Source organism: Massilia sp. YIM B02443, assembly GCF_030411955.1.
In the GTDB taxonomy this organism is placed as follows: domain Bacteria; phylum Pseudomonadota; class Gammaproteobacteria; order Burkholderiales; family Burkholderiaceae_D; genus Telluria.
In genome coordinates this window covers 1-43517 of record NZ_JASNRA010000034.1, presented here as the reverse complement: position 1 = coordinate 43517, position 43517 = coordinate 1, and the positions used below count along the sequence as shown (strand labels likewise).

Annotated in this window: 40 protein-coding genes; 27 read left to right on the top strand and 13 right to left on the bottom strand. The window is 66.3% G+C overall.

Annotated elements, in window-relative coordinates; translation table 11 throughout:
* Positions 1–87: 87 nt before the first annotated feature.
* Positions 88–1302, bottom strand: a complete 1215-nt coding sequence (locus QPK27_RS23425) for a metal-dependent hydrolase (RefSeq protein ID WP_290420583.1) — start codon at positions 1300–1302, stop codon at positions 88–90.
* A gap of 251 nt (positions 1303–1553) precedes the next feature.
* Between QPK27_RS23425 and hemN the strand changes: the two genes are divergently transcribed.
* Both hemN and QPK27_RS23415 read left to right on the top strand, forming a co-directional pair.
* A complete protein-coding gene (gene hemN / locus QPK27_RS23420) occupies positions 1554–3032 on the top strand; it encodes an oxygen-independent coproporphyrinogen III oxidase (RefSeq protein ID WP_290420582.1) in 1479 nt (492 codons plus the stop codon).
* Between the two features lie 81 nt (positions 3033–3113).
* Complete coding sequence (locus QPK27_RS23415) at positions 3114–5657, top strand: cation-translocating P-type ATPase (protein ID WP_290420581.1); 2544 nt, start codon at positions 3114–3116, stop codon at positions 5655–5657.
* A 48-nt stretch (positions 5658–5705) separates the two neighbouring features.
* Here the strand turns inward: QPK27_RS23415 and QPK27_RS23410 are convergent, their stop codons facing one another.
* Positions 5706–6101 (bottom strand): TraR/DksA family transcriptional regulator, encoded by a 396-nt coding sequence (locus tag QPK27_RS23410; RefSeq protein WP_290420580.1) that lies wholly within the window; start codon positions 6099–6101, stop codon positions 5706–5708.
* 114 nt (positions 6102–6215) lie between these two features.
* Complete coding sequence (locus tag QPK27_RS23405) at positions 6216–7190, bottom strand: arsenic resistance protein (protein WP_290420585.1); 975 nt, start codon at positions 7188–7190, stop codon at positions 6216–6218.
* Positions 7191–7315: 125 nt separating this feature from the next.
* Here QPK27_RS23405 and QPK27_RS23400 point away from each other — a divergent pair, with 125 nt between their 5' ends.
* The 5 genes from QPK27_RS23400 to QPK27_RS23380 all read left to right on the top strand — a co-directional run bounded on the left by QPK27_RS23400 (position 7316) and on the right by QPK27_RS23380 (position 13818).
* Positions 7316–7723 (top strand): hypothetical protein, encoded by a 408-nt coding sequence (locus QPK27_RS23400; RefSeq protein WP_290420579.1) that lies wholly within the window; start codon positions 7316–7318, stop codon positions 7721–7723.
* A 150-nt stretch (positions 7724–7873) separates the two neighbouring features.
* Positions 7874–9712 (top strand): DUF885 family protein, encoded by a 1839-nt coding sequence (locus QPK27_RS23395; protein WP_290420578.1) that lies wholly within the window; start codon positions 7874–7876, stop codon positions 9710–9712.
* 475 nt (positions 9713–10187) lie between these two features.
* Complete coding sequence (locus tag QPK27_RS23390; RefSeq protein WP_290420577.1) at positions 10188–12512, top strand: catecholate siderophore receptor Fiu; 2325 nt, start codon at positions 10188–10190, stop codon at positions 12510–12512.
* A gap of 100 nt (positions 12513–12612) precedes the next feature.
* Positions 12613–12927, top strand: coding sequence for a hypothetical protein (locus tag QPK27_RS23385; RefSeq protein ID WP_290420576.1), 315 nt, complete (start codon positions 12613–12615; stop codon positions 12925–12927).
* Between the two features lie 57 nt (positions 12928–12984).
* On the top strand, positions 12985–13818 hold the full coding sequence (locus QPK27_RS23380; protein WP_290420575.1) for a metallophosphoesterase: 834 nt from the start codon (positions 12985–12987) through the stop codon (positions 13816–13818).
* A 12-nt stretch (positions 13819–13830) separates the two neighbouring features.
* On the opposite strand, the gene QPK27_RS23375 is transcribed toward QPK27_RS23380, so the two are convergent.
* A complete protein-coding gene (locus tag QPK27_RS23375; protein ID WP_290420574.1) occupies positions 13831–14817 on the bottom strand; it encodes an OmpA family protein in 987 nt (328 codons plus the stop codon).
* Between the two features lie 66 nt (positions 14818–14883).
* Positions 14884–15804 (bottom strand): AraC family transcriptional regulator, encoded by a 921-nt coding sequence (locus QPK27_RS23370; RefSeq protein ID WP_290420573.1) that lies wholly within the window; start codon positions 15802–15804, stop codon positions 14884–14886.
* Between the two features lie 100 nt (positions 15805–15904).
* On the opposite strand from QPK27_RS23370, the gene QPK27_RS23365 reads away from it, so the two are divergent.
* Positions 15905–16648 carry an SDR family oxidoreductase gene (locus QPK27_RS23365; RefSeq protein WP_290420572.1) on the top strand — a complete coding sequence of 248 codons (744 nt, stop codon included), beginning with the start codon at positions 15905–15907 and terminating at the stop codon, positions 16646–16648.
* A gap of 23 nt (positions 16649–16671) precedes the next feature.
* Here QPK27_RS23365 and QPK27_RS23360 read toward each other — a convergent pair whose 3' ends face one another.
* Positions 16672–17565: a LysR family transcriptional regulator gene (locus QPK27_RS23360; RefSeq protein WP_290420571.1), complete on the bottom strand. Its 894-nt coding sequence runs from the start codon at positions 17563–17565 to the stop codon at positions 16672–16674.
* A 168-nt stretch (positions 17566–17733) separates the two neighbouring features.
* Between QPK27_RS23360 and QPK27_RS23355 the strand changes: the two genes are divergently transcribed.
* Positions 17734–18168 carry a PACE efflux transporter gene (locus QPK27_RS23355; protein ID WP_290420570.1) on the top strand — a complete coding sequence of 145 codons (435 nt, stop codon included), beginning with the start codon at positions 17734–17736 and terminating at the stop codon, positions 18166–18168.
* Position 18169: 1 nt separating this feature from the next.
* Here the strand turns inward: QPK27_RS23355 and QPK27_RS23350 are convergent, their stop codons facing one another.
* The 5 genes from QPK27_RS23350 to fnr all read right to left on the bottom strand — a co-directional run bounded on the left by QPK27_RS23350 (position 18170) and on the right by fnr (position 24099).
* Entirely contained in the window at positions 18170–19105 is a 936-nt protein-coding gene (locus QPK27_RS23350) for a DMT family transporter (RefSeq protein ID WP_290420569.1), read from the bottom strand.
* A gap of 300 nt (positions 19106–19405) precedes the next feature.
* Complete coding sequence (locus QPK27_RS23345; RefSeq protein ID WP_290420568.1) at positions 19406–20713, bottom strand: hypothetical protein; 1308 nt, start codon at positions 20711–20713, stop codon at positions 19406–19408.
* Between the two features lie 130 nt (positions 20714–20843).
* Entirely contained in the window at positions 20844–22418 is a 1575-nt protein-coding gene (locus tag QPK27_RS23340) for a hypothetical protein (protein WP_290420567.1), read from the bottom strand.
* Positions 22419–22508: 90 nt separating this feature from the next.
* Positions 22509–23309, bottom strand: coding sequence for an AraC family transcriptional regulator (locus tag QPK27_RS23335; RefSeq protein ID WP_290420566.1), 801 nt, complete (start codon positions 23307–23309; stop codon positions 22509–22511).
* 16 nt (positions 23310–23325) lie between these two features.
* A complete protein-coding gene (fnr, locus tag QPK27_RS23330; RefSeq protein ID WP_290420565.1) occupies positions 23326–24099 on the bottom strand; it encodes a fumarate/nitrate reduction transcriptional regulator Fnr in 774 nt (257 codons plus the stop codon).
* A 222-nt stretch (positions 24100–24321) separates the two neighbouring features.
* Between fnr and QPK27_RS23325 the strand changes: the two genes are divergently transcribed.
* The 18 genes from QPK27_RS23325 to QPK27_RS23240 all read left to right on the top strand — a co-directional run bounded on the left by QPK27_RS23325 (position 24322) and on the right by QPK27_RS23240 (position 41489).
* Positions 24322–25869, top strand: a complete 1548-nt coding sequence (locus QPK27_RS23325; protein WP_290420564.1) for a cytochrome ubiquinol oxidase subunit I — start codon at positions 24322–24324, stop codon at positions 25867–25869.
* Between the two features lie 3 nt (positions 25870–25872).
* Positions 25873–26880 carry a cytochrome d ubiquinol oxidase subunit II gene (cydB, locus tag QPK27_RS23320; RefSeq protein ID WP_290420563.1) on the top strand — a complete coding sequence of 336 codons (1008 nt, stop codon included), beginning with the start codon at positions 25873–25875 and terminating at the stop codon, positions 26878–26880.
* Complete coding sequence (locus tag QPK27_RS23315; RefSeq protein WP_308633607.1) at positions 26880–27020, top strand: DUF2474 domain-containing protein; 141 nt, start codon at positions 26880–26882, stop codon at positions 27018–27020. The genes cydB and QPK27_RS23315 overlap by 1 nt, the downstream gene beginning before the upstream one ends.
* A gap of 72 nt (positions 27021–27092) precedes the next feature.
* A complete protein-coding gene (locus QPK27_RS23310; protein ID WP_290420562.1) occupies positions 27093–27779 on the top strand; it encodes a molecular chaperone TorD family protein in 687 nt (228 codons plus the stop codon).
* Entirely contained in the window at positions 27766–27990 is a 225-nt protein-coding gene (locus QPK27_RS23305) for a formate dehydrogenase (protein ID WP_290420561.1), read from the top strand. Before QPK27_RS23310 ends, QPK27_RS23305 begins: the two co-directional genes overlap by 14 nt.
* Positions 27991–28017: 27 nt before the next feature.
* Positions 28018–30837 (top strand): formate dehydrogenase subunit alpha, encoded by a 2820-nt coding sequence (locus QPK27_RS23300; protein WP_290420560.1) that lies wholly within the window; start codon positions 28018–28020, stop codon positions 30835–30837.
* 12 nt (positions 30838–30849) lie between these two features.
* Complete coding sequence (gene fdh3B / locus QPK27_RS23295; RefSeq protein WP_290420559.1) at positions 30850–31533, top strand: formate dehydrogenase FDH3 subunit beta; 684 nt, start codon at positions 30850–30852, stop codon at positions 31531–31533.
* Complete coding sequence (locus tag QPK27_RS23290; protein ID WP_290420558.1) at positions 31530–31748, top strand: hypothetical protein; 219 nt, start codon at positions 31530–31532, stop codon at positions 31746–31748. Before fdh3B ends, QPK27_RS23290 begins: the two co-directional genes overlap by 4 nt.
* Positions 31749–31790: 42 nt before the next feature.
* Positions 31791–32876 (top strand): formate dehydrogenase subunit gamma, encoded by a 1086-nt coding sequence (locus tag QPK27_RS23285; protein ID WP_290420557.1) that lies wholly within the window; start codon positions 31791–31793, stop codon positions 32874–32876.
* Between the two features lie 8 nt (positions 32877–32884).
* Complete coding sequence (locus QPK27_RS23280; RefSeq protein ID WP_290420556.1) at positions 32885–33325, top strand: hypothetical protein; 441 nt, start codon at positions 32885–32887, stop codon at positions 33323–33325.
* Positions 33322–33921 carry a hypothetical protein gene (locus QPK27_RS23275; RefSeq protein ID WP_290420555.1) on the top strand — a complete coding sequence of 200 codons (600 nt, stop codon included), beginning with the start codon at positions 33322–33324 and terminating at the stop codon, positions 33919–33921. Before QPK27_RS23280 ends, QPK27_RS23275 begins: the two co-directional genes overlap by 4 nt.
* A gap of 16 nt (positions 33922–33937) precedes the next feature.
* Positions 33938–34381: a DUF3305 domain-containing protein gene (locus QPK27_RS23270; RefSeq protein WP_290420554.1), complete on the top strand. Its 444-nt coding sequence runs from the start codon at positions 33938–33940 to the stop codon at positions 34379–34381.
* A gap of 11 nt (positions 34382–34392) precedes the next feature.
* The gene (locus QPK27_RS23265) at positions 34393–34947 is read left to right on the top strand and encodes a DUF3306 domain-containing protein (protein ID WP_290420553.1); all 555 of its coding nucleotides are present in this window, start codon (positions 34393–34395) and stop codon (positions 34945–34947) included.
* Positions 34944–36632 carry a 4Fe-4S dicluster domain-containing protein gene (locus QPK27_RS23260; protein ID WP_290420552.1) on the top strand — a complete coding sequence of 563 codons (1689 nt, stop codon included), beginning with the start codon at positions 34944–34946 and terminating at the stop codon, positions 36630–36632. Before QPK27_RS23265 ends, QPK27_RS23260 begins: the two co-directional genes overlap by 4 nt.
* Before the next feature lie 176 nt (positions 36633–36808).
* Positions 36809–38503 (top strand): AMP-binding protein, encoded by a 1695-nt coding sequence (locus QPK27_RS23255; protein ID WP_290420551.1) that lies wholly within the window; start codon positions 36809–36811, stop codon positions 38501–38503.
* A 103-nt stretch (positions 38504–38606) separates the two neighbouring features.
* Positions 38607–39113: an SET domain-containing protein gene (locus QPK27_RS23250; RefSeq protein ID WP_290420550.1), complete on the top strand. Its 507-nt coding sequence runs from the start codon at positions 38607–38609 to the stop codon at positions 39111–39113.
* Positions 39114–39211: 98 nt separating this feature from the next.
* Positions 39212–40399, top strand: a complete 1188-nt coding sequence (gene pncB, locus QPK27_RS23245; protein WP_290420549.1) for a nicotinate phosphoribosyltransferase — start codon at positions 39212–39214, stop codon at positions 40397–40399.
* Between the two features lie 94 nt (positions 40400–40493).
* Entirely contained in the window at positions 40494–41489 is a 996-nt protein-coding gene (locus tag QPK27_RS23240) for a hypothetical protein (protein WP_290420548.1), read from the top strand.
* A gap of 312 nt (positions 41490–41801) precedes the next feature.
* Here the strand turns inward: QPK27_RS23240 and QPK27_RS23235 are convergent, their stop codons facing one another.
* Positions 41802–42329, bottom strand: coding sequence for a hypothetical protein (locus tag QPK27_RS23235; protein WP_290420547.1), 528 nt, complete (start codon positions 42327–42329; stop codon positions 41802–41804).
* A gap of 316 nt (positions 42330–42645) precedes the next feature.
* The coding region (locus QPK27_RS23230; protein WP_290420546.1) for an IS3 family transposase at positions 42646–43517 on the bottom strand (872 nt) is incomplete at its 5' end.

Here is a 43517-nt window from a genome sequence, read left to right as displayed (position 1 = left end):
TTGTCCCCTATTTGGATGTCCATGAAACCCGGACCATCTCACACTGACCCTGTTGGTACTGTTGGTAGGCTGACCCTGTTGGTATTTTTATTCGTCGAGCAGATCGGCTCGCGGCCGTCCCCACTGCGGCACCGGCGCCGGACACGCCTGAGCCGCCATGTCCGCATATGGCAGCGTCGAAAAATTCGGCGCATCCGCCGGCCCGAAGCGGATGTCGGTGGCCTTGCCGTCGACCAGCGACGGCACCCGCGCGAAGCGCAGCCAGGCGTCGAAGTGGCAGTTCTCGCTGCGCAGCGCGCGCAGTGCGGCCAGGCTATTTCCTTCGCGGTACTTCCACGACAGCGCCTTCGGATCGGTCTCCGGCTCGCCGCCGAAGCGCGCTGGGCAGGCTGCTACGCTGGTCACGCCGGGCGCCAGGCTCAGCACGCCGATGCGCACCGCGTAGCTGCCCGCCGCATCGTCGCGCGTGATCGCGGCGAACGACCAGCACAGCGGATTCGAGGGGAAGGCCGATAGCGGCAGGTCCAGCACCCGGCTGCCTGGCTCGGCCTTGACCAGCGCGGCGCGGATCTGCCCGCGCGCCTGGTGCGCGGCGCCGGCCTGGATCGCGACGAAGCCGACGCATGCCAGTAGTGCGGTGGTCAATCCTGCCGTCGCGCTGCGGCGCATCGCCAGCGCCACCGCACCCGCCAACACCAGCAGGGCGGCGAGCGAACCCCATTGCAGGAAGCCGAGCCAGGCGAACAGCAGCGACGCCGTCACGATCAGGCCGGAGAATAGCCAGCGCAGCGACCGCCGCGGCGCCAGCAGCGCCAGCGCTACGCCGAGCGCGGTCCAGAACACCGGCTCGATAATAAAGATCAGGTCGCCATACAGCCAGCGCGAATCGAAGGGGTGGAACGGGTGCACGCCATACACATTCAGGGAGTCGAACGTCAGGTGCAGCACCATGCCGAGCAGGCCGGCGCCCAGCGTGGCCCAGCGCGCCACCCGGTCTTCGCGCAGCAGGCGCCGCGCGCCCGGCCACAGCAGCCACATCAGGCCGAGCAGCAGCGCCAGCTGGGGCAGCGCGTACAGCAGCGTGTGGGTATGGCCGCGATGATGCAGCAGGTAGCCCAGCGGCGGCGCCAGCAAGGGCGTGAGCACCAGGTCGAGGTCGGGGAAGTTGCTGGCCAGCGCGCCGGTGGTCAACAGCAGCCGGTGCCGGGTGCGTGCATTCTGAGAATTGGAGGCCGGCGGCAGGGCGCGGTCGACGATTTCGCCAAGCGCCAGGCCGACCAGGGAGTGGGTGAGATTGTCCATCCTGCAAGCTTACACCCCCCCCGCAAGCTTTTGATTCAAATCATGGTTTCTTCGGCTATTTCTTGCCAATGAAGCGGGCAAACCGGGACATCGACAGTGCTGTCCAGTTCCGCTCGACAATACCCATGTTGACCAGACTCAGCCATATTTGATGCAAGTCAAAGATTCGCCGGAGGCAGGTCAATAGACTGGCGTCAGTCCGTGTCACTTTGCAGTTTCGCAAAGCGGCCACCTGTCGGAGTCACATCGTCATGCTCGTTGAAGAATTCTCAGCCACCAGCCCCATCCCGTCACCCGCGCCGCACGCCGGCGCAACATCCTCGCCGCTCGCCGGCGCCCCGTTCCACGCCGTCGAATTCGACGCCGGCCTGCTCGGCCGCCTGGGAAAGTCCGGCCCGCGCTACACCTCGTATCCCACCGCCGACCGCTTCACGCCCGAGTTCGGCTACCGCGACTACCTGCACGCAGTGGCCGGCGTGCGCACCCGCGGCAGCAAGCGGCCGCTGTCGCTGTACCTGCACATCCCGTTCTGCGACACGGTGTGCTACTACTGCGCCTGCAACAAGATCGTCACCAGGCGCCGCGACAAGGCCGCCACGTATCTGTCTTACCTGAAGCGCGAGATCGAGATGCAGGGCATGCTGTTCGCCGGCATGAACGAGGTCGAGCAGCTGCACTTCGGCGGCGGCACGCCGACTTATCTGGCGGACGAGCAGATGGGCGACCTGATGGACCACATCCGGCGCAGCTTCCGCTTCGCGCCGGACAGCGTGGGCGAATACTCGATCGAGGTCGACCCGCGCACCGTGTCGGTCGAACGCGTGCACAGCCTGCGCCGCCAGGGCTTCAACCGCATCAGCCTGGGCGTGCAGGATTTCGACGCCGACGTACAGAAGGCGGTCAACCGCGTGCAGCCCGAACACGAGACGCGCGCCGTGATCGACGCCGCGCGCGCCGCGGGCTTCCGCTCGATCAGCATCGATCTGATCTACGGCCTGCCGAAGCAGACCATGGATACCATGGCCGCGACCCTGGACAAGGTGGTCGCCGCCGACCCGGACCGCATCTCGGTGTATCACTACGCCCATATGCCGCACCTGTTCAAGCCGCAGCGCCGCATCCTGGCCGCCGACATGCCCGACAGCGACACCAAGCTGCAGATGCTGCAGCTGTGCATCGAGCGCCTCGGCGCGGCCGGCTACGTCTACATCGGCATGGACCATTTCGCCAAGCCGGACGACGACCTGGCGGTGGCCCAGCGCCAGGGCCGACTGCACCGCAACTTCCAGGGCTACTCGACCCACGCCGACGCCGACCTGGTGGCCTGCGGCGTGTCGAGCATCGGTTCGGTCGGCGCCACCTACAGCCAGAACGTCAAGACGCTCGAGGAGTACTACGACATGATCGACCAGAACGAACTGCCGGTCCAGCGCGGCCTGCGCCTGTCGATGGACGATGCGCTGCGGCGCACCATCATCCAGAAGCTGATGTGCCAGTTCGAGCTGTCGATCCCGGCGATCGAGCAGGCCTTCCCGATCGTCTTCGACAAATACTTCGCCGACGAGCTGACGCAGCTGAAGGCGATGGAAGCCGATGGCCTGATCCGCGTCGATCACGACTGGGTGAGCGTGTCGATGAAAGGCCGGCTCCTGATCCGCAACGTGTGCATGGTGTTCGACCGCTACCTGGCCACCCGCAACGACGCCCCGCGCCACTCGCAGACCATCTGATGGTCGGCTGAACGCGTCTGTCCGGTGCGGGCGGCGGCCCGCGCGCAAGCCTTGCCGTGCCCGAACCGAAAGGAGTAACGCATGAGTGCAGTGCTGGCGGACGCGATCGCCGAGGCGGCGGCAAGACAGGCGCAGGGGCAGGGGCAGGCGGGCTGCTTCCATTGCGGCCGGCCGCTGGCGCCCGACACCTGCTGGCAAGCCACGATCGAAGGCAGCGCGCGCGCGATGTGCTGCGCCGGCTGCGCCGCCGCCGGCCAGGCCATCGCCGATGCCGGCTGCGCCGCCTACTACGCCACCCGCGCCGCCTTCGCCCCGCCCGCCACCTGCGCCGCCGAGCCGGAAGCCGGATCCGCATCCGCATCCGGTCCCGCCACCGGCCCGCGCGGCGAAGCCGAATTTACCGTCGATGGCGTGCGCTGCGCGGCCGGCGTCTGGCTGGTCGAACGCTGCATCGGCCAATTGACCGGCGTGCGCGCGGCGCAGATGGACCTGGCCGGCGGGCGCGTGACGGTGCGCTGGGACCCGGCCGCCTGCAGCGCCGACGCGATCCTGCAGCGCCTGCGCACGATCGGCCTGACCGCCTGGGCGGGCGGTGCGCCGCGCCACGGCGCCGGCCTGGAACGGGCGCGCCGCACCCTGCTGCGCCAGATGAGCGTGGCCGGCCTGTCGACGCTGCAGGTGACGATGGTCGCGCTGCCGGCGTGGCTGGTGGGCGTGGTCGAGGACGACGCACGTGGCGGCGGCGCCGACAGCGGCCCGGCCGAGACGATGGACTGGGCCGGCCTGCTGTTCGCGCTGCCGGCGCTGCTGTATTCCGCGCGGCCGTTCTTCGGCGGCGCCTGGCGTGGCCTGCGGCGCGGCGTGCCGGACGTCGACCTGCCGCTCGCGCTCGGAATCGGCGCTGCCTTCGTCGGCAGCTGCGCGGCGCTGCTGTCGGGCGCCGGCGAAGTGTATTTCGGTTCGGTGGCGTTGTTCATCTTCCTGCTGCTGGGCAGCCGCTACCTGGAGCTGGCGGCGCGGCGCCAGGCCGCCGGCGCGCTCGAACGACTCCAGCGCGGCCTGCCGCAATCGGCGCTGCGTCTGCGCGGCGACCCGCCGGCGCGCGACACCGAACCCGTTCCGGCCGCGGCGCTGCAGGCGGGCGACCTGGTGCTGGTGCAGGCCGGCCAGGCCGCGCCGGCCGACGGCGTCATCCACGAAGGCGACACCGTGGTCGACCTGGCGCTGCTCAGCGGCGAAAGCCGCACCCGCCGGCGCGGCCCCGGCGACACGCTGCCCGGCGGCGCGCTCAACGTCGGCCAGGCAATCGTGCTGCGGGTGATCTCGGGCGCCGGCGACAGCACGCTGGCGCTCCTGGTGCGCCTGGCCGAGCGCGCGGTGCAGGGCAAGCCGGCGCTGGCGCGCCGCGCCGAGCGCGCCGCCGACTGGTTCATGGGCGGCCTGCTGGCGCTGGCGCTGCTGGTGTTCTGCGCCTGGCTGCCGAGCGACGCCGCGCGCGCCTGGCAGGCCGCGCTGGCGGTGCTGGTGGCGGGCTGCCCGTGCGCGCTGTCGCTGGCCACCCCGAGCGCGCTGGCCGCCGCCACCGACCGCCTGCTGCGGCGCGGCGTGCTGGCCGTGCGCCCGCACACGCTGGAGACGTTCGACCGCGCCACCCACGTGGTGTTCGACAAGACCGGCACGCTGACCCATGGCCGCCCGGTGCTGCGCCAGGCGGTGCCGGTGGGCGCGCTCGGGGTCGACGCCTGCGTGCGCATCGCCGCCGCGCTGGAAGCGGACAATCCGCACCCGCTGGCAGCACCGATCCGGGCCGCCGCCGAAGCCGCCGAAGCGGCGGCGGGCGCGCACGAGGCCGGCGAGAAGGGTGACGCAGAGTGTGACAATGATGGAGAAGATGCGGCACCGCTGCTGGCCGAACGGGTGCGCTTCGTGGTCGGGCAGGGCGTCGAGGGTTGGGTCGGCGGACGTTGCTACCGGCTCGGCAGCGCATCCTGGGTCGAGGGCGTGGCCGGCGGCGTGGCGCGTGCGGCGGTGCCGGCCGGGACCACCGCGGTCTGGCTCGGCAACGCCGACGGCTGGCTGGCGCGCTTCGACCTGTGCGACGAGCTGCGTCCAGACTCCGGCGACGTGGTGCGGCGCCTGCGCGCGGCCGGCAAGACGGTGCTGCTGCTCAGCGGCGACGACCACGACACCACGCAGCAGATCGCGGCCCAGCTGGGCATCGCCGGCGCGCTGGGCGGCAAGCTGCCCGAAGAAAAGCTGAACTACGTGCGCCGCCTGCAGCGCCAGGGCGCGGTGGTGGCGATGGTGGGCGACGGCGTCAACGATGCGGCGGTGCTACGCGCGGCCGACGTGTCGTTCGCGCTGGGGCGCGGCGCCGAACTGGCGCAGTTGCATGCTGATGTGGTGTTGCTGAGCGAAGGCCTGCAGCCGCTGGCCGACGCCGCCGACACCGCGCGCCGCACGCTGGCGGTGATCCGCCAGAACCTGGCCTGGGTCACGCTGTACAACGTAATGGCGATTCCGGCGGCGGCGCTGGGCTTGCTGCAGCCGTGGATGGCGGGGATCGGCATGGCGGCCGGGTCGGCGCTGGTGGTGCTCAACGCGCTGCGCCTGCGCGCGGACTGACGCCGGCCGCATCGAGCGCACGTGCCGGCGTCAGGATGGAGCATATGGCTACATCGTCGGGCCGCGGCCGATGCCGCTTTCTTTCTCGATGCGGTCCTGGCATGCGATACAGAAACGCACGGTCGGGGTGGCGAGCAGGCGCTCGTCCGGGATCTCGCAGCCGCACGACTCGCAGATGCCGGCGCCGCCGTTGGCGAGCTTGCCGAGCGCGGCGTCGATTTCGTGCAGGGTGTTGGTATCGTGCTCGGCCAGGTGGGCTTCGTCGTGGCTGATCATCTCGGCGGTGGGGCGGTCGTCGCCCGGCACCGTGTGCGCGCCGGGGGCGATCGACGGCGCGTCGCCTTCATCGGCATCGGTGCGCGCGCGCACCGCGCCCAGCAGGTCTTCACGCGCCTGCTGCAGGCGCTGGCTCATTTGTTCGTGGACGGATTGCGAAAGCGGCATGGCAGGTTCCTTTGTGCTGTGTTCATACTCGATCATGCCGGGCGCGGACGAGCGCCGCCCGCGCTTCCGGCAGCGGAAGCTTCTTGCCAATCAGTCTAGCCGATCGGCGCCGGATCAAGCGCCAGCTTGGCGCGCCGCGCTGCCGAAGCGCGCGATCACGCGCACGTAGACCAGTTCGGCCAGCAGTTCGACCAGGGTCTGGGTGACGATCACCGCCGGCAGCAGCGGCAGCGCGCCGGGCACGGCCAAGGCCAGCGGCAGCACCACCAGCGAATTGCGGGTGGCGCCGCTGAAGGCCACCGCGCGCCCGGCCGGCGCGGCCAGGCGGAACAGGCGCGCCACCAGCCAGCCGGCGAGCGGGGCCAGCAGCGCGAAGGCGGCGTACAGCGGCAGCACGCCGAGCGCCGCGGCACGCGCCTGGCCCAGCTGCGGAACCACGGACGCCACCACTACGAGCAGCACCAGCGCGGTGGCCGGCACCGGCAGCAGGCCGAGCAGGGCGCCGGCGCGCGCCGCGCTCGGGTTGCGCGCGGCCGCGAACTGCACCAGCGCCGCCAGCGCCAGCGGCGCCGCGATCAGCCAGATGAACGCGTCGATGAAGGGGCCGGGCTGGACCAGCGCCGCCGCCGCGTCGCCCAGCAGCAGGCGCAGGTACAGCGGCAGCAGCGCCATCTGCGCCAGCAGCAGCACCGGCGTCGCCGCCAGCAGCAGGCGCGCGTCGGCGCGGCCCAGGTGGGCGAACGTCACCACGTAGTCGATGCAGGGCGCCAGCAGCACCAGCAGCACGCCCAGCTGCACCAGCGGTTGATCCGGCGCCAGCGGCAGCAGGATTGCCACCAGCAGCGGGATGACGACGAAGTTGGTGACCAGCAGGGCGCCGATGAAGTGCCCCTGCGTGAATGCCCGCCCAAGCTCCGCCAGCGGCACCTGCAGGAAGGTCACGAACAGCATCAGGGCCAGCGCCGGGTTGACCAGTGCTTCGAGCGCAACGGTGCCCGGCACGACAAGGGCGGCCAGTGCGGCGACCGCCACGGCCGTGAAATAGATGGCGACCTGGCGCTGTTCGAGCGTGTCCCTGAGCTGCTGCATGCGGTGTCCCGTGGTGGTGGTGGTCGGCATTATACGAATCTGCTCGCCGCCGGGCGGCAAACGGCGCCGGCGCGGTCCGATGTTGTAAGATCGGCGCCGACATCCACCGTCGTCACAGGAGCGCCATGCGTAACACGTTCTACCGCAGTCTTTTCCTTTATTGGCTCGGCATCGCCGTCGGCGGCGTGCTGGCCTTCATGGTGCCGGTGGTCGGCTTCCCGTTCGGGATCGGCATGCTGCTGTATTTCGTGTATGCGATTCCGTACTGGCTATGGTTCGCGCTGTTCTTCCGCCGCCGCGAGCGCAAGTTCACGGCGTTCAACCTGAGCGGGCGCCAGTTCAACCTGGCCGTCGCCGGCGTCGGGCTGGCATTGCTGATGCTGTTCCTGCTGATCGGCTGGAAGGTGCTGGCCTGCTTCTGCGCGGTGCTGGTCTATGTGGGCGGAGAGATGGAGATCAAGGACCGCATCATCGCTGCCGGCGCCGGCAGCGATGCACTGGGGCGGGCGCGCCGGCGCGACCTCGAGGAATAATGTCTGGCGCATGATGGCCGTACGTACGCTGGCATACAACTGTTGCCGTTGTTGAACTGTTCACTTCCGTGCTACCTTGTCTATCAGCAATAAAGCACTTGTAGTGACTCGAGCCGTCCAACACCTACGACATTCCGAAAGAGATCCACGATGCCCGCTTCCCGCCTGCGCGCCGCCGTCGCCGCCCTGTTCCTGCCTGCCGCATTTGCCACCACCATCGCCGCCGCCGTTGTCCCGTCAGCGCACGCCGCCACGCCGGCACCAAGCGCCAAGGCCGCCGTCGCGCCGTACAAGGCGTTCGACCAGTGGGCCGACAAGTTCGCCGAGGACTGGGTGCGCCTGAACCCGCAGCTGGCGACGTCGACCCAGTATTTCAGCGGCGCCGAGCAGGCCAGGCTGGATCGCGAACTGACGCCATTGAGCCCGGCGTACCGCAAGAAGGTGCAGGACATGGCGCGCGCCGGCCTCAAGCGCCTGGACGGCTTCGCCGCCAGCCCGCTGGACGCGACCCAGAAGATCTCGGCCGCCGTGATGCGCTGGTCGCTGCAGAACGTGATCGCTAACGAACCGTTCGAGGACTACAACTGGGTGTTCTCGCAGTTCAGCGGGGTGCAGGTCAGCCTGGTCAACTACATGACCAACACCCACCCGCTACGCAACGCCCAGGACGTCGACAGCTACCTGGCGCGCCTGGACCAGGTGGGCACGCGCATGGACGAAGCGCTGGCGCGCGGCAAGGGCGCCGCCGCCAAGGGCTTGATCCCGCCGCGCTTCATCCTCGAGCGCGCCCAGTTCCAGGTCGACCACTTCCTGAAACCGGCCGCCGCCGAGAACGTGCTGGTGACCTCGCTGACCGAGAAAACGGCCACGATGAAGGACCTGACACCGCAAGCGCGCCAGGCCGCCATCGCGCGCGCCACCCGCATCGTCGAACAGAAGGTGCGCCCGGCCTACACCCGCGTGCAGGCGCACCTGGCGGAGATCCATCCGAAGACCGGCGACGTGGCCGGCATCTCGCGCCTGCCGGGCGGCGACAAGGCCTATGCCCGCGCGCTGGAAAACTTCACCAGCACCAAGCTGACCGCGGAGCAGATCCACAATATCGGCCTGCGCGAAGTGGCGCGCATCGAAGCCGAGATGGACAAGCACCTGCGCGCGCAAGGCCTCTCCGAAGGCGGCATCGAAGAGCGCATGAAGCAGCTCGATGCGCGCTTCCAGCCGAAGGGCGAAGGCGACCCGCGTCCCGCCATCATCGCCAGCTACAACGAGATGGTGCGCGACGCCGAGCGGCGTAGCGCCTCGCTGTTCAACCTGAAGCCGCGCGCGCCGGTGGACGTGCGCCGCGTGCCGCCGCTGACCGAGCCGTCGGCCGCCGCCCACTACACCATGCCGGCGCCGGACGGCAGCCGTCCGGGCATCTTCTGGGTGCCGCTGCGCGGCCCGACCTTCGACATGATCCGCATGCGCAGCCTGGCCTACCACGAGGCGGTGCCGGGCCACCACTTCCAGCTGGCGATCCAGCAGGAACAGACCGGCATTCCGAAATTCCGCAGCCAGCGCATCTTCAGCGGCGGCAGCGCGCACTCGGAAGGCTGGGCGCTGTACACCGAACGGCTGGCGGTGGAGCAGGGCTGGTACGAAGGCGACGTGCCGGGCCTGCTCGGCGCGCTCGGCTCGGAGCTGTTCCGCGCCCGCCGCCTGGTGGCCGACACCGGCATCCACACCAAGGGATGGACGCGCCAGCAGGCGATCGACTACGGCATGGGCGTGCAGGAAACCGAGCGCTACATCGTGTGGCCGGGCCAGGCCAACGCCTACATGATCGGCATGCTGCGCATCCTGGAACTGCGCCAGAAGGCGCAGGCGGAACTGGGCGACAAGTACTCGCTGCCGGCCTTCCACGACCTGGTGCTGGGCGCCGGTTCGGTGCCGCTCGACGTGCTGGGCGAGCTGGTCGATAACTGGATCGCCCAGCAGAAGAAGGCCTGATGGCATAGCGCAGCGACAGCGCTCGCTGCCTGCATTCCTGTCCAGCAGAACGCCATCGCCGCTTGCGCGGCGATGGCGTTTTTTTTGTCCGTCAAAAACAAGACGGCGCGTCCGCTTTCACGGTGACGCGCCGCCGGTCGTACGGAAAGATCCGCGCGACGATCAGAAAATCATCTTCAGCACACCGGTCACGACCAGCAGGCCGATGAGGAAGATGATCGCTACTGCCCACAATAAGATTTTCAGCATGTTGCTCTCCTGAGTGCTTGATGTGCCGACAATAGCAGAGTTGTCAAAAAAACAGCGCACTTGAGAAATACCCGCGCATGGTGGCTGTCATCCGAGGCGCGTCAAATGTGTTGCGTGGAATGCGAATGAGAATGATTCCTGTTTACATGGCTGTACATTCTTCGTAGAATCATTGCCTTCCAAGCAGTGTTTATACATTCGCATTCACCTGAAAGAGGCAGCTCCAATGAAAGCAATAACAAGCCGCAAGCATCCACAACGTCGCAGCCAGGCCGTCGGGACCGCCCTGGCCGCGGTCCTGCTGCCACTGGCCGCGCAGGCCAGCGAGCCGGTGACGCCAGGCGCGGCCGTCGAACCTGCCGTGGTCGAATCCACCGCTGTCGCCGGCCCGCAAACCACGGCCAAGGTCGAAGTGGCCGGCAAGAGCGACAACCCGTTCCGCGCCGAGTATGCCTCGTCGGCCAAGTACACCGAAAAACTGGTCGACACCGCGCAGACGGTGCAGGTGATCAAGAAGGAACTGTTCGAGCAGCAGGGCGCGCTGACCCTGACCGAAGCGCTGCGCAACACCCCCGGCGTGGGCGCCTTCTTCCTGGGCGAGAACGGCAACACCAACACCGGCGACGCCATCTTCATGCGCGGCTTCGACACCTCGCAGAGCATCTTCGTGGACGGCGTGCGCGACATCGGCTCGATCTCGCGCGACGTGTTCAACCTGGAGCAGATCGAAGTGCTGAAAGGCCCGGCCGGCACCGACAACGGACGCAGCGCGCCGACCGGCTCGGTCAACCTGGTCAGCAAGAAGGCCAACCTCAGCGACGCCGCCAGCGCCTCGGTCACCGGCGGCAGCGGCTCGCAAAAGCGCATCACCGGCGACCTGAACCAGGTGCTGAACGAAGAGCGCGGCATCGCGCTGCGCCTGAACGTGCTGGCCCAGGATTCCGACAGCGCCGGGCGCGACGTGGTGCGCAACAAGCGCTGGGCGGTAGCGCCGAGCGTCGGCTTCGGCCTGAATGGCGCGACGCGCGTGCACGTCGATTACCTGCACGTCGACCAGGACAATATTCCCGACGGCGGCGTGTTCGTGATCGGCCTGCCGGGCTACACCAGCCCGGGCCGGGTGCCGACCGGCAGCCCGGATCCGCGCACCTTCCTCAACGACGCGCCGCGCGTCGATCCGAAGAATTTCTACGGCTCGGTCGACGATTACGACGACATCAAGGCCGACATGGGCACCATCCGCGTCGAGCACGACTTCTCGCCGACCATGAAGCTGCAGAACGTCAGCCGCTACGGCAAGACCAGCCAGGACTACCTGTTGACCGCGTTCCTGACCAGCGCCGCCAACCTGTCCACGCCCAACCCGGCCGACCCGAACAGCTGGACCCTGGCGCGCAGCATCCGCACCGGCAAGGACCAGGAAAACAAGGTGCTCACCAATATGACGACCCTGACCAGCCAGTTCGGCACCGGCGCCGTCAGCCACACCCTGGTCGCCGGCCTGGAAATCACCAGCGAGCGCCAGACCACCTGGGGCCTGACCGGTCTCGGCACCATGCCGGCGGCGAACATCTACCATCCGAACCCGAGCGACGCCCCCACCGTGGCGCCGAACGTGCGCCGCACCGGCGCCTACAACGAAGGCGAAGTGGATACCCAGAGCCTGTACCTGTTCGACACCGCCAAGATCGGCGACAAGTGGATCATCAACGGCGGGGTACGCGTGGACCACTTCCGCGGCGACTATGCGGTGGTGGCGCTGACCAACAACGTGCTGACCAACACCCGTTTCAAGGTCGGCGACAACCTGGTCAACGGCAAGCTGTCGGCGCTATACAAGCCGACCGCCAACAGCAGCGTGTACGCCACCGTGGCCAGCTCCAAGCAGCCGCCGGGCGGCAACTTCACCGTGTCGGGCAACCTGAACAGCGCGCAGAATCCGATCTACGATCCGCAGAAGACCACGACCTATGAGATCGGTTCGAAACTCGACCTGCTCAAATCCAAGTTGTCGCTGTCGGCTGCGTTGTACCGCACCAAGGTCGAGAACGAGGTCGAGCAGGATCCGGTGGACAACCAGTGGTATCAGACCGGCGAGAAGCAGGTGCAGGGCGTCGAGCTGGGCGCGACCGGCGAGCTGGCGCCGCACTGGCTGGTCAGCGCCGGCTACACCTATATGGACACCAGCGTCGAGCGCGGCCGCAACGTGACCGCCTCCGGCGAGAACAGCCTGACCTACACGCCGAAGCAGGCCTTTACCGCCTGGACCTCGTACGATCTGCCATGGGGCCTGCGCATCGGCGGCGGCGCGCGGTTCAGCGACAAGCTGGCGCGCGGCACCGACGGCGCGGTCGGCACCCCGGCCTACACCGAGTCGTACTGGGTGTTCGACGCCATGCTCGGCTACAAGGTCAGCAACAACGTCGACCTGCGCCTGAACGTGTACAACATCGGCGACGAGAAGTACGTGGCGGCGATCAACAAGAGCGGCTACCGCTACACGCCGGGCACGCCGCGCTCGGCCAGCCTGACGGCCAACATCCGCTTCTGAGCGGTGTGCGGCCCCGCCCACGGGCGGGGCAGGTCAGCAGTGCGGCGTCTCGCCGGCGGGTCTGCTAAGGTGATCCGTATTGACGACATGGAGGCACCACATGGAACGCTTTCTCATCGTGTACCGAGGCGCGCCGGCCGGCGAGGGCGAAGGCGCCGTGCATCATCCCGAGGGATGGTCGGCCTGGTTCGACCGTCTCGGCGCGGCGCTGATCGACCGCGGCAGCCTGACCCAGGCCAGCGTCGAAGTGCCGAGCCGGCTGATCGGCCCCAAGCTGTCCGGCAGCTCGCTCAGCGGGTATTCGATCGTCGAGGCGGCGGACTTCGACGAGATCGTGCGGCTGGCGCAGGAGTGTCCGATCTTCGACGAGCGCGGTTCGGTCGAGATCGCGCGCCTGGTCGACCGGCCGGCCTGAAGGTGGCCGGCACGCCGGGCGACCGGCCGCGCCAGCTTGCTTTATACTGCGCCGACCATGCGCATACAGTTATTCTCGGACCTCCACCTCGAACGCTATCCCCACTTCCGCCCGCAGATCCTGCCCGGCATCGACGTGGTCGTGCTGGCCGGCGACATCGGTTCCTACCAGGAGGGCTCGCGCCTGGAAGACCAGGATTTCGGCCTCGAACGCTTCTCGACGCAGAATCCCGACCTGGCCGGCAAGCAGGTGCTGTTCATTCCCGGTAACCATGAGTTCGACGGCCTCGACTACGACGAGACCTACGCCCGCCTGCGCGCCACCTGCGAACGGCTCGGCATCACCTGGCTCGATCGCGAAGTGATCACCATCGGCCATGTGCGCTTCATCGGCACCACGCTGTGGAGCGACTTCGAAGCGCTGGCGCTGCGCGAGACCGATCTCACCAAGCAGCTACAGCAGCGCAACAAGGCGTTCCGCGCCGCCAACTACTACCTGGCCAAGAACACCACGCTCAAAGGTGGCGAACCGGTGCTGGCCGAAGGCTGGCGCGCGCTGGCGCTCGATTGTCAGGTGTGGCTGCGTTCGGCGCTCGACACGCCGTTCGACGGCAAGACCGTGGTCGTGACGCACTTCGCCCCGAGTCTGCTGAGCGCCGATCCACGCTATGGCGTCACGCCCGGCACGGCGGGGTTCTGCAATTCGATCGACGAATTGTTCAAGCAGGCCGACGTCTGGATGCACGGGCACCTGCACTGCATGAACGATTACGTGGTCGAGGGGCGCGACGGCGCACAGTCATGGTCGTGCCGCGTGGTCGCCAATCCGCTCGGCTACCTGAGCAAGGGAGAGCAGGAGGGGTATCGGCCCGAGCTTCTGATCGAGCTTTAGGCCATCCGCCGATTACTGCTTGACCAACTCGACGCGCCGGTTTTTCTCGCGGCCCGGTTCAGCGTCATTCGACATAACCGGCGCATACGGCCCTACACCTTTCGCACTCAAGCGCCTGGCATCGATCTTGTACTCCGTCGTCAGTACTTTGGCGACCGATTCCGCCCGCTTCTGCGACAAGTCCATATTGCGCGCCGCCGCGCCCTGGTTGTCGGTATGGCCGACGATATGCACCTTCAGGTTCTTATCCTGCTGCAGCAGCTTGCCCATTTCCGCCAGCGCCGCTTTGGAGTCCGGCTTGACCTCGGCCTTGTCGGTATCGAAGTAGACGCCATACACGGCGACCTTGCCTTCGGCGGCGATGCGGCGCGCCATATCGCCTGCGTTCAGCGTCGCTGCTACCTTGCCGGTATCCATCGGCTTGCCTTCGACGATTTGCAGCGAAATGCCGCCCATGTAATCGCGCAGCGGCGCGGCGACCAGCACGGCCACGTGCACCGGGCTGCCGTCGGGCCGGGCGCCCTGGGCCACCAGATAGCGTGGCTCGCCCAGGCCCGCATTGAACGAGTTATGGATGCCGGTGCCACCCTCGAGGAAACCATCACGCATCAGGTAGCTGGAGTTGTAATACGACTCGAGTGCGCCGCAGGCTTCTTTTTTCTCGCAGGAGTAAATCACCTTCAGGCCGGCCTGCGCGATCGCAGCCTGGTAGTTGCGGAATACTTCGAGTCCGGACCGGTCTTTCGGGAATACATAGGCAATGCGCGTATAGCTTCCTTCAGGTTTCAGCAGATTGTCGACCCGAATAGTGTTGTCCCTGAAGTAGGGGCGGCTGGCCGGCAGTTCGGCCTGGTCGTAGCGCACGGCGTTGTAACCGACCATCTTCGCTCCCTCGAAGCGCGACAGCAGAGGATGGTCTTTTCCTCCTTTTACTTCGCGCACATTCAGCTGGGCGAAAGCGGATTGCGAAACGGCGACGCAGCACAACAGGACGAACAACGGACGGACGCGCATGGATAATCCCCGTGAAATGGATGAGTGACCGATTATAGGCTGAAGGAAGTGTCAGCCGGTTTCAAGCGTTTCCGGGTAAGCACCACGCATATATCGCCCCGGCGCCATGCCGATATGGCGCGCAAAGGCGACGCTGAAGGTGCTTGCCGAGCTGTAGCCAACGAGCTCGGCCACCGCGGCGACGCTCTCGGTTCCCCGGCGCAGCAGGTCTTTGGCCAGCGCCATGCGCCACGCCAGCAGGTATTCCATCGGCGCCATGCCGACGGCGCGCTGGAAGCGTTCGAAGAAGGACGAGCGCGACAGCGCCGCCTCGCGCGCCAGCTCCACCACCGTCCAGGGATGCGCCGGCGCCTCGTGCAACCGGCGCAGGGCCCCGGCCAGGCGCGCATCGGAAAGGCCACGCAGCAGGCCGGGCGAGGCTGCGGGGCCGGCCGTCGAGCGCAGCGCCTCGATCAGCAGCACTTCGAGCAGGCGCGTCATCACGACGTCGCGCGCGGGGCGCTGTTGGCGCGATTCGTCGCGCACCAGTTCGACCAGCGACGCCAGGCGTGGCGCGCCGCGCACGTGCACCAGGCGCGGCAGCAGCGAGACCAGCAGCGCCGCGTCGGGCGAACCGAACACGCAGTGGCCGATGATGAAGCGCACGTCCGCCGGGCCGTCTTGCGCGCCATGGCGAAATTCGCCGGGACCGATTTCGGCCGGCAGCTTGCCGAACGCCGCCGCGTCCGGGGCTTCGCTGCTGGTCATCTCGAAACCGTGCGTCGCCGGCACCAGCACGAAGTCGCCCGCCTGCAGCGCGATGGCCCCGGCGTCGTCGAGCGCCATCCGGCAGCCGCCTTCGAGGATGACGCAGTACCACGGCGAGCCACCCTCGCTACGCCGCACGCCCCAGCGGCCGGCGCCGGAGACGACTTTTGTAAACCGCACGCTGGGCTGGAGGAGGCCAACCACCTCGGCCATTGGATCGGTCATCGCTGGACGCTCGCGAAAGTTTTATGGATTGCCGATTGTAGGGCGTCCGGGCGCCGTCGCCTATCGTAGCGGTACTGCAACCAACCACAGGAGTCCCGTCATGAAAACCGTCCTCATCACCGGATGCTCGTCCGGCTTCGGCCTTGAAATCGCGCGCCACTTCCTGGCGCAAGGCTGGAGCGTAATCGCCACCATGCGTACGCCCGATGCCACCCTCTTGCCGCCATCCGAGCGCCTGCGCGTGCTGGCGCTGGACGTCACCGACGCCTCCAGCATCCGCGCGCTGCTGGAGGCGGCCGGCCCGATCGACGCGCTGGTCAACAATGCCGGCATCGGCCTGCTGTATCCGCTGGAAGGCGTGTCGATGGACGTCGTGCGCGACGTGTTCGAGACCAACACGCTTGGCCCCATCGCGCTGACCCGGGCCGTGCTGCCGGCGTTTCGTGCGCAGCGTGCCGGCGTGATCGTCAACGTCACGTCGGCCGTCACGCTGGCGCCGCTGCCCTTGCTGTCGGTGTACACGGCCAGCAAGGTCGCGCTCAACGCATTCACCGAGTCGGTGGCGCTGGAGCTGGAACCGATCGGCATCCGCGCGCGCCTGGTGCTGCCGGGGCGCTCGCCCACGACGCGCTTCGGCGCCAATGCGCGCGGCCGCATGCAGGCCGAGACGCCGGCGGAATATGCGCCGCTGCTCGACGCCGTGTTCTCCGACAGGGGCGGCGACGCTCCGGTGACCGAGGCGCGCGACGTGGCCGAAGCGGTGTGGCGCGCGGTGACCGATCGGGCGGCGCCGATGCGCATTCCGGCCGGGGCGGATGCGGTGGCGATGGCGCAGGCGGTGTGATGTCGCCGGCGACGGCGGCAGCCCTACGCAGCCGTCTGCCGGTATTCCTGGAACACTTGCTCCATGAAGTCCACCACCGCGCGGATCCGCGCGCTCGAACGCAGGCTGCCGGGCATCGACAGCCAGATGTCCTGGTCCAGCTCCGGGATATGCGGGATCGCGGCGACCAGGTGCTGCTGGTCGGCCGCCAGGAAGGTCGCCAGCACGCCCAGGCCGGCGCCGTGGGCGACGCCGTCCAGGATGCCGAGCCCGTAACTGCAGCGCATCCATGGCGCCGGCGCGCCGGGCAGGGCGCGCAGCCAGCGGTCGGACTGGAACTCGGCGCGCGGCTCGTCGAAACCGACGAACGGCAAGCTGGCCCAGTCGCGGGCGGCCAGTGCCGCCGCATGGCGCGTGGCGACGTCCTGGCTGCAGAACAGGCCAAAGGACAGGGTGCCGAGCTGGCGCGTGACCAGGTCGAGCTGTTCGGGACGGTAGGGGCGGATGGCGATATCGGCTTCGCGCCGCGCCAGGTTGTAGGGGCGGTGCGAGGTGACGATCTCGACCTCGACGTTCGGATACACCTCATGGAAGCGCGCGAAGCGGGTGGTCAGGAAGTAGGACAGCCATTCGTCGGTATTGATCCGGACCAGGCCGGAAGCGGCGTGCGCGTCGCGGCGGTCGCGCGCGTGTTCGATCTGCAGCGCGATCTCGTCCATCTGGCCGGCCCATGCAATCACGTCGGCGCCGAACGGCGTCGGCACGCACCCGCCCTGGAAGCGTTCGACCACCCGCTGGCCGAGCGCCGCCTCGAGCTCGTCGAGCCGGCGCGACAGTGTGGCGGCGCTTTGGCCCGCCTTCCGAGCCGCGCCGCGCAGCGTTCCTTCCTGCGCGATCAACAGCAGCAACCGCAGGTCATCCCAATTCGTGTGTTTCATATCTGGAGCATGATGCCTCGATTTTGACGCTATGCCTACATATATCGCGTATGCGATCATGCTGCCTGGATATTTGCAGCGCTACCGACCCAGTGTGCTCGCAATCTTTGCAACCACCGACCGGCGCCGGCATTGTGCCAGCGACCGATCGCAGAAAGATCAATCGACATGCGCACCTTCCGCGACCGCGTTCGCCACGCGCTCCTGTTCGAAGCCGTGGCCCTGGCCATCTTCATCCCCGGCTCCGCCGCGCTCTTCGACCAGCCGCTCGACCACATGGGCGTGATCGGCATCGCCTCGGCCACCATCGCCACGCTGTGGAACTTCGTCTTCAACGTCGGCTTCGACCGCGCCATGCTGCGCCTGCGCGGCAGCATCGAGAAGACGATGCCGATCCGCGTCGCGCACACGTTGCTGTTCGAGGCCGGGCTGGTGGTGATGCTGATCCCCTTGATCGCCTGGACCCTCGGCATCGGCCTGTGGGCGGCGCTGCTGATGGATGTCGCGATCGTGATCTTCTACCTGGTCTACGGCTTCCTGTTCAACATCGTCTACGACCGGATGTTCCCGGTCGCAGCCGTGGCGACGCCGCGCAGCGCTTAGTTCACCTGCGTGTGCGGTGCGCCTGCGCGCACGACACCACCCCCGCCACCAGCAGCGCCAGCGCCGCCGCCTCGAACGCGGTCGGCCAGCGCGCTTCCCACATCAAGCCGTAGGTCGCCGCGAAGATGGTCTCGAACACGATCATCTGGCCCATCAGGCTTAATGGCAGCAGGCGGCTCGCATGGTTCCACAGCGCGTTGCCGACCACCGAGCAGAGCAGGGCGACGCCGCTCACCACTGCGCCGAACCAGATCCACTCGGGCACGGCGTGTTGCCCCGGCGCCAGCACGAAGGCGGGAATCGCCAGCAGCAGCGCCTGCACCCCCGTGATCACGCCCACCAGCAAATTCCACTCGTGGGCCGAGACGCCGTCGAGCCGCGCCAGCCAGCGGCTGTTGTACACCGCGAAAAAGGTCCACGACACCAGCGCACCGACCGCGCACAGCAGGCCGAGGGGAGAGCCGCCCGCGGTCGAGACCGATTCCCAGCCGATGCAGGCCAGCCCGGCGCCGCTGAATAGCAGCGACGGCAGCAGGCGCCGCAGCGGCACCGCGCCGTGGTCGCGGCTGCCCACCAGGGTGACCGCGATCGGCAGCAGACCGATCACGATCGAGGCCATGGCCACGCCGCCGCGCTGCACGGCATTGGCCAGGAACATGTAGTAGACGATGTTGCCGCTGACGCTAAGGGCCAGCAGTGCGCGCCAGGCGCGCCAGTCGAGGCTGCGCCATAGCCGGCGCCAAGCGGGCATGATCAGCACGGCGGCAATCAAGCCGTACGCCAGGTAGCGCCCGGCCGACAGTTGGGTCGGCGAGAAGCCGGGCACCAGTTCGGGCGCGAGGAAGACCAGGCCCCACAGGGCGCCGGCGGCAACGCCGGCGCCGATGCCGAGCCATGCAGCCGGGATGGCGGTGGTGGAAAAGGTGCGGGTGAGCATTGTGTGAATCTCCTGGTGACAGCGAGATTCTCACCGCAACGTGCGGGCGTGGTCTTGTCGCGGACTACTGCGTTTTTGACGCGATCTCGCGCGATGACAAGTGCGCCGACACGCGCATGGTCTCATTCGGTCTGGGAATACGGCCGTTGTCATGGCCCCTGGACTGAGTCTTTGGACCTCCGCTATAGACCCATACCAGACATTGCGCAAACCTGCTTTGCAGGGTTGCCGGATGGCGAGCGCGGTAACGTGGCCGCGCGATAGCTTGTACAGCGCCTCGCCGATCACCCATATGTCGCGTCAATGGATCAGGGCTGAGCTCGCGACGACCGTCCAAAGGAACAGCGCGCCAATCGCGACAACACTCAGGATGTGCGCAATCCGCGACGCATGCAGCGCCTTGTGTTGCTTTTCGACGTCCGCGGCAATTGTTGCTTCACGCGCTGCGATTGATGCGAGCTTGATGTCGAGTTCCGAAAGCAGCGTTTCCAATATATTGATTTTACCGAGCGTGTTTGCATCGCTTGCGATCAGGCGCTCGTCTACGCGCTTGCCGAGCGCCAAGTATGCATCATTGAACCGAGCTTCTTGTCTGGACGAGGTCGCTGACCATGTCTGCAGGGCCGACTGCAGTCGCCTGTCGAATGTGCTTGCCAGATCCTCATGTGCGGCCAACATGCGCTGTTCGGACGCAGCCAGCTGTTCAGCCGCGCTTGCGTCGCTGGTTACCAATCGGTCCTCGATCGCGCCCGACAGGTGTACGTGCGACGCCAACATGCGCTGCTCGGACGCAGCCAGCTGTTCAGCCGCGCTGGCTTCGCTGGTTGCCAATCGCTCCTCGATCGCCTCCGACAGGTGGGCGTGCAACGCCAACATGCGCTGCTCAGACGCGGCAAGTCGTTCGACGGCGCTGGCTGCGCTTGTTGCCAGGCGCTCATCTACACGTCGATCACGCGTAACCTGCGCATCTGTGAGATCAACGAACTTATCGGCCAAGACCTTCGACCAATCGCATTTGATGACATGCAGTCGTTCGTCGACGGTGGCTGCAATCTGCTCATACGACGCCAGCATACGCTGTTCGGACAGGGCAACCTTCTCGATACATCTCATGAGTTCGCCAGCTTGCGCATGCGTCAGCTCGGTGGCTTTCGCGAGTGCCGCAACTGCCTTGTTGAACTCGCGCTGGTTGCGCTCCAGGCCATCTTGCTGGGCTTTGATCTGGACGTTTTGTCGCTCGATGCCGCGCGCCTGATCCGTGAGCGCCAGCTGCTGATCTTGCAGCACGCCCTGCTGCCCGTGCATGATCTTCGCCATCGCTGTGTTAAGGATCAGCAGCTTCGACGACAGCGAAGACAGCCAGCGAACATTCTTGTCCAATGCGACCTGAGCGTCCTCGATTTTGTCGTCCTGGTCGTTCCACATATTTGATAGGAAATTGCTCTCCTTTTTCTGCTGGCGCAGTGCATTCAGCTTAGCCGCGGCAGAATCCAGAGTCGTTTTTGCCAAGTTCATTTCGGCGACCAACTGAGACACATTGCTATTCTTTAGAATGCTTTCAGGGACTGCGACGCGAGAAAAGGCTTCGACAATTTGCAGGTCGCTCACTTCCGTTTCTTTCAGAGAGACGTCTGATCCCGCCACTTTGTTGGGAAATGGCGAGACAGGTATGGATGAACTGGACATTTTTCTGGGTGAGTTTCGACGTGTTCGGAAAGTCGGCAAGATCTATATACGATTACATCGTTTTCAAGAATCGCTCGATGTCGCGTTGGGATACTTCGATATAGGTCAGCATGGCCGAGGTGCTTTCAACCAGCGACGCGGTGTCTGCATTGGTTGCTTGTAAGCTCAACAGGGTGACGTTGGCATCGTTGCTTGCTGCCCCGAACGACGACCCAATGTCTTTGTATAGTTCGATCGAAGTCGCGTAGCTTCTGATGTTCGCCAGCGACATGCCGATCTGCTCTTCCATGGCGCAAGCAAAGCTCCCCGTCTGCTGAGCGTCTTCGATCAGTTCGTCGAGACGACGCTCATCTCCTGCATCAGAAAATTTATCGAATAGACGGTCGATCTGATAAGCCATCAAAGCTGACAGCAGTCCAACCATGATGGCGACCAAGACTGGCGCAACCATATCGGCAAGAGGTTTGAGCGGCGCTATGGCGGCCATGAACGTGATTGCGCTCTGTTCGATCATGACGCCCAATGATGTGATGACAATGGTGGTCAAGATCTTCAGCCCTTCCCGGGTCGCATCGCTCCGACTCATGTGCTTCGGAGGAAAGGCGATGAGCTTGAACGCTTTGAAAAGCCCTGACAGGCCGTCGCGTATGACGCGCACGAGCTTTTCACCCGTCGTAACGAATGAGTTGATTACGAATGTTAGCAAGTTACTCATGAACCCGCTAACGCCTCCTTCAAACAGGGCGTTGAATGCGTCGGGTAACTTCTTCGCGACAGAGCGCGCTACCCGTCCAAGACGCTCGCCGATCTCGCCCAGAAGGTCCTTGGTGAGCGAGAAGCCCTCTTTGATCATGGCTTTGAATTCATTGAACAATCCGTTGACCAGCTCGGTCAAGAGAATGCCCACTGATTGCTTCAATCCCATCGTCAACGCCTGCTTGCCGCCGGTTGCAAGGAGCTCGCCACCCTGTTTTTTCATCAAAGATGAGTTTGTCTCACCATCGAATTTTTCTTTTGATTCGGCGTGCTTTTTGGCGACAGCATTGGGATCAATCGCAAAGCGCTCGGCGTTGGTCTTTTCTAAGTCGGTCGTTGACGCCTTCGCGCTCCACTCATTGACATCGTGGTCTTTCTTGGAACGGTTAATCGAGATATCGGTGATTGCCAAGTTCGCGTCGTCATTGACCAATACCTTGATCTTCTCGACGGAGACCTTTCCGTCTTTAACCTCTCCAAGGGCCAGCCTCATTTTCGGGTCGGTAGCAACGGCCTTGATGGGCGTGAAATGATCCAACTCTGGCTTGGACGACAGCGCTTCATTGGTGTATTCATCTATGCCTCGTGCGATACGCTCATCGCGCTTTGCATCCCACTGTGTTTGCGACAGTTCAAATTGGCTTCTGTCATACGCCTCCGACAAGGACTCATACAGCGCCTTGTCGTTTTCATTGGCGACTACGCCCTTCTCGAAATTGTGAACAGTGGTGACGTTGCCGCCAGCCTGGTCGGCGAACATTGCCGGAGAGAGCCCAAATGGCCCAATGAGTTGGGAGAAAACATGCTGTTGGCACTCCTCGAACAATGCGTCGAGTCGCTGCTGCTTGAGTTGCATGTTGGATTGAGCCATGTTGCTCCTTGCGCGGTCGAAATGAATGCCCAGGCTGCGGCCATGTCGCCGAGCGGAAGAAGTGATTCTACCTTAGCAAGTTTATTTTTATTAAGTATTGCAAATAGAAAGCTTGTAGTCTCCCGCCCGTCCAAGCAACCGCACCGACTGGCGCATGGCGCGCCGATACGCCGCCGGCGTGGTATCGAACGCCTTGCGCATCGCGCGCGTCAGGCTGCTCTGGTCGGCGAAGCCGGCGGCCAGCGCAATCTCTGCCACGCTGCGCGTGCCTTCCGCAAGCCACTCGCGCGCCCGCTCGAGGCGGCAGCGCAGCAGCCAGTCGTGCGGACTGGTATCCAGCTCATCGCGGAACAGAACATGCAGCCGGCTCACGCTCACATGCGCCGCCTGCGCCATCGCCGCCGTGCTCCACGGCAGTCCCGGCTCGGCCTCGATGCGCGCCAGCAGCGCCGCCAGGCGCGACACCGGCCGCGTTTCGTTCAGCACCAGCGTATCGAGCAGCAGCGGCACCCAGCCCTGCACCAGCGTCCCGGAAACTGGCGACTGGCGCGCCAGGATGCCCATGAAGTCGACCAGCTTGCGCGCCGCTGGCGCCAGCGGCGCGAACGGGCGCTCGAGTAGCGCCTGCCACGGTCCGCCGTCGAAGGCGGCGGCGTCGACGTCGACGATCAGCGAATGGTTCTCGGCCTGGCTCGACTGTGCATGCCAGGCGCCGGGCGCGATCAGCGCGCCGTGCAGCGGATCGAGCCGGGCGCGCCGGTCTTCGATGTCGAGCAGCACCTCGCCATCGACCGGCAGCACCAGCTGGGCGAACGCGTGGCGGTCGCCCCAGTGCACGCGGCCGTAGCTGCGCAGGTGGAGGTCGAGTTCGAGGGCGGGGTTCAATCGCATCGTCAATCCAGGAACGTCAAGCCATCGGGCTGCACACGTCGGCGCCCGAGGCCAGCGCCTTGAGCTTGGCCGGGTCGAGCAGGGTGACGTCGCGCTTGTCGACCGCGATCCAGCCCTGCTTTTTAAAACGCGACAGCAGCCGGCTGATGCTCTCGATGGTCAGGCCCAGGTAGTTGCCGATGTCCTCGCGCGACATGCGCAATTGAAAACTGTCGGCCGCATAGCCGCGCGTCGCGTAGCGCGCCGACAGGTTGACCACGAACACGGCAAAGCGCTGCTCGGCGCGCATGTTCCCAAGCAGCAGCATGACGTTCTGCTCGCGCGTGATTTCCTGGCTCATGATGCGGTGGAAGTGGCGCAGCAACGTTGGCACTTCGCCGAACAGTTCTTCCAGGCGCGCGAACGGGATCTCGCATACCTCGCTGTCTTCCAGCGCCACCGCGTCGCAGTGGTGGTTGCCGCTGATCGCGTCCATGCCCAGCAGTTCGCCGGCCATCTGGAAGCCGGTGATCTGGGCCACCCCAGCCGCATTCACCTGGTAGGTCTTGAAGTGGCCGAAGCGCACCGCGTACAGGTTGCGGAACGGCTCGCCCATCCCGTACAGGCGCTCGCCCTGCGCCAGCCGGCGGCGGCGGCCGATGATGCGGTCCAGGCGGTCGATGTCGGCGTCGGCCAGGCCCATCGGCAGGCATAGCTGGTGCATGCTGCAGGCGGCGCAGGATTTGAGGGCCTGGAGCGTGACGGCTGGCTGGCCGGGGGAAGGGGATGGCTGGAGCGGGTGCTGGGACATGAGACGCGGTCGGTCGATGCGGTGACCCCGCGATTATAGACGTGTTGGCGGTCCGTGCCCGCATCGGCTACCCGCCCGGGTGCGCGATTGGAACCGGTGCGGGCGCACTTGTCCAGAATGTGTCGCCCGTGCGCGACGGGCGATACAAATTTGCCATCGCCAATCGTGCGCCGAAAACGCCATGCTAGTCTCGCCACCTCCTGTCGAAGGCGAGGAGTAGACATGTTCGGCCTGAGTGCCCTGGATCTGGCGCGCATCCAGTTCGCGTTCACGATTTCGTTCCACATCATCTTCCCGGCGATCACGATCGGCATGGCCAGCTATCTGGCGGTGCTCGAGGGTTGCTGGCTGCGCACCAAGCGCCAGGTGTACGTCGACCTGTACCACTTCTGGATCCGCATCTTCGCGGTCGCCTTCGGCATGGGCGTGGTGTCCGGCATCGTGATGGCCTACCAGATCGGCACCAACTGGAGCGTGCTGTCCGAGGTCGCCGGCAGCGTGATGGGGCCGCTGCTCACCTACGAGGTGTTGACCGCGTTCTTCCTGGAGGCCGGCTTCCTGGGCGTGATGCTGTTCGGCTGGAACCGGGTCGGCCCGCAGCTGCACTTCGCCGCCACCTGCATGGTCGCGCTCGGGACCCTGATCTCGGCCACCTGGATCCTGGGCGCCAACAGCTGGATGCAGACCCCGCAGGGCTATGCCTGGGAAGACGGGCGCCTGGTGCCGGCCGACTGGCTGGCGATCGTCTTCAATCCCTCGTTCCCGTACCGCCTGCTGCACATGGTGGTGGCCGCCTACCTGGCCACCGCGCTGCTGGTCGGCGCGTCCGGCGCCTGGCACCTGCTGCGCGGCCGCGACAGCAAAGCCGTGCGCAAGATGCTGTCGATGGCGATGTGGATGATCCTGATCGCGGCCCCGATCCAGGCCGTGATCGGCGACTTCCATGGCCTCAACACCCTCAAGCACCAGCCGGCCAAGCTGGCGGCGATGGAAGGGCACTGGCAGAACGAACCGGGCGAGGCGGTGCCGCTGATCGTGTTCGGCATTCCCGCCATGGAGCGTGAAGAGACCCGCTACGCGGTCGAGATTCCCTACCTCGGCAGCATCATCCTGACCCATACATTGACCGGCCAGTTCCCGGGCCTGAAGGAATTCGCGCCGCAGGACCGGCCCAATTCGCTGATCGTGTTCTGGAGTTTCCGCGTGATGGTCGGCTTGGGCCTGTTGATGATCGCGCTCGGGGTCCTGGGCCTGTGGCTCAGGCGCGGCGGACGCATCTTCAACAAGCGCCTGTTCCTGCGCTTCGCGCTGGCGATGGGGCCGGCCGGCCTGATCGCGATCCTGGCCGGCTGGATCACCACCGAGGTCGGACGCCAGCCGTGGGTGGTGTACGGCGTGCTGCGCACGGCCGATGCGGTGTCGCCGCACAGCGCCGCCACGATGGCGCTGACGCTCGGCATGTTCATCGTGGCCTATGTGTTCGTGTTCGGCGCCGGCACCCTGTACCTGATCCGCCTGATCCGCAAGGGGCCGCAGCACTTCGCCGTGCAGCATGCCCCGGAGGGCGGGCCGGGAGAAGGGCGCACCCCGATGCGGCCATTGTCGGCGGCCGACACCCGCAACGACGACAGCGGCGACAAGGACGACCTCGCCGCGCAGGGTGCGGCCGGGGACGGAGCCGGGGCCAAGCTCGGCCTCGACACCCATCCGCAGCCTGGCGCCGGCGACCAGCGTCCCGGCCAGGACGACGACCACCCGAAGGGAAGCTGAACCATGGGCATCGACACCTCGATCATCTGGATCGTCATCATCTTCTTCGCCGTCTTCATGTACGTGCTGCTGGACGGCTTCGACCTGGGGATCGGCATGCTGTTTCCGTTCACGCCCAAAAAGCGCGACCGCGACACCATGATGAACACCGTGGCGCCGGTGTGGGACGGCAACGAGACCTGGCTGGTGCTGGGCGGCGAAGGCCTGCTGGCGGCGTTCCCGATCGCGTATTCGATCATCCTCTCCGGCCTGTACCTGCCGCTGATCTTCATGCTGATCGGCCTGGTGTTCCGCGGCGTGGCGTTCGAGTTCCGCTTCAAGGCCAAGGAGGGCGAGCGCCACCTGTGGGACAAGGCCTTCATCGGCGGCTCGGTGGTGGCGGCGTTCTTCCAGGGCGTGGCGCTGGGCGCCTTCCTGGATGGCATCGCGGTCTCGGGGCGCAGCTTTTCCGGCGGGCCGCTCGACTGGATCGCGCCGTTCCCGCTGCTGGCCGGCGTGGGCGTGATCATCGCCTACACGCTGCTGGGTTCCACCTGGCTGATCATGAAGACCGAGGGCGAGCTGCACGACCGCATGATCCAGGTCGCCAAGCCGTTCGCGCTGCTGCTGCTGGCGGCGATCGTGGCGGTCAGCATCTGGACCCCGCTGCGCTTCCCGCACGTGGCCGACCGCTGGTTCACCTTCCCGAACATCCTGTTCCTGGCGCCGGTGCCGCTGCTGGTGGCGTTGTGCATGTTCCTGCTGCTGCGTTCGTTGGGACGCAAGCCGTTCCGCCAGCCCTTCGTGCTGGCGCTGGCCCTGATCTTCCTCGGCTACAGCGGGATGGCGATCAGCATCTGGCCGCACGTGGTGCCGCCCGCGATCACGATCTGGGAAGCCGCGTCGCCACCGCAGAGCCAGGGTTTCGCGCTGGTCGGCACGCTGTTCATCCTGCCAATCATCCTGATGTACACCGGCTGGTCGTACTGGGTGTTTCGCGGCAAGGTCAAGGCCGATGCGGGGTATCACTGATGGCCATGCATAACGTGGGGAAACGGGAGTGGCTGCGCCGCATCGGCTGGATGGTGCTGTTATGGCTGGGTGGCGTCTTGACGCTCTCGGCCGTGGCATACCTGATCCGGATGGTCATGCACGCCGCCGGTATGCGATAGGCACAACTGTGCGCGCACAATTGTGTCATGCGACTACACTAATCATGAATCTTTTATAACTGGAGCACCATAGTGTCACCAACGAGTGCGCCCACCGAAGAACGCCCGACTGCGTTCGCCACCGTCAGCATGCCGGTGAAGCCCCTGAGCGGCGAAGACCAGGCCCGCGCGGACCTGTACGCCCTGCTGGCGCGGCTGTTCCTGGTGCCGCCCGACGCGGCGCTGCTGGATGCGTTGTCGGCCAGCGAGCCGATCCTGGCCCAGGGCGGTGACCTGGCCCTCGAGCAAGCCTGGGAACGCTTGAGCATGGCCTCCAGCGTCATGGATGCGCAAGCCGTGCAGGACGAATTCGACGCGCTGTTCGTCGCCATCGGCACGCCGCTCATCAATCCCTATGGCTCGCGCTACATCGCCGGCTTCATCAACGACACGCCGCTGGCCGAGCTGCGCGCCGACCTGGCGCGCCTGGGCCTGGCGCGGGTGCGCGGGGCCGGGGAGTTCGAGGACCACATCGGCGCCCTGTGCGAAACCATGCGCGTGCTGGTCGGCGGCGCGCCGGGCGTGCGGCCGCAGCCGGTCGAGCAGCAACGCTATTTCTTCGAAGTGCACATCGCGCCCTGGTACGAGCGCGCCATGCACGATATCGCCGGCGCCGACGGCGCCAACTATTACCGCCTGGTGGCGCGCCTGGCCGAGGCCTTCCTGGCGATCGAGGCAGACGCCTTCACGGTAGAGGAGCAGAGCAATGAAGCAGCATGAACTCGACGCACACGACGCCGAAACGAAACCCGACCCGGCCCGCCGCGGCTTCCTGAAAGCCGCGCCGCTGGGCGCGCTGCTGGTGGCGGCCGCCGCCCCGGCCGGCGCCGCTCCCGCCGCCGCGCCGGTGCAGCCCGACCCGAACATCAAGCGCGGCTACCACGAGACCGATCACATCCGGCGCTACTACCAGACCGCCGCTTACTGGTAAATCCCAGCCATAACGAGGAACCTGCATATGTCCCTGGTAAAGACCAGCCGCGAAAGCGGTGTCAAGCGTCGCCGCTTCCTGGCCGGCGCCGGTGTCGCCGTCGGCGCCGGCGCGCTGGCGCGCCACCTGCCGTTCAACATGATCGAGCCGGCCCAGGCCGACCCGGTGCCGAACACGCCGGTGCCGACCGAAGTGAAACGCACCGTGTGCAGCCACTGCTCGGTCGGCTGCTCGGTGGACGCGGTGGTGGCCAACGGCGTCTGGGTGCGCCAGGAAGCCGCCTTCGATTCGCCAATCAATATGGGCGCCCACTGCGCCAAGGGCGCCTCGGTGCGCGAGCACGCGTTCGGCGAGCACCGCCTGCGCTATCCGATGAAGCTGGTGGACGGCAAGTACCAGCGCATCTCGTGGGACCAGGCCATCAACGAGATCGGCGACAAGCTGCTGCAGCTGCGCCAGCAGGCCGGGCCGGACTCGGTGATGTGGATCGGCAGCTCCAAGCACAACAACGAGCAGGCCTATCTGCTGCGCAAGTTCGTTTCGTTCTGGGGCTCGAACAACTGCGACCACCAGGCGCGCATCTGCCACTCGACCACGGTCGCGGGCGTGGCCCAGACCTTCGGTTACGGCGCGATGACCAATTCGTTCAACGACCTGCACCACAGCAAGGCGGTGCTGTTCATCGGCAGCAATCCGGCCGAGGCGCACCCGATCTCGATGCTGCACTTCCTGCACGCCAAGGAACTGGGCGCCAAGATGATCGTGATCGACCCGCGCTTCACCCGCACCGCGCGCTTCGCCCACCACTACGTGCGGGTGCGCCCCGGCACCGACATCGCGCTGGTGTGGGGCATCGTCTGGCACATCTTCAACAACGGCTGGGAAGACAAGAAGTACATCGCCGAGCGTACCTACGGCATGGACGAGGTGCGCAAGGAAGTGGCCAAGTGGACTCCCGATAAAGTGTCGGACGTGACCGGCGTGCCGGAGTCGGCGGTGCGGATGGCGGCCGAGATGCTGGCCACGAATCGCCCGTCGTCGGTGGTCTGGTGCATGGGCATCACCCAGCACCACGTCGGCACCGCCAACGTGCGCGCGCTGTCGATCCTGCAGCTGGTGCTGGGCAATATCGGCATCCCCGGCGGCGGCGCCAACATCTACCGCGGCCACGACAACGTTCAAGGAGCAACCGACGTCGGCCCGAACGGTGATTCGCTGCCCGGCTACTACGGCCTGGCCGAAGGCGCCTGGAAGCACTTCGCCAGTGTCTGGGGCGTGGATTACGAATGGATCAAGTCGCGCTTCGGCTCCAAGGAACTGATGGAAAAGCCCGGCATCACGGTGTCGCGCTGGTTCGATGCGGTCAATGAAGAGAACAAGTACATCGACCAGCCGAGCAACCTGAAGGCCGTGTTCTACTGGGGCCACGCACCGAACAGCCAGACCCGCCTGCCGGACATGAAGGCGGCGATGCAGAAGCTCGACATGATGGTGGTGATCGACCCGTATCCGAGCATGACGGCGTCGATGCACGGCCGCACCGATGGCGTGTACCTGCTGCCGGCCGCTTCGCAGTTCGAGACGCAGGGTTCGTGCACCGCCTCGAACCGCTCGATCCAGTGGCGCGAAAGGGTGATCCAGCCGCTGTTCGAGTGCAAGACCGACCACGAGATCATGTACCTGTTCGCCAGGAAGCTGGGCTTCCACAACGAGCTGGTCAAGAACATCAAGGTGGTGCACAACGAACCGGTGGTCGAGGACATCCTGCGCGAGATCAACCGCTCGTGCTGGACCATCGGCTACACCGGCTGCTCGCCCGAGCGCCTGAAGCTGCACATGGAAAACAAGCACACCTTCAACCCGACCACGCTGCGCGCCGACTCGGGCCCGTGCAAGGGCGACTACTACGGCTTGCCGTGGCCGTGCTGGGGCACGCCGGAAATGAAGCATCCCGGCACCCCGATCCTGTATGACCTGAGCAAGTCGGTGGCAGAGGGCGGCCTGCCGTTCCGCGCCAACTGGGGCGTCGAGCACAATGGCGAGAGCCTGCTGGCGGCCGACGGCTCGACCAACAAGGACAGCGAACTCGACACCGGCTATCCGGAATTCGACCACGTGTTCCTGAAAAAACTGGGCTGGTGGGCCGAACTGACGCCGCAAGAGCAGGCCATGGCCGAGGGCAAGAACTGGAAGACCGACAATTCGGGCGGCATCATCCGCGTCGTCATCGCCCACGGCTGCGCCCCGTTCGGCAATGCGCGCGCCCGCGCCAACGTCTGGAACTTCCCCGATCCGGTGCCGGTCCACCGCGAACCGCTGGCCACGCCACGGCGCGACCTGGTGGCGCAGTACCCGACCTACGAGGACAAGGCCAACCACTGGCGCCTGCCGACGCTGTACAAATCGGTGCAGGCCATCGATTACTCGAAGGACTTCCCACTGATCATGACCTCGGGCCGCCTGGTCGAGTACGAGGGCGGCGGCGAGGAGACCCGTTCCAACCCGTGGCTGGCCGAGCTGCAGCAGAACATGTTCGTCGAGATCAACCCGCTCGACGCGGTGCAGATCGGCGCCCGCATCGGCGAGTACGTGTGGGTCGAGACCCCGACCGGCGCGCGCCTGAAGATGATGGCGATGGTCACCGAGCGGGTGCCGGTCGGCCTGGTGTGGATGCCGTTCCACTTCGGCGGCTGGTGGATGGGCGAAGACCTGGAAAAACACTATCCGGAAGGCGGCGCGCCGATCGTGCGTGGGGAGGCGGTCAATACCGGCTGGACCTACGGCTACGACGCCGTCACCATGATGCAGGAAACCAAAGTCTCGCTGTGCCGAGTCGTCAGAGCGTAAGGAGAAACCAGTATGTCCGCACGGATGAAATTCATTTGCGACACGGAGCGCTGCATCGACTGCAACGGCTGCGTGACCGCCTGCAAGAACGAACACGAACTGGCCTGGGGCATCAACCGCCGGCGCGTGGTGACCATCAACGACGGCGTGCCGGGCGAGCGCTCGGTCTCGATCGCCTGCATGCACTGCACCGACGCGCCGTGCCTGGCGGTGTGCCCGACCAACTGCATCTACCACACCGAGGACGGCATCGTCCTGCACAGCAAGGACCAGTGCATCGGCTGCGGCTACTGCTTCTACGCCTGCCCGTTCGGCGCCCCGCAGTTCGGCGAGACCGGCCTGTTCAACCACCGCGGCAAGATGGACAAGTGCACCTTCTGCGCCGGCGGCCCGGAACCGGACACCTCGGAAGCCGAATTCAAGAAGTACGGCCGCAACCGCATCGCCGAAGGCAAGCTGCCCGCCTGCGCCGAGCAGTGCGGCACCAAGGCGCTGCTGGGCGGCGACGCCAACGTCATCGCCGACATCTACCGCCAGCGCGTCGAGACGCGCGGCTACGGCCCCGAGCTGTGGGGCTGGAAGATCGCCTACGGCAAGCCGAAGCGCGGCGGCGAGATCAAGTCGAAGGGCAACCTGCCGCGCGTCAACCAGGACCTGAACGACTCGCAAAATCTCTCGGGGAGGCTGCCGACATGAAGCCATGCAAACTGATTACCCTTGCGCTGCCGCTGGCGTTGCTGGCCGGCTGCCTCGAAGTCGACCAGCATCCGCACTGGATCAGGGGCGAGTACGCCGGCAAGCCAGACAACCGGCCGCAGGACGTGCGCTTCCACAAGGATCGGCTGGCATGGTGGGCCACGGTGGAAAACCGCAACCAGAAGCAGAACGAATACAACCGCGCCAACCCCTGAGGAACCGACATGCGAGCGAACCCGATGTTAGTGCGCGCCGTCATGGCTCTGTTGCTGCTGATGGCGGCGGTAGTGATGGCGCCGGCGGCCTGGGCCGACGGCAAGCACAAGGAAGCGCGGCCGGCCTATGCCGAAGAGCAGACCATGCTGCAGATCGAGGCCGACTCGCGCGTGCCCGATCCGGGGCTGCTGTCGACCGATTCCGGACGCGTGCACATGGACCGCCACTTCCTGGGCCAGTACGGCAACAAGGAAGGCAACGTCATCGTCCAGCGCGGCGGCAATACCTGGCGCTACCTGCGCAACGGGCCGCTGGCCACGCTGGCCGGCTTCATCCTGCTGGCGGTGCCATTCGCGATCTTCGTGTTCTACCGGACCATCGGCCCGGCCAACCAGGTGGCCGAGGCCGGGCGCAAGCTGAAGCGCTTCAACCGCTGGGAACGGCAAGTGCATTGGGCCACGGCGTTCAGCTTCATCGCGCTTGCCATCACCGGCCTGATCATCATGTATGGCAAGAAGCTGCTGCTGCCGTGGATGGGGCACGACTTCTTCTCGTGGGTGGCGATCATCTCGAAATACCTGCACAACTTCGTCGGGCCGCTGTTCATCCTGTGCTCGATCCTGATGTTCTTCACCTTCCTGAAGCGTAACTATTACAACCGCGCCGACTGGCAGTGGGTCAAGAAGGGCGGGGGGCTGATCACCCACGAGCACGTGCCTGCCGGCTTCTTCAACGCCGGCGAGAAGACCTGGTTCTGGGGTGGTGTCGCGCTGCTGGGCCTGATCATGTCGGTCACCGGCCTGGTGCTCGACTTCGCGGTCGGCCAGACCCGCTACGTGATGCAGGTGGCCAACGTGCTGCACCTGAGCGCCGGCGCCATCTACATGGTGGCGGCGATGGGCCACTCCTACATCGGCACCTGGGGCACGCCGGGCGCGTTCGAGGCGATGCGCTACGGCACCGTCGACGAGAACTGGGCCAAGGCCCACCACCAGCTGTGGTACGAGCAGATGAAGACCGGCGTGCCGCCGGGACTCGACGAAGACGGCAAGATGGTGCCTGGACGCGGCGCCTCATCTGCACAACCCGGAAGCCCCGGCCAGCCCCGGCCCGGCCCCGCGCATTGAGGAACGCCATGAAAGCAATCACCATTTCAGTCGCCGCGCTGGCGCTGCTGGCCGGCTGCGGCGACAAGCCGACCGCCGCCTCGCACGGCGTGATCCAGACCAAGTACCCGGGCCAGGTCTCCTCCGGCGGCGGCACCAGCGGCCAGGTCCTGACCGCCAATGCCCGCCCCGAGACCGACGCCACCTATGCCGGCGGCACGCCGGGCATCGCCGGCGGTTCCGGCGGCAACACCAGCGGCGCCGCGATGGGCGGCACGGTGCAGGAAAGCGGCCAGGGACCGTCGAGCGGCGCGACCACGCCATCCAGCGCCGGCCGCCCCGGCGCGGCGCCTCAGCCGGGCGACCACGGTGGCGCCACGCCGCCGTCGCCGCATCGCGAGAATGCGCCGGCCAGCAACGCCGCCGCGCAGGGACCCGCCGCCGGCGGCACGACGGAGACCAAGCAATGAACCTCACCCGCACACTCGCCCTGAGCGCCGGCCTGCTGTTCGCCGCCAGCGCTGTCGCCGCACTGCCGCCGCCATCGCCGGCGCAGGCGCAGCAGGCCGCCGCCAAAAAGGCCGCCGCCGACGCCCAGGCAGCGAAGGAAAAGGAACGTCTGGCCGCGTCGATGGATGCGGTCAGCGCGCGCTGGCGCCAGCGCGCCGCCAGCGAGGGCTACAAGATCAAGCCGCCCGTGGTAGTGGCCACCGGCAGCGGGGCGGCGGTCAACCAGGCCAGCGCGGCCAGCGCAACCAGGGAGAACATCGCGGCCGGCATGGCCGTCGGCACCCCGGCCTTCGTCGCCACCCCGCCCAGCGCCGGGATCCAGGCGCCGCCGCCGCAGAACGCCGCGCGCGGCACCTCGGGCGCGGCCCCGGCCCCGGCCGCCGCGCCGCTCAGCCCGCAGGCGCTGAATTCGGCCAACGTGCCGATCAAGAGCGAGAAGCACGGCACCGCGCGTCCCAGCGAAGACGTCAAGGCCGGTCCGACCCGGGCCGAACCGAAGAACGCGTCGCCGACCGTCAACAAGCCGGGGGTGCCGGCCAACGCCGGCAAGCAATGAAAGCGAAAGGCGCATCATGAAAATGGGAAGCATGCCGGTGGCCGTGATCATGCAGCGGCGCGCGGTCGAGCACCGCTGGGGCGCGATGGACAGCTGGGCGGCGGTCGGCGTGGTGCCGGACCGCGGCAACCTGGCGCCGCTGCAGGTATTGAGCGAAAGCCCGGAGCGCGACTACTACATGGTGTCGGGCCTGGAGCTCGAGCTGTACACCGACGAGAACGACGGCTACTACGAGAACTGCATGGCGCCGGAATCGAAGGTGTTCGTGCTGTGGCGAATGGAAGACGGGCGCGCGATTCCCGCGCGCGCCTCGGTCAGCTACGTCGAGGGCACGCGCATGTTCGACTCGGGCGAATCGGCCGACGGTGTGACCATGCCGGCCGAGATCTATACCTGGGTCGCCAGCTACCTGCGCGACAACTACACGCCGCGCGTGCGCAAGGGCCGCCAGCACGGATGAGCGCCGGGACCATGCCAGAAGAAGGATTCCTGCGCCGCTGGGCGCGCCGCAAGTCGCTGGCGCCGGAAGAAGCCGCCGCCGAGGATGCCATCGTAGCGCCTGCGCCTGCAACTGCGCCTGCAACTACGCCTGTCGCCGACGCCGCGCCGCCCGGTCGCGAACCGCCCTCGCGCGAGCACGAACCTGCGCGGCCCGCGCCGACGCTGGAAGACGTCGCGCGCCTGACCCGGGAGTCCGACTACTCGGCCTTCGTCGGCCAGGGCGTGGACAAGACCGTGCAGCGCATGGCGCTCAAAAAACTGTTCGCCGATCCGCACTTCAACGTGATGGACGGGCTCGACATCTATATCGACGATTACAACAAGGTCACGCCGCTCTCCGCCGAGATGCTGGCCTCGCTCAAGCACGCCCCGGGCGTGCTGTCACGCCTGTTCGGCGACGACGAGCGGGACCAGCAAGCCGGGGAGGGCGCCGCCGCCGCTGCACCGGAAACGGCGCTGGAACAGGCGCATGACCCGGACGGCACGCCGCCGCCGCTACCACTACCACATCCAGGGACCCCATGAACATCCGATTCAACGACGGCGCCGCCTCCGACCCCGAGCAGGACGCGCGCGACGTGCTGGCGCGCCAGGCCGCACTGCGCGCTGCCCACGATTTTCCAACCTTCGAGCCGGCGATGACGGTCGGCTACCGCTCGGCCGGGCGCACCCTGATCGTCGGCAGCGCCGCCGACGCGCTGCCATTGGCCGACCAGCTGGCGGCGGCGCTGCCGGTGACGGTGCTGCTGCTCGACGAACCCGATGGCCCCGCGCCCATCACTCTGCGCATCTATCCAGTACACGCCGCGCGCAACGTGGCGCTGGCCGGCTGGCTCGGCGCCTTCGAGGCGCGCTGGCAGGCGCCCGGCCAGCCGGTCGGTGGCGGCAAGTTCGACCTGGTGCTCGACCTGTGCCCGCAACGCCTGATCGACAGCCACCAGAGCCCGCACGGCTACCACGCGCCCGGCCCCGGCGCCGTGGCGCGTTCGGCAGCGGTGACGGCGCTGCTCGACCTGGTCGGCGACTTCGAAAAGCCGAAATACTTCAACTACAACGAACGCATCTGCGCCCACAGCCGCAACGGCATCGACGCCTGCAACGCCTGCATCGACATCTGCTCGGCCAAGGCCATCGTCGGCGACGGCGACAAGATCAAGGTCAATCCCTACCTGTGCGCCGGCTGCGGCGCCTGCGGCACGGTGTGCCCGACCGGCGCCATGCGCTACGCCTATCCGCCGGCGCCGCTCACCGGCAAGCGTATCCAGGCCGCCCTGCGCGCCTTCCGCGAAGCCGGCGGCGCGCAGCCGGTGCTGCTGCTGATCGACGCGGCCGGCGCCGAACTGCTGGCGCAACTGGGCGATGCGGTGCCGGGCCGCGTGCTGCCGTTCGAACTGCACCACGTCGCCGCCACCGGCATCGACGTCTGGCTGGCGGCGCTGGCCTACGGCGCCTCCGGGGTCGCGATCCTGGCCGCCGGCGACGTCGCGCCGCAGTACATCGGCGCCCTGGGCGAACAGATGACGATCGCCCAGACCGTGCTCGATGGCCTGGGCTACGACGGCCCGCATTTCCAGCTGGTACAGACTGGCGGCGCCGGCCCTGAAGCGGCGCAGGAACTGGCGCTGGCCCTGCGCCACGCCCCGCGCGGCGCAAGCTGCACCACGCCCGCCACCTTCCACCTGGCGCTCGAGAAGCGCAACACGCTCGACTACGCGCTCGACCACCTGCACCGCCATGCGCCTCAACAGCCGCAGCACATCGACCTGCCGCCGCGCGCGCCGTTCGGCACGCTGGCGGTCAACCCGGCCACCTGCAGCCTGTGCATGTCCTGCGTCGGCGTGTGTCCGGCCAATGCGCTGCAGGACGGGCAGGGCGAGCCGCAGCTGCGCTTCATCGAGAAGAACTGCGTGCAGTGCGGGCTGTGCGCCAATACCTGTCCCGAGAACGCCATCACCCTGGTGCCGCGCATGTCGTTCGCGCCCGAGCGCATGAAGGCGGTGGTGCTGAACGCCTCGCAGCCCTTCCACTGCATCCGCTGCAGCAAGCCGTTCGGCACGCTGCACATGGTGCAGAACATGCTGGGCCGCCTGGGCGGGCACCCGGCGTTCGCGGCCAATCCGGACCGGCTGCGCATGTGCGGCGACTGCCGGGTGATCGACATGATGGCGCCGGTGGACGAGATGCGGGTGACGCCGGTCAGCCGCAACTGAGCGGCCAGGCCATGGCCAGGCCGTCGCGCCTGGCCTGAAACCTCGCGCGGCCGTCGAAACGGTGGCAGAATGGTCGCGACAGCGCAGCAGAGATCTGCAGCGACAAGACAAAGGCCGGGGCGCCCGCCGGTGCACCCTGCCGTTCGCGATTCATCCACAGCGACAGGAGACACCCCATGACGCCAACCCAGCGCTTCCTGCAGGCGCGCGACTTCCTCCAGCAGCACCGCCTCGACTACGACACCGCCTGGCGTGACTACCGGCGCCCCGAACTCGACACCTTCAACTGGGCCATCGACTACTTCGACCACCAGGCCAGGGACAACCATACCCCCGCGCTATGGGTGGTGGAGGAAGACGGCAGCGAGCGCAAGATCTCGTACGCCGACATGGCGGCGCGTTCAGACCAGGTGGCCGAGTACCTGCGCAACTGCGGCGTGCGGCGCGGCGACCGGGTGCTGCTGATGCTGCCGAACCGGGTCGAGCTATGGGAAATCATGCTGGCCGGGATCAAGCTCGGCGCCGTGCTGGTGCCGACCACGATGCTGCTCTCCGGCGCCGACCTGGCCGACCGCCTCGAACGTGGTCAGGTGAAGCACGTCGTGGCGCAAGTCTCGGAAGCGCACAAGTTCGACGGCATGGCGTCCGGCTTCACCCGCATCGCCGTCGGCGGCGCCGCGCCCGGCTGGCACGACTACGACGACAGTCACGGCGTGGCCAGCGTGTTCGTGCCCGAAGGCGTGACGCAGGCCAGCGACCCGCTGCTGCTGTACTTCACTTCCGGCACCACCGCCAAACCGAAGCTGGTGCTGCACACCCACCAGAGCTATCCGGTCGGCCACCTGTCGACCATGTACTGGATCGGCCTGCAGCCGGGCGACGTCCACTGGAACATCAGCTCGCCGGGCTGGGCCAAGCATGCCTGGAGTTGCTTCTTCGCGCCCTGGAATGCCGGCGCTACCGTGTTCGTCTACAACTACGAGCGCTTCGCGGCCAGATCGGTGCTGGATACGATCGTGCGCTGCGGCGTGACCTCGCTGTGCGCGCCGCCCACCGTGTGGCGCATGCTGATCAAGGAAGACCTGCGCGCCTGGAAGCCGCGCCTGCGTGAACTGGTCGGCGCCGGCGAACCGCTCAATCCGGAGGTGATCGAGCAGGTCGAGCGCGCCTGGGGCATCCGCATCCGCGACGGCTTCGGCCAGTCCGAATCCACCTGCCAGATCGGGAACTCGCCCGGCCAGCCGGTCAAGCCCGGCTCGATGGGGCGCCCGCTGCCCGGCTACCGCATCGCGCTGCTCGATATCGACGATGCGCCCGCTCAAGAGGGAGAAATCTCGGTGGAACTCGCTGCGCGCCCGATCGGCCTGATGTCGGGATACGACGGCAACGAAGAGAAGACGCGCGAGGTGATGCGGGCCGGGTACTACCACACCGGCGACACGGCGACGGTCGATGCTGACGGCTATTACTTCTACGTCGGCCGCAACGACGACGTGTTCAAGTCGTCCGACTACCGCATCAGCCCGTTCGAGCTCGAAAGCGTGCTGATCGAGCACGAAAGCGTGCTGGAAGCGGCGATCGTGCCCACGCCCGATCCGGTGCGGCTGTCGGTGCCGAAGGCCTTCGTCACCCTGCGCGCCGGGGTCGAACCGAGCCGCGAGATGGCGGCCGAACTGTTCGCGTTCACGCGCGCGCGGCTGGCGCCGTACCTGCGCATCCGCCGCATCGAGTTCCGCGAGCTGCCGAAGACCATCTCGGGCAAGATCAGGCGGGTCGAGTTGCGGCGCGAGGAAGTGGGGCGCGCTGGGGGCGCGATTGCAGGCGATGCGGCTGGGCAGGTCGAATACCGCGAAGAGGATTTTGCGGCATGAGCTGAGACGAGCACGGCGCGTCCGCCCGCTAATGTGCGGCCCCGCCGTTGTGATAGGCTCCATAATGGACAACCTATCAACAATCGACCTCCGCCCGCACGCGATGACCACCACCAAGCGCTCCACCCAAGCCCAAGACGCCAACCCGATGATCGAGGTGCGCCGCTCCCCCGTCCACGGCAACGGCGTCTTCGCCCTGCGGCCGATCCCGGCCGGCGAACGCATTATCGAGTACAAGGGCGAGCGCATCAGCTGGGACAAGGCCACCGAGCGCGCCGCCAAGGCCGGCGGCCCGATCAACCACACCTTCTATTTCACCCTGGCCGACGGCCGCGTGATCGACGGCGGCCGGCGCGGCAACGATGCACGCTGGATCAACCACGCGTGCTCGCCCAACTGCGAAGCGTTCGAGGACGAAGGCAAGGTTTACATCCACGCCATGCGCAACATCGACGCCGGCGAGGAGCTGAACTACAATTACGCCCTGATCTACGACGAGCGCCACACGCCCGCGCTGAAGAAGCTGTTCGCCTGCCGCTGCGGCACGCCCGGCTGCACCGGCACCATGCTGGCGCCGAAGCGCCGCAGCCGCAAGGCCGCGGCTGCCTGAACGCGACCGGCGCGTGACGCCGCACCGCCCGCGCAGCGTGCGTGGGCGGCGCTTGGGCTGCCACTCGTCCGCCACCTCGTCCGCCACCTGGAGTCCTGATGAAACCTGTCGTCCGCAGCCTGCTCGAAACCGACCTCTACAAGTTCACGATGTGGCAGGCGCTGCTGCACAGCCACCCCGGCGCCACCGGCGAATACGAATTCCGCTGCCGCAACGAGCCGGCCTATCCGCTGGCCGAACTGAAGGACGACATCGAGCGCGAGCTCGACCACCTGTGCAGCATGATGTTCACCGAGGACGAAGTGGCCTACCTGCGCGGCCTGCGCTTCATCAAGAGCGACTTCGCCGACTTCCTGACCCTGTTCCGCTTCCAGCGCAAGTTCATCGAGGTCACCACCGACGGCCCGCACCTGCGCATCCGCGCCGCCGGTCCGCTGGTGCACGTGATGGGCTTCGAGATCTTCGTGCTGTACATCGTCAACGAGCTGTATTTCCGCCGCTTCGACGGGCAGGCCGCGATCAGCGAAGCGCGCGTGCGCCTGCAGCAGAAGATCGACGAGCTGCGCGCCTTCGGCGACGAGCCGGCGCGCGCCAATCCGTTCGAGTTCTTCGACTTCGGCGTGCGCCGCCGCTTCTCGGGCGAGTGGCACGACGAAGTGGTGCAGACCATGGCGCGCGAGCTGCCGCAGTACTTCAAGGGCACCTCGAACGTCTACCTGGCCTATAAATTCAGGATGACGCCGATCGGCACCATGGCCCACGAATACCTGCAGGCGCACCAGGCCTTCGGCACCCGCCTGCGCGACTTCCAGAAGTCGGCGCTCGAAGACTGGGTGCAGGAATACCGCGGCGACCTCGGCACCGCGCTGACCGACGTGGTCGGCATGGACGCCTTCCTGTCCGACTTCGACCTGTACTTCGCCAAGCTGTTCGACGGCCTGCGCCACGACTCGGGCGATCCGGTCGTGTGGGGCGAAAAGGCGCTGGCGCACTACGTCAAGCTGCGCATCGACGCCCGCACCAAGCGCCTCGTGTTCTCGGACGCGCTGACCGTGCCCAAGGCCCTGGCGCTGTATCGTCATTTTGCCGACCGGGTGATGACCGGCTTCGGCATCGGCACCAAGCTCACCAACGACACGCCGTATCCGGCGCTGAACATCGTCATGAAGCTGACGCGCTGCAATGGCCAGCCGGTGGCCAAGCTGTCCGACGAACCGAGCAAGGCGCAGAGCACCGACACCACCTTCATCGCCTACCTGCGCCAGGTGTTCAACCACCCGGCATAAAGCGGGCACGACCCCCCGGGGCCGCTCTTCGGCGACCGCATCCGTCATGTAGAATCGGTAACTATTGGTAATTGATTCCTTGACGTGGTGAACGATGGACGATGTAAAAGAACCGATCCCCGCAACCGAACCGCCGGCGCAACCGGACCCGCAGCCCGCACCCGCGCCAACCCACGGCCGGCGGCTGCGCCGGCGCTGGCTCAAGGCGCTGCTGTACCTGCTGGCCGCGTTTGGCCTGGTGACGCTGGTACTGCTCGCGGTCGGCGTCTACCGGCATGCGACGACCGAAGCGCCGCCGCCGCGGGTCGAGATCGACGAAGCGGCCGTGATCGACAACGTCATGTCCGAGACCTACGGCAAGTATTCGGCAGCCAGGAAGGGCTGGGTCTACGTCGACGACAGCAACGTCACTTACCTGATGCGGGTGGTCCAGCAAACAAAAATCCCGGATGACCCGGCCGGCGACGAGCTGTATTTCGTCGCCAGCGGTGTCGCCGTCGACGGCAGCGACAACGCCCTGTTCGGCGCCTTCTACGTGCGCCCGACGACGCCGCACGACGGCAACCTGACCCAGTCGAGCATGCAGGTGCGCTACGCGTCGACGGTCGCGGTGCGCCCGGAACAGGTGTACTTCGAGGCGCTCAGCGACAGGCTGTGGGGCTGGGTGATCAAGACCCAGACCGGCGCCGACGCCGGCATCGCCCCGGTCACCGTCATGAACAACGTGCTGGCCCCGCACAACGACGGCATCGCCCTGCTGGGCGAATTCATGGCCTCGCGCGACTTCGACCCCGGTATACCCTGTGCCGAAGCGAAGGCCGCCTGGGACATCTACAACACCACCACCACCCCCGACATCGAAGGCGAGGACATCGAGGAAGCCGAGGAACCGCTGCGCTGCGACAAGCGCCGCTGGACCTACCGCATGGGCGTGGTGAACGGCGGCATCCCGGTGCCGATCACGGTCACGGCCGGCGGCCTGGAAGACGGCCAGCCGGTCGAGGCGCGCAAGTGGAAGGTGATGTTCGACCCCAAAAGCTTCACCTACACCATCCCGCCCGAACTCGCACCGCCGATGCCCGCCGAATAAAATCAGGGTCAGTGCCGAAAAGTGGACGCGGGCTGAACAGTTACTATTGCCGAGCTCGTGTCCACTTGTCTCCTAGGTGTCAGGTCCGAAAAGTGGACACGAGCTGAGCACTAGGCTCGCGACCATCCTGGTAGACAGACCCCGAGTTACAACATCGGTACATTGGGTATTTCAGTCGCGTTGGCGATGGCGGGGTCCGCGTTTCCACCTCACCATCGTTGAGCTGGTGTACACTTTTCGGACCTGACCCGGACCTGGGATCGGTCCTGACCCCGGATCGGTCCCGGATCGCCAGGCGCGGTCAACTGCCGTTCAGTCACCTGCAGGCTGGTCAATTGCCATGCGCGCGCGGGCCAGCTGCCAGTCCATCTGCCGCGCCATCTCGACCAGGTCGCGCGCAGTCACGGCTGGCAAGGCCGATTCCGGAATGTTCGAAGAGGGCGGCATCGGCGGCGCCGTGAAACCGCTGTAGATCGCTTTGCCCGGAATAGCCTGCATGAGTTCGGCGAGCCGGGTTTTCGCAAGCGCAAGGCCGTCCCCGTTTTCGCTCAGCGTCAGCCCAGGTGCATTATGGGTAACGACCGTGATGCCGGAGTCATACACCGTTGCGACGACCTTGCCTTGCGCTACCACCTGGGCGTAGATCTGATCGGGATGTTCGGCCGCATACTGCGCGACCGCGGCCTGGCGCGCGGCCACCTGCTGATCATGCAATGCAAGCTCTTCGATCTGCTCGGGGGTGGCCTGCACGGCGAAGCCTGGCTTGTTCTTCGCCAGCTCGGCCATGGACATGATGTTGCCTTGCACGCGGTAGGGATTGGCGGAATCGATGCGGGACATAGTGGTCTGCTCCATGGGCGGGTGACAAGTTGGTGAGTCGAACCGGCTTGACAGGATAACGGACCGAGATTGTCATGAGACTTGCTCTTAGTCAATTCCTTGCGGGTATAACCCAGCTAAATCGCCGTTTGCTGAGTCTGTGTCTACTTTCCAAGAAGCGGGTCTGATCCGAACAGCGGACAGGAACTCTGCCGTGCGAGCACGCCAACCGCCTGTCGCAGCTGTCATGTGCTCAGCTCGTGTTCACTTTTCGGATNTCATGTGCTCAGCTCGTGTTCACTTTTCGGATCTGAGGTAGTCCGGGTTTCTCGGACATCTAATTAAGCACACGGAACTCAACTTCTTTGGCGACAGGCGTTTGATAGCCTAAAGTCTGGTGGAGCCGTTTTCGATTGTAGTACATCTCGATATAGTCGTTGACCACTGCCTTGGCCTCGTCTCTCGAAGCAAACAGGCGTTCGTGCATTACCTCGTTCTTCAAGTTCGAGAAGAAGCTCTCTGCGACAGCATTATCGTGGCAGTTTCCCTTGCGGCTCATGCTTGGCACGACGTCGTGAGCCTTCATCAATTCACGGTAGTCATTGCAGCCATATATGCTGCCCTGATCGCTATGGAAGATCAGGGCAGCACCAGGTTTGCGCTGCGCTATCGCCATGCTCAACGCGGCCATCGGTAGCCGTGCTGCTTGCGTGACATCCATCGACCAGCCCACAATTCGGCGGGCATACAGGTCCAGCACGATGGCCAAATGGATCCAGCCTTCCTTTGTACGCAGGGAGGTAATGTCACCTACCCAGATTTTGTTCGGCGCGTCGACCTGGAAGCCACGCTGAACCAGATCCTTTGCCGGTGGCTGCACACTTTGCTTAGGCTGCATTACGCGGAAGCGCTTGATACGCGTCGGCTGGATGCTCTCCAGCTTGCGCAGCCGGTTCACGCGGTGCTTGCCGCATTTGATACCTTCAGCCTGCAGCAGGCGCCACATCTTCACAGCGCCAGGCGTCCAGCGGTGCTCGGTGTTGATCCTGACAATTGCAGCGCGCAAGGTCAGGTCTTCCTGGCTACGCAAGCTCGGTTTGACCTGTTTAGACGCGTAATACACGCTACGGCTGACATCGAGTACACGGCACAAGGTCTTGACCGGGAACTCGTTGCGGTGCTCGTCAATGACTGCGTACTTCACTTCTT

Bases quoted from the DNA above. Each gene is read 5' to 3' on its own strand.
- QPK27_RS23255 (WP_290420551.1), top strand. From the start codon at position 36,809: ATGACGCCAACCCAGCGCTTCCTGCAGGCGCGCGACTTCCTCCAGCAG.
- QPK27_RS23280 (WP_290420556.1), top strand. From the start codon at position 32,885: ATGAAAGCAATCACCATTTCAGTCGCCGCGCTGGCGCTGCTGGCCGGC.
- QPK27_RS23340 (WP_290420567.1), bottom strand. From the start codon at position 22,418: ATGGCTCAATCCAACATGCAACTCAAGCAGCAGCGACTCGACGCATTG.
- QPK27_RS23235 (WP_290420547.1), bottom strand. From the start codon at position 42,329: ATGTCCCGCATCGATTCCGCCAATCCCTACCGCGTGCAAGGCAACATC.
- QPK27_RS23405 (WP_290420585.1), bottom strand. From the start codon at position 7,190: ATGCAGCAGCTCAGGGACACGCTCGAACAGCGCCAGGTCGCCATCTAT.
- QPK27_RS23290 (WP_290420558.1), top strand. From the start codon at position 31,530: ATGAAGCCATGCAAACTGATTACCCTTGCGCTGCCGCTGGCGTTGCTG.
- QPK27_RS23395 (WP_290420578.1), top strand. From the start codon at position 7,874: ATGCCCGCTTCCCGCCTGCGCGCCGCCGTCGCCGCCCTGTTCCTGCCT.
- pncB (WP_290420549.1), top strand. From the start codon at position 39,212: ATGAAACCTGTCGTCCGCAGCCTGCTCGAAACCGACCTCTACAAGTTC.
- QPK27_RS23275 (WP_290420555.1), top strand. From the start codon at position 33,322: ATGAACCTCACCCGCACACTCGCCCTGAGCGCCGGCCTGCTGTTCGCC.
- QPK27_RS23380 (WP_290420575.1), top strand. From the start codon at position 12,985: ATGCGCATACAGTTATTCTCGGACCTCCACCTCGAACGCTATCCCCAC.
- QPK27_RS23250 (WP_290420550.1), top strand. From the start codon at position 38,607: ATGACCACCACCAAGCGCTCCACCCAAGCCCAAGACGCCAACCCGATG.
- QPK27_RS23400 (WP_290420579.1), top strand. From the start codon at position 7,316: ATGCGTAACACGTTCTACCGCAGTCTTTTCCTTTATTGGCTCGGCATC.
- QPK27_RS23350 (WP_290420569.1), bottom strand. From the start codon at position 19,105: ATGCTCACCCGCACCTTTTCCACCACCGCCATCCCGGCTGCATGGCTC.
- QPK27_RS23270 (WP_290420554.1), top strand. From the start codon at position 33,938: ATGAAAATGGGAAGCATGCCGGTGGCCGTGATCATGCAGCGGCGCGCG.
- QPK27_RS23365 (WP_290420572.1), top strand. From the start codon at position 15,905: ATGAAAACCGTCCTCATCACCGGATGCTCGTCCGGCTTCGGCCTTGAA.
- hemN (WP_290420582.1), top strand. From the start codon at position 1,554: ATGCTCGTTGAAGAATTCTCAGCCACCAGCCCCATCCCGTCACCCGCG.
- fdh3B (WP_290420559.1), top strand. From the start codon at position 30,850: ATGTCCGCACGGATGAAATTCATTTGCGACACGGAGCGCTGCATCGAC.
- QPK27_RS23425 (WP_290420583.1), bottom strand. From the start codon at position 1,302: ATGGACAATCTCACCCACTCCCTGGTCGGCCTGGCGCTTGGCGAAATC.
- QPK27_RS23335 (WP_290420566.1), bottom strand. From the start codon at position 23,309: ATGCGATTGAACCCCGCCCTCGAACTCGACCTCCACCTGCGCAGCTAC.
- QPK27_RS23390 (WP_290420577.1), top strand. From the start codon at position 10,188: ATGAAAGCAATAACAAGCCGCAAGCATCCACAACGTCGCAGCCAGGCC.
- QPK27_RS23370 (WP_290420573.1), bottom strand. From the start codon at position 15,804: ATGACCGATCCAATGGCCGAGGTGGTTGGCCTCCTCCAGCCCAGCGTG.
- QPK27_RS23415 (WP_290420581.1), top strand. From the start codon at position 3,114: ATGAGTGCAGTGCTGGCGGACGCGATCGCCGAGGCGGCGGCAAGACAG.
- QPK27_RS23300 (WP_290420560.1), top strand. From the start codon at position 28,018: ATGTCCCTGGTAAAGACCAGCCGCGAAAGCGGTGTCAAGCGTCGCCGC.
- fnr (WP_290420565.1), bottom strand. From the start codon at position 24,099: ATGTCCCAGCACCCGCTCCAGCCATCCCCTTCCCCCGGCCAGCCAGCC.
- QPK27_RS23315 (WP_308633607.1), top strand. From the start codon at position 26,880: ATGGCCATGCATAACGTGGGGAAACGGGAGTGGCTGCGCCGCATCGGC.
- QPK27_RS23260 (WP_290420552.1), top strand. From the start codon at position 34,944: ATGAACATCCGATTCAACGACGGCGCCGCCTCCGACCCCGAGCAGGAC.
- QPK27_RS23410 (WP_290420580.1), bottom strand. From the start codon at position 6,101: ATGCCGCTTTCGCAATCCGTCCACGAACAAATGAGCCAGCGCCTGCAG.
- QPK27_RS23285 (WP_290420557.1), top strand. From the start codon at position 31,791: ATGGCTCTGTTGCTGCTGATGGCGGCGGTAGTGATGGCGCCGGCGGCC.
- QPK27_RS23305 (WP_290420561.1), top strand. From the start codon at position 27,766: ATGAAGCAGCATGAACTCGACGCACACGACGCCGAAACGAAACCCGAC.
- QPK27_RS23240 (WP_290420548.1), top strand. From the start codon at position 40,494: ATGGACGATGTAAAAGAACCGATCCCCGCAACCGAACCGCCGGCGCAA.
- QPK27_RS23325 (WP_290420564.1), top strand. From the start codon at position 24,322: ATGTTCGGCCTGAGTGCCCTGGATCTGGCGCGCATCCAGTTCGCGTTC.
- QPK27_RS23360 (WP_290420571.1), bottom strand. From the start codon at position 17,565: ATGAAACACACGAATTGGGATGACCTGCGGTTGCTGCTGTTGATCGCG.
- QPK27_RS23355 (WP_290420570.1), top strand. From the start codon at position 17,734: ATGCGCACCTTCCGCGACCGCGTTCGCCACGCGCTCCTGTTCGAAGCC.
- QPK27_RS23385 (WP_290420576.1), top strand. From the start codon at position 12,613: ATGGAACGCTTTCTCATCGTGTACCGAGGCGCGCCGGCCGGCGAGGGC.
- cydB (WP_290420563.1), top strand. From the start codon at position 25,873: ATGGGCATCGACACCTCGATCATCTGGATCGTCATCATCTTCTTCGCC.
- QPK27_RS23265 (WP_290420553.1), top strand. From the start codon at position 34,393: ATGCCAGAAGAAGGATTCCTGCGCCGCTGGGCGCGCCGCAAGTCGCTG.